Genomic DNA, 57,671 nt, shown 5'->3' on the forward strand with positions numbered 1-57,671 from the left:
TGCTGCTCATCATAATGCTTATATTTCTCCGCGAAACGAGCTTTTGCCATTAAGTTGGCAAAGCCGTTTACGCTTGAAATATAAGAATGAATGAGGCATGTCGCTCATCATAATGCTTATATTTCTTCGCGAAACGAGCTTTTGTCACTAAGTTGACAAAGCCGTTTACGCTTGAAATATAAGAATGAATGAGGCATGTCGCTCATCATAATGCTTATATTTCTTCGCGAAACGAGCTTTTGTCACTAAGTTGACAAAGCCGTTTACGCTTGAAATATAAGAATGAATGAGGCATGTCGCTCATCATAATGCTTATATTTCTTCGCGAAACGAGCTTTTGTCACTAAGTTGACAAAGCCGTTTACGCTTGAAAGGGGCGGTAATATTGCGTATGGCTAGGCCTTATTTGCTGTCGCTGGTTTTTGTGCTTGCTGTAATGGCGGGACTTTCCCTGCTGCCGGATATGCGAAAATCCGAGTCGGGGACGGAAGTGGCTGTATTTCGGCCATCTGCTGCAACAAGGCTGACGAACAGCAATCTTGTTGATCTGCTGATTGGCTTGCAGCTGGCTACGCCTATTTTACGGGTGGAGTGGGAGAATTCACTGCTTACGGTGGAGTTTAAAGTGAACGCAACAAAAGGGCTGCCAGTCGAATGGACTCGCGATGTAGAGCAACTGCTGCGGCTTTCTTTTGTGAAGATGGAAAATGTGAACCGGGTGCTGATCCGCTACGCTGTGCCAGCAGATAAGGCCGCTTTGCCGAGCAATGCCGGCAAAGCAAGGGAAGGGCAATCTGAGCTTGCAGACAGCTCAGTGAAATCACGGCTGCTGCTTGCGGCGGATATTCGGCGCACAGACAGCTGGCTTGCAAGCCTTGGGGAGCTTGGCAGCGCTGATCCGCTGCATGATGAAATATGGCGGGAGAGGCTGCGCATGAGCAGCACATCGGAGTGGAAGAAATGGTATGGGCCGGTGCCTACTTATTCTACTAGACCTGCTGCGGAGTAAAGGTTAATGGCCTGCTCCGCCTTTCTGCTTGAAAAAATGCCAATCCTATGGGCAGCTTCATATGCGTCTTACATAAAGTTGTGCTATAATAGTTTAGATTATTGAGCGGCAATATCTGCTTCTCTGTTCGGAGGCTTACCCCATGAAACCGTATCGTGTACCACAATTAGCGAAGAAGTACGTCGATTATGACATGATTCAAAACCATACGCAGCTTCCTGCTTTTCCCGATTCGCGTCTGCACCTGCTTCAAGCATTCCTTAGCGAAACCAGCTTCTATGCCGAGAAGGCCGAGCTATTTGCGCTCGTGCTGTCTTTATTGCAGCTAGGGCTGGATACGCATGATGAAATTGATGTAGAGGATGGAAGTCGCTCGGAGCGCGAAATGCGTTCAAGGCAGCTCAAGGTGCTGGCCGGCGATTATTTCAGCGGCCGATTCTATCAACTGCTCGCACAAGCAGGCGAAATAGCAATGATAGCCAAGATCAGCCAGGCGGTATGCGAAGTCAACGGGCTGAAAATAACCCTTTATTTACGTATGCAGCAGGCTGTCATGCAGGCTGACGATTATTTGAGCAGCATGGTGCAGCTGAAAAGCGGATTGTTTCTTGCCTTTCAGGATTTGCTGGAAGGTGCAGCGGCCCTTTATTGGACGGAGCTGCTCCACGCTTTAAGCCGCTGCGAGATTGTACTGGAGGAGCTTGCACGCAGCAAGGTGCCTGCACTTTTTCACCAGAGCTGGGCTTACTGGCATGTTCTGCAGGTGGGTACGTTGGAAGAGCAACAAACGCTGGAAGGTCAGCAGATTGAGGCTGGTTTCATTAGCGGTCTTTATAACAAATATGATATTCATGCCAAGCTTGCTGCGCTGCTGCAGCAGGCTGTGGAAGATGTCCAGATGATTGCGGCCAAGCTGGAGTCAGACAAGCTGGTTCAGGAGCTGCAGCATATTACGGATGCAGTGCTTTACAAGATTGCGGGATTTGCTCCCGCTCTCAACGAGACGAGGTGACCTTAGACGAATGGATGCAAACTCCAAGGGGCATGTACACGCTGTATTTGAAAACATTGCTCCCAAATATGATTTAATGAATGACCTGCTAAGCTTTCGGCGTCATAAGGCATGGCGGAAATTCACCATGCGCAAAATGAATGTACAGCGTGGCCAGACTGCGCTTGACTTGTGCTGCGGCACCTGTGACTGGACAATATCACTAGCTCAGGCCAGCGGGAGCGGGGCAATCAGTGGCCTTGATTTCAGCCAAAATATGCTGAATGTCGGCCACGAGAAAGTGAAGCAGCTGTCGCTCGACAAGCAAATTACGCTCGTGCAGGGCAATGCGATGCAATTGCCTTATGAGGATAATTCGTTTGATTATGTAACGATTGGCTTCGGCCTGCGCAACGTACCCGACTATTTGCAGGTGCTTAAGGAAATGCACCGCGTCGTGAAGCCGGGTGGACAGGTCGTATGCTTGGAGCTTTCAAAGCCGGGCTGGCAGCCATTCAAGGCCTTATATTATTTATATTTTGAACGGATTTTGCCAATGATCGGCAAGCTGGTAGCCAAGCGATTCCAAGAATACAAATGGCTGCCGGACTCATTAAAGCTTTTTCCTGACCTAAAGCAGCTGTCCGCCTTGTTTGAAGAAGCAGGGCTCGAGCAGGTAAAAGGCTACCCGCTGACTGGAGGCATTGCTGCGCTGCATATAGGCATAAAGGAGAAGAAGCCAACATGATTCGCAAAATACGCATTATTCTTGAAATGATCAAATTTGAGCATACGATATTTGCGCTTCCCTTCGCCTTTATGGGAGCGATTCTGGGCGCTGTTGTTATGGAGCAGCGTCTTCCTTCTTGGGCGGAAATCGGCTGGGTTACATTAGCCATGGTTGGCGCGCGAAGCGCTGCGATGTGCCTCAATCGACTCATTGATGCGGCGATCGATCTGCGCAACCCCCGCACCAGCAACCGCGCCATTCCGGCAGGCTTGCTGAAGTCAGCGGAGGTGCTTTTGTTTACGATTGTATCCTTCGTCCTATTGTTTATTGCTGCGGCCAATCTGGCTCCGCTTGCGATGAAGCTGCTTCCAATTGCTGTCGTATTACTGGTGCTCTACTCTTATACGAAGCGTTTCACTTGGTTGTGCCATGTTTTTCTCGGTTTGACGATCGGGCTGTCGCCACTTGGCGGCTGGGTAGCTGTTACGGGCGGTTTTAACACGGCAGCATGGGTTTTCTATGTGACGATTGCGCTGTGGATTGCCGGTTTCGATATCGTCTATGCAACGCAGGATTACGAGTTTGACCGCAAGGAAGGCTTAAACTCCATTCCTGCCCGGTTTGGCGTAGCGAAGGCGCTGTGGATTGCCCGCAGTTTCCATATAGTGACAGCAGTCGGTTTTATTACGTTATTTATTTTGACAAATTTGAGCTGGGTTTATTTGCTCGGAACGCTGCTTGCCATCGTTATGCTGTTCTATCAGCACTGGCTGGTGCGTCCAAACGATCTTTCCCGCGTTCAGCTTTCGTTTTTCGGAATGAATGGCACATTAAGCGTCGTTCTGTTTTTGTTTGCCATTGTTGATTTGATGGTATTGCACAAATGGTAGGGGGCGGAACTGCTGGCGCGGCAGGCAGATGGGTTGTCGGCATTACCGGGGCGAGCGGCTCGATCTACGGCATTCGGCTGGCAGAGGAACTGCTTAGAACGGGCTTTGACGTCCATCTCGTGGTGACCGAGGCTGGCTGGCGGGTGCTTAAGGAAGAGCTGGGCTGGATGACGAGCCGCAGACAAGCTGCTGTCGAGCTGCATTTTGCAGAGGCAGTGCAGGCGAAGCGGCTTGTTTTGCATCCGAATTCAGATATTGGAGCAAGCATTGCCAGCGGCTCTTTCCGGGTACAGGGAATGGTCGTTGCGCCATGCTCTATGGGGACGCTTGCTTCCATCGCTCACGGCATATCCGATGATTTGCTATCCAGGGCAGCGGATGTAATGCTGAAGGAAGGACGCAAGCTGCTGCTGCTGCCTCGGGAGACACCGCTGCATGCGATTCATCTGGAAAACATGCTGAAGCTTGCAAAACTGGGCGTAACGATTGTTCCAGCTATGCCGGCCTTTTATTATAAGCCGCAATCGATGGAAGACATGATTGATTTTCTGGTTGGCAAATTATTAGACTGCATGGGAATTGAGCATGCTTTGTTTACAAGATGGGGGGATGGGCCTGATGCTGACTAAAGACAGCTTGCCCCTAATGATTGGAGAAATTGATTACGCGAATGCATGGCCGCTCTTTGTTGGCCTTGATCAGCGACTTGACGCTTCTGAGCTGGGGCTGTGCTCCCGCATTCCGGCAGAGCTAAACCGCAAGCTGCGCGAAGGAGAGCTTCAGGCTTCGGCTGTCTCATCCTATGCTTACGGCTTAAACAGCAAAGACTATTTGCTGCTGCCGGAGCTTTGCGTAGGATCGGAGGGCCGGGTTAATTCGGTTCTGCTGTTCCTTAAGCAGCCGATTGAGCAAGTGCGTCCACAGCGAATTGCGGTAACAACCGCTTCAGCCACTTCCGTTAATTTGCTCAAAATTGTGATGAAGCTTTATTACGATCTTGATGCGGAATATATCGCTGCTGAACCGATGCTTGATCAGATGCTTGAAAGTGCGGATGGGGCGCTTATCATTGGCGACCCAGCTATTCATGCCTCGTGGAGAAGTGAAGAACTGCACATCATCGATCTTGGTGAGCTATGGCATCGCTGGACGGGCCTTGGGATGACCTTTGCGGTTGTGGCGGTTCATAAGGAGGCGGCAGCTGCCTTTCCTCGGGAAATTCATGAGCTGCATCAGGCGATGCTTGCGACTAAGCGCCACAATCTTGCCGACTTGTCACCGCTTGTGGACAAGGCTTGCGAGGAGCTTGGCGGCGAACGCGCGTATTGGTTGGACTATTTTACATGTCTGCAATATGATTTCGGACAGAAGCTGCGCGAGGGACTGGCGCTGTATTTCCGTTATGCGACACAATTAGGTCTGCTGGACCATGAGGTTCAGCTGGCGTTCTACGAAGACAATTCTGCCGAATAGGTGAAAGAATGAAACTATTAGATATGTACGCAAAATTAAAAGGCGATATAACGCAAATAGAGAAGGAGCTTGAACGCAGCGTCACTTTCGAGCATAAGCTGCTGAGCGAGGCATCCCTTCATCTGCTCAAGGCAGGCGGCAAAAGGCTGCGTCCTGTTTTTGTGCTGCTTGCCGGCAAGTTTGGGCGCTACAATCTGGAGGTCATGAAAAAAATCGCCGTGCCTCTTGAACTGATCCATATGGCCTCGCTTGTCCATGACGATGTGATAGATGACGCGGCTACCAGACGGGGCCAGCCAACGGTCAAGGCTAAATGGGATAATCGGGTTGCGATGTATACCGGAGATTATATTTTCGGAAGAGCGCTCGTTATCGCTACTGAACTGGGCAACCCGCAAATTCATCAGGTGCTGTCCAAAGCAATTGTGCAAATGGGCATTGGTGAAATGGAGCAAATCCGATATTTTTTCAATACGGACCAAACCATCCGCCATTATTTGCTGCGCATCAGGCGCAAAACCGCATTGCTCATTGCAGTAAGCTGCCAGCTTGGAGCGATTGCAGCAGATGGGGACAGAGAGACGGCAAACCGGCTTTATGAATATGGCTACAATGTGGGAATGGCGTTTCAAATCCGCGATGATTTGCTTGATTTGTTCGGAACCGAGAAGCAGATCGGCAAGCCGCCAGGCTCTGACATAAGACAGGGAAACATTACATTGCCCGTTATTTTGGCTTTGCAGGATGAGGCGACCCGCGAGCGGCTGCTTGTGGAAATCGCCCGTATTCGCGAGCATAATGGCAATGTAGATACGCGAGAAGCGATCGATTTGATCAAAAATAGCAAAGGCATTCATGTCGCTGAGCAGCTCGCTGCAAAGTATGTAGAGAAAGCGCTCGCTGCCTTGAAGGATTTGCCATCCCTTCCGGCGAAGAAGAACTTATCCGATATCGCACATTTTGTCGGCAAACGCAATTATTAATCAAGATGCGAAAAGGAGCTGCTACTAGTGGAAAGAACTTTTTTGATGATTAAGCCTGACGGTGTTCAACGTGGCCTCATTGGAGAAATTATGTCTCGCTTTGAGCGTAAAGGGCTTCAATTGGTTGCAGCTAAGTTTATGACCGTGAGCAACGAGCTGGCACAAAAGCATTACGAGGAGCATGAAGGCAAGCCTTTTTATGAGCCGCTTCTGGATTTTATTACGTCTGGCCCCGTATTTGCGATGGTGTGGCAAGGCGATAACGTCATTGCGCTAACCCGCGCTTTAATTGGCAAGACGAATGCAGTGGATGCGCTTCCAGGCACCATTCGCTCTGATTTTGCTGTACATACGAATTATAATTTGATTCATGGCTCCGATTCTCCCGAAAATGCCGTGCGGGAAATTTCCATTTTCTTCACTCCTGAACAGCTTGTGGAATACGAACAAACGATGCAGCGCTGGGTTTAGCCAGCTGCAATACAAACGGAGGCTGAAGGCTTAATGACGGACGATCGGGATTTTGCAACGTTTATCCAGAAGATGAGAGATAAGACCAACATTGATTTATCGCAATATAAGGAAGCGCAAATGAAACGCAGGCTCACGACGCTGCGTATGAAGCATGGATTCCAGACATTCGATGAATACTGGAGAAAGCTGGAGAATGACCGTACTTTGATGAATGAATTTCTCGACCGGATGACGATTAACGTCTCGGAGTTTTGGCGTAACCCGAACCGGTGGGAAGTGCTGAAAAATCAGTTTTTTCCGGAAATGCTGAAAAACAACAGCCGGTTGAAAATTTGGAGCGCAGCGTGTTCGACGGGCGAGGAGCCTTATACGCTGGCGATGATTTTGACGGAGATTGGTGCCATTGGCAAATCGTCGATTTTGGCGACGGATCTTGATAATATCGTGCTGCAGAAGGCGCAGGAAGGCATTTATTTAGAGCGTTCGCTTAAGGATGTGCCGCCAGCGTTCCGTCAAAAATATTTTGCTCCAGATCATGGGGCTTTTGCCGTCTCGAACGATTTGAAAAAATCGATCCAATTCAAGCAGCAAAATATGCTGCATGATACGTTTGACAGCGGATTCGACCTCATTGTTTGCCGCAATGTTATGATTTATTTTACCGAGGATGCGAAGCGCATTTTGTACCACAAGTTTGCAAAAGCATTGAAGCCGGGCGGCATTTTGTTCGTCGGCAGCACGGAGCAGATTTTTTCGCCAGCCCAGTATGGCTTTGATACGGCGGATACGTTCTTTTACAGAAAAACGAGCAATTAATGTATATCGTCTTCCTTGTTCTCCTATACTAGTGGTAGTCAACACCATTTGGAGGCGGAACGAAAGATGGATAAACGCAAAGTGATTCAAGCCTATAAGCTTGGCATTATATCGATTCAGGAGTGCGCGCAGATTTTGGGACTGGACAGCGGGCAATTGCCTGGATTATTGAAAGCCCAGCAATTCGCTTCCGACTATGCGGATTCGCAGAGCAAGCGCACGGTGAATAGCTAAGGGAAGGCCCATAGAAGGCCATCGTTTGAAAAAGAGCAGGATCAGGTGCCATACCAGGCATCTGATCCTGCTTTTTTTAAACATATTAGGAAAGGATATGATTTTTCGATCCTTTCTCTATATTCCACCCTCGAAACGGTAGCTTTGCCGCCAGAGGACGGCGACAGCCGTTTACGCTTGAGATAAAAATGGCGTTTGAGCGCGGATTGGCGGTGCGCATTTCTTGTCAAACCCGCAAGGCTGTACTATAATGAGCAAAGATGTTTAGGGTAGCTGATGATAGCATGCGCCTAATAATCGGCCAAATGCGCACGCTTGCAGCGCCCCAGGCCATATTAGGTTGTTTGCGTTGAAGGAGGAGCTTTAGGTTGAGTTTACGTTATTTGACAGCGGGGGAAACACATGGTCCCCAATTGACCGCCATTATTGAGGGTCTTCCTAGCAATTTAACTATTGATTTTGAGGAAATTAATTTTCAGCTTCACCGTCGCCAGAAAGGCCATGGCCGGGGTCGTCGCATGCAAATTGAGAAGGATACGGCGAACATTGTCGGCGGCGTTCGTCATGGTCGGACGACTGGCGCTCCTGTAGCGCTAATCGTTGAGAACAATGACTGGAAGCATTGGACGAGCGTAATGAACATCGCCCCGATTGAAGGCGGAGATGAAGAGAAGCGCCGGGTACACCGTCCGCGTCCTGGGCATGCGGATTTGAACGGCGGTTTGAAATATAATTTGAAGGATCTTCGCAACGTACTGGAGCGCTCCAGTGCCCGCGAGACAGCAGCACGCGTAGCGGTAGGCGCGGTTGCACGCCAGCTTCTTGCTGAATTCGGCATTAAAGTGGGCGGACAGGTTATCCGTATTGGCGAAATCGAAGCGCCGGCGAACCAATTGCCGCTGGATGAGCTTATTCGCATTACGGAAGAATCGCCTGTACGCGTTGTTGATAAAGAAACCGAAGAAAAAATGACCGCGTACATTGACCAAATTAAAGCCGAAGGCGATTCTATCGGCGGCGTAGTCGAGTGCATTATTGAAGGCGTGCCAATTGGGCTTGGAAGCCATGTGCAATGGGACCGCAAGCTGGATGCGCGCATCGCGGGCGCTGTCGTTTCGATTAATGCCTTCAAAGGCTGTGAAATCGGCATTGGTTTTGAAGCAGCGAAGCTGCGCGGCTCGCAGGTGCATGACGAGATTTTGTACACAGCGCAGGAAGGTTATACGAGAGCGACGAACCGTCTGGGCGGATTCGAGGGCGGTATGACCAATGGCGAGCAAATCGTCGTCCGCGGCGTAATGAAGCCGATTCCAACGCTTTACAAGCCGCTTCGCAGCGTGGACATTGACACGAAGGAGCCGTTCACGGCGCAAGTCGAACGTTCCGATAGCTGTGCAGTTCCGGCAGCGAGCGTTGTGATGGAGCATGTTGTGGCTTTTGAAGTAGCGAAAGCATTTCTGGAGAAGTTCGGCGGCGATTCCATTGAGGAAATCCGCTCGAACCTGAATCAATACCTTGAGCAAATAGGCAGGTACTAAAGGATGAGAGAGCTAACGGTTGATTTAGGCGAACGCTCTTATCCGATCTATATTGGGGAGGGTCTCCTGCAGGAGGCTCCCTCTTTTTTCGAAAAGCACGGCATTAGCAAAAAATCGCCGCTGCTGATCATCTCCGATGACAAAGTGGCACCCCATTATTTGGAGCCGCTTGCAAACACGCTAAGCGCAGCGGGCTTCCAGCCGTCGACAGCAATCGTTCCGTCAGGTGAAAGCTCGAAGTCTTTAGCGATGCTGGAAGATTTGGTCACGCATGCGCTTAAGGCAGGGCTTGACCGCAAATCGGCGATCGTAGCCCTTGGCGGCGGCGTAGTTGGCGATTTGGCTGGATTCGTAGCAGCGTCTTATATGCGCGGCGTGAAGTTTATTCAAATTCCGACGACGATTTTGGCGCATGACAGCAGCGTTGGCGGCAAAGTGGCAGTCAATCACCCGCTGGCGAAAAATATTATCGGCGCTTTCCATCAACCGGAAATGGTGCTGTATGATCTTAATACGCTTCAGACGCTGCCGCCGCGCGACGTTCGTGCAGGCTTGTCAGAAGTGGTCAAACACGGCTTCATCTGGGACGACGCTTTCGTGCAGTGGTGCGATGAAAACTCTGAGCGTCTGCTGGCGCTTGAACCAGAAGCACTCGGCTATGCCTTGTACAAAGGATGCAGTGTAAAAGCGGCTGTCGTATCCAAGGATGAGCGCGAAAATGACCTGCGTGCGATTTTGAATTTGGGCCATACGATTGGACATGCGCTGGAGGCTGTAGCTGGCTATGGGGAGCTGCTTCATGGCGAGGCGATTTCGATAGGCATGATTGGCTCGGCCAAGCTTGGACTGCGTTATGGAGCGCCTGAGGACGTCTATACAACAACGAAGCGAGTGCTTGCTAAATGCGGGCTTCCGGTGAAGCTGCCGGAGCACTTTGACGTGGACGCGATTATGGAAGCGATGATGCATGACAAAAAGTTCAGCGAAAGCACGATGATTTTCGTGGTGCCGACGGCGATCGGCGAAGTGGAAATCAAGAAGGATGTACCGGCGTCATGGGTTCGGGAAATCGTGGAGGAATTGAAACAGGAGGCCGAGTAATATGAGCGTTAGGGGAATTCGCGGGGCAATTACCGTTGATACAAACGAGAAAGAGCCTATTTTAAAAGCAACACTTGAAATGCTGCATGCCATTGTCGCAGATAATGACGTTCAGCCTGACGATATTTGCAGCGTATTTATTACGGTGACGAATGATTTGGACGATGCTTTTCCGGCCGTGGCTATTCGCCAAATGAGCGGGTGGGAGCTTGTTCCACTGATGTGCGCGCTGGAAGTGCCCGTCAAGGGAAGCCTTGCTCGCTGCATTAGGCTGATGGTTACTGTAAATACGGACAAAACGCAAGCCGAGATTAAACATGTGTACTTGGGAGGAGCCCAAGTGCTTCGTCCAGATTTATCGCAATCCTAATCTAATTGACGATCAGGCACAAGATGTTGTATATTGGATGAAGTGAATGAGACTAGTTGAGTAGCAAGTGAGCAGGTTTTAGTTGAAATTAGATGAGCAGAGCAGAGACGAGCATAGCCAAGTTACGAATATAAAGACTATAGAGCAGAGTGCGTGATGATGAAATATAGATGATGTATAAGTTTAGCGCTTATAATCATATTCTATTTCGTTGCGGGAAGAGCCTATCCATCTTTTCAGATGGCGACAGCTGTTTTCCATTGCGTATGTTTGTACAAGATGCTGCTATAGGTTTATTTGTTGGCTAGCCTTTACTTTTTTGTCCTCATCTTAAATCAACGCCCCTGCCTTGGCAGGGGCGTTTTATTTTGAATGTGACTACACATATCGAGAAGGGGGACGTAACGATGAATAGTGAATTACAGCAAGTGGTCAAGCTCTCTGAGGAATACAATCTCATTCCAATCGTTCGTTATATGATGGCGGATACGGAGACGCCGATTCGGCTGTTTCAGCATTTTGCCAAGGAAAAGCATGCATTTCTGCTTGAAAGTGTAGAGGGCGGCGTGAAATGGGCGCGGTATTCGTTCATTGGAACCGATCCGTTTATGATGCTGTACGGCAAAAACGGCGAAATGATTTTTGAGAAAAATGGTGAAAAAATCAGCTTCGACGATAAGCCGCTAAGCTTGCTGAAGGATCATCTTCGTTACTATCGCAGTCCGGCGATGTCCCATCTTCCACCATTTACGGGCGGGGCTATCGGATTTTTCGGCTATGATTTGCTGCAATATTACGAGAAGCTCCCACCCCACCGCATTGATGATTTGGAAATGAATGATTTGCAGTTTATGTTCTGCGATCAAGTCATCGTCTTCGACCACTTCAAGCAGCAGCTGCAAATTATCGGCAATGTGCATGTGCCGAAGGAGACGACGCAGACGGGCATTGTTCAGTCTTACGGCGTCGAAGAGGCATACAACGCAGCAGTTGCCAAAATCGAAGCGACGGTCGAGCGCCTGCAGCAGCAGGTGAAAATTCCGGTGCCAATCGGTGCTGGCGTGCCGACGATGCCCGAGGTTGGCGATGTGCAGTCCAATTTGACGAAGGAGCAGTTCATTGCCAATGTCGACAAAGCGAAGGAGTATATTCGCGCCGGCGATATTTTCCAGGTGGTGCTGTCCCAGCGCTTCAGCATTGAGACGGATGTTGATCCGCTGCATGTGTACCGCGTACTGCGCACGATGAACCCTTCACCATACATGTATTATTTGAAAATGGGTGAAGAGGTGATTGTGGGAACGTCGCCGGAGGCGCTCGTTAAAGTAGATGGCAGCAAGGTGGAAACCCGCCCAATCGCCGGAACGCGCCCTCGCGGCAAAACGCCGGAGGAGGATCTAGCGCTGGAGCAGGATTTGCTGGCAGACGAGAAGGAGCGCGCGGAGCATCTGATGCTCGTTGACTTAGGCCGCAACGACATCGGCCGTGTATCCGAGTTCGGCTCGGTGAAATGCGATTCCTTCATGGAAATCGAGCGTTATTCCCACGTTATGCATATCGTCTCGAATGTGACGGGCAAGCTGCGGGAGGACAAAGATTTTTACGATGCGTTCCTCTCCTGTCTGCCTGCTGGAACCGTATCCGGCGCACCGAAGCTGCGGGCGATGGAAATTATTGCGGAGCTTGAAAATGAAGCTCGCGGCGCCTACGCTGGAGCCATTGGTTACTTAGGCTTTGGCGGTACGCTCGACACCTGCATCACGATTCGCACGATCATTTTCAAAAATGGCAAAGCCTACGTGCAGAGCGGGGCAGGCATCGTCTGGGATTCTGTTCCGGAAAGCGAATATACCGAAACGGTGAATAAAGCGAAAGCGCTGCTGACGGCCATTCGGGCCGCTGAGCAGCTGTTCGGCAAGCCTGGAGACGCTCGCGACCAGAGCTTCAATGCCATCAATAGCGATTATTACATTAAAGCAGGGGAGGGTTTCGTACAATGACAAACAGCCTAACACCGATTACGATGCAAAGCGCGTTAACCAAATTAATCGGCAGCGAGCATTTGTCACGGGAAGAAGCCCGCTCCGTCATGGATATTATTATGAGCGGGGAAGCGACGCCAGTTCAAATTGCAGGCGTCGTGACCGCGCTGCGCATGAAAGGCGAGACGAAGGACGAAATTACAGGCTTTGCCCAGGCGATGCGTGCGCATTCGAGCCATGTGCAGACCGAGCAGGAAGGGCTGCTTGATACGTGCGGCACAGGCGGCTCCGGCATTCATAAGTTCAATATTTCAACGTCATCGGCAATTATTGCGGCTGCGGCTGGCATTCGCGTAGCCAAGCATGGCAATCGCGCAATGTCCGGCAAAGCTGGAAGCGCTGATGTGCTGGAGGCGCTGGGCGTCCAAATTACGCTTACGCCTGAGCAAGCGGAGGAATGCTTGCAGCAAGTGGGCATCTGCTTCATGTTCGCGCAGCTGTACCATCCATCGCTTCGCCATGCTTCTGTTCCGCGTAAAGAGCTGGGCATCCGCACGATTTTTAATATGCTGGGCCCGCTGACGAATCCTGCTGGTGCTGATCGCCAGCTAATCGGCTTGTATGATTATAAGAAAACGGACACCGTCGCTTCGGTGCTGGCAGAGCTTGGCGTCAAGCGCGCGATGGTCGTCAGCAGCAATGACGGGCTGGACGAAATCAGCATTTCGGCGCCGACTAGAGTCTCGGAGCTGCGAAGTGGCGAGGTTCGCACGTATGAAATTACGCCGGAGGAGCTAGGCTTGACCCGCTATCCGATTAGCGAGGTGCTGGGCGGCGATCCTGCGGCCAATGCGTCTATTATTCGCGGCATATTCAGCGGCGAGCAGCGCGGTGCTTATCGCGATATCGTGCTTGCGAATGCAGGGGCTTGCATTTATGTGGGCGGAGCTGCTGCGAGCTTGACAGATGGTGTTAAAATTGCGGCGGATATGATTGATTCCGGATTAGCCGAGCAAAAACTGCTGGGCCTGATTCAAACGACAGGAGAGCTGACCCATGTTTTTGGATAAAATCGTAGTAACGAAGCGCGAAGAGGTAGAAGCGTTGTCCGCCACTTTCCAATTAGCGGAATATGAGCGGACGATTGCCGAGCTTGCTCCGTGCCGCGGCTTTGAGCGCGCATTGACTGCGGGCCGCAAGCGCACGGTTGGACTCATTGCCGAGGTGAAAAAAGCTTCGCCGTCTAAAGGTCTGATTCGCCCTGAATTTCATCCGGCGGAACTGGCAGCTGCATATGAGCAGGCCGGCGCGGATTGTATTTCTGTGCTGACGGACCAGCAATATTTTCAAGGGGCCAATGCGTATTTGACGCTCGTGAAGGATACGGTCGACATTCCGCTGCTTCGCAAGGACTTCATTATTGATTACCGCCAAGTGTATGAGGCGAGAGTCATTGGCGCGGATGCGATTTTGCTCATTGCGGCGATATTGACGAAGCAGCAAATGGCGGAGCTGTATGATACGGCAACGGCGCTTGGCATGGATGTGCTGGTCGAGGTGCATAACCGCGAGGAGCTGGAAACGGTGCTTGAGCTGAATAAAGCGACGCTTATCGGGGTGAACAATCGCGATCTGAAAAGCTTTGTCACCGATTTGCGTACGACGGAGCAGCTGATCGGCTTGATGCCGCAAGGTGTGACCGTTATTAGCGAGAGCGGCATTGCTGGCCCGGCAGATATGGATTATTTGCAAGGCGTTGGTGCGCAGGGCGTTCTTATTGGCGAACATTTTATGCGCCAACCCGATGCTGGCCAGGCTATTATCGATTTGATGGGGCCGGTGAGCCGCTAGTGCAGACGCAGACGACACCTCGGATCAAAATTTGCGGCCTGAAGATTGCCGAGACGATTCAGCAAATGGACGGGCTGCCATTCCATGACATTGGATTTGTATTTGCACCTAGCAAGCGTCAAGTGCTGCCTGCGCAAGCAGCGGAGCTGATTGAGGCTGTACACGCCTTGAAGGCGGCAGATGGGCAGCGTCCCCAAACCGTCGGCGTATTCGTAAATCCTGAGCTGGAGGAACTGCGCGAGACGCTCGCTATCGCTCCGCTTGATGTGGTGCAGCTGCATGGCAGCGAAACGCCTGCTTTTTGCCAAACGGTGCGTGAGCAATTTGCGGTGAAGGTGTGGAAAGTATTTTCTATACGCAATGAAACGGTTGTTCAGTCTGAGGAGGACACAGGCACGGGAGCCGACAAGGGTACTGGCGATCATGCTAGTGCGAATGAGGCAGCAGCCCGCCTTGCTCCATATAGCGGCAAAGTTGATGCTGTGCTGATCGACACGGCCGGGGGCGGAACGGGCAAAGCGTTCAACTGGCAAGTTATTGATGACTACCAGACTGCGGCAGCGCAGCTGAATGTGCCGCTTTATGTAGCGGGCGGTCTGAACCCGGACAATGTACATGAATTGTTAGCTGCGCATGCTCCCAGTGGCCTTGATGTGTCCAGCGGAGTAGAGACGGACGGCGTTAAAGATATCGAGAAAATTAGATTATTCGTCAGAAAGGTGATGCAACGATGAACCGAGTACCGGATGAAAATGGTCGTTTCGGCAAGTTTGGCGGCCGTTATGTTCCCGAGACGTTGATGAACGCACTGCTTGAGCTGGAGGAAGCGTACAACCACTATTCCAAGGATGAATCATTCCAAGAGGAAATCCGCAATCTACTGCATAAATATTCGGGAAGACCTACATCGCTCTATTATGCAGAGCGCCTGAGCGAGCAGCTTGGCGGCGCTAAAATTTATTTGAAGCGCGAGGATTTGAACCATACGGGCGCCCACAAAATCAACAACACAATTGGTCAGGGCGTCCTGGCGAAGCGCATGGGCAAAACGAAAATTATTGCTGAAACGGGCGCAGGCCAGCACGGCGTTGCTTCGGCAACGATTGCAGCTTTGCTTGGACTGGAATGCAAAGTATTTATGGGCGAGGAAGATATGAAGCGCCAGCAGCTCAACGTATTCCGCATGCAGCTGCTTGGGGCGGAAGTCGTGCCCGTTCTTTCGGGAACGCGCACGCTTAAGGATGCCTGTAATGAAACGCTCCGCTACTGGGTTAGCCATGTAGACGATACGTATTATATTTTGGGTTCGGCGACAGGGCCGCATCCATATCCGATGATCGTCCGCGATTTTCAGCGGATTATCGGTGACGAATCGCGCAAGCAAATTGTGGCAGAAGAAGGACGTCTGCCGGATTATGTAGTAGCAGCGGTTGGCGGCGGCAGCAATGCGATCGGTATTTTCTACCCGTTCATTGAAGATGCGGATGTGCGTTTAATTGGTGTAGAAGCAGCGGGACGTGGAGTAGAGACAGAGGAGCATGCGGCTACAATGACGAAAGGCCGCCATGGCGTATTCCAAGGCTCGCTGAGCTATGTGCTGCAGGATGATAACGGACAAGTGCTGCCTGCGCATTCGATTTCGGCTGGTCTTGACTATCCGGGCATTGGCCCTGAGCATTCCTATTTGAAGGATTCGGGCCGTGCGGAATATTTCCCGATTACCGATGACGAGGCGATGGATGCCTTGCAATTGCTGTCGCGGACAGAAGGCATCATTCCGGCGCTTGAGTCGGCACATGCGATTGCCCAGACGGTCAAGCTGGCTCCAACGCTTGCTAAAGATAAAATTATCGTTGTCAGCCTGTCGGGACGCGGCGATAAAGATGTAGAGACGATTATGAGCAAGCTGGGAGGCGCAGTCGATGAATCTCATTGATACGGTATTTGCAAAGCTACGGGAGGAGAAGCGTACCGCGCTGATCCCTTTTTTAACAGTGGGCGATCCTGACTTGAACACGTCGCTGGCCATTATTAAGCAGCTAGAGGAGTCTGGCGCCGATCTAATCGAGCTGGGCGTTCCTTATTCTGATCCGCTTGCCGATGGTCCCGTTATTCAACGGGCATCCGAGCGTGCTTTGAGAAGCAGCATTACGCTGCGCGACTGCATTGAAGCTGCGGCGCAAGCGCGCGAAGCGGGCGTGAAGCTGCCATTCATTTTGTTTACTTATTTCAATCCGGTGCTCCAATTCGGTCTGGAAGCTTTTATGGAGCTGGTCAAAAATAAAGAAATCAGCGGTCTAATCATTCCCGACCTGCCGATCGAAGAGGATGCCGAGGTTCGCCAGTTGGCGGAAGCGGCAGGCATTCATCTCATTCCGCTCGTAGCTCCGACCTCCAAGGATCGCGTCGTACGTATTTCGCAAAAAGCTAAAGGCTTCGTGTATTGCGTCTCCTCGCTGGGCGTAACGGGCGTGCGGGCTGAATTCCACAGTGGGATCGACGATTTCCTCGCTACCGTGCGGGAAGCGACCGATCTGCCGATCGCAGTTGGCTTCGGCATTTCGAGCCGCGAGCAAGTAGAGCGTTTCTCCAAGCAATGCGACGGGGTTGTCGTTGGCAGCGCGATCGTACGCAAAATTGAAGAATCCATTCCGCTGCTCGAAGAGGAGAGCACTCGCGCAGCAGGCTTGAAGCAGATCGGCGAGTTTGTAGCCGCGCTGAAAGGCTAGGGCATACTTAACCTCTTATCGGGAGGCATAGTTTAAGAGGTGCAGAATACGAACGTATTCTGCATCTCTTTTTTTAAATATAGGAAAGGATATGAATGTTCTCATCCTTTCTCTATACGTATCGCCAAAACGATGGCGTCTAATAGAAAGGATGCCGCCAGGCGTTTTTCTTAAAATATAAGAAATTATAAGTTTCACTCTTATAATCGGCTTATATTCCACCCTCGAAACGGAAGCTTTGCCGCCAGAGGACGGCGAAAGCCGTTTACGCTTGTGTCATCTCAAAAATAACATTGATCATGCTCAAAAAATGGCATATACTACTTATAGACCGACCGACGGTCTATAGAAGGGAGCGACTAAGCGGAAGATGCGTATACTGAAAGACCCGGAAGAGCGCAAAAATGAAATTTTAGATACAGCAGAAATGCTTTTTTATACGAAAGGCTACAATAAAACGACGATCAATGACATCCTACAGGAGATCGGCATTGCGAAGGGGACGTTTTATTATTACTTTAAATCCAAAGAGGAAGTTATGGATGCGATCATTATGCGGATCGTCGCAGCGGATGTGGCCGCTGCAAGGGGCATAGCCTCTAACCCGGAGTTGCCGACCTTGGTCAAATTATTTCAAATTTTGATGGCTCAGAAGCCTAAGCATGGTGACCGTAAGGAACAACTGCTGGAGCAATTCCATCAGGTCGGCAATGCAGAAATGCATCAGAAAAGCCTCGTGCAGACGATTGTTCACTTGACGCCAGTGTTAACAACTGTCATTGAGCAAGGCATAGAGGAGCATATTTTTCAAACCGAATTTCCACAGGAGACGGTGGAATTTTTAATCGTATCCTCCACTTTTCTGTTCGATGAAGGTTTATTCGAATGGCAGCCTGCGGAAATCATCCAGAAGGCGAAAGCTTTTATTCATGTGATGGAAACGACGCTAGGCGCGAGAAAAGGCAGCTTTGATTTTATTTATGAAATGCTGACGAACGGGGAATGACCTGATTTATTGCCGCATCCGACTCCATCTTACAAGTAGAGCTGTTAGCGTGCCCAGTATTCCGAAACCGTCAAATGGCGGGGGACGTTTGGATGCTGGCTTATTTTTTCGAACTTTATAGACTGACGGTCAGTCTATTGTCCGAATTCATTTATTTTTCCAAAGGGGGAGCTTGCAAATGTTACAAAATAACGTAAAAAGGGTGCCGTTCACGCGAAGCTTTCAGCTGCTTATTTTAGGGCAAATGATTTCCATTCTGGGCAGCGCGCTGCTGCGCTTTGGGCTGTCGCTGTATGCGCTAGACCTAACAGGGCGAGCAGATATTTATGGGACTCTTTATGCGGTGTCCAGCATCCCGCTGCTGCTGTCGCCAATTGGCGGGGCCATCGCTGACCGCTTCAATCGCCGTAATTTAATCGTTCTATTCGATTTTGGAGGCGGCATCGTCGTTCTGGGCTTTATGCTCCTATTGGCAGCAGGGGACGCGCCTGTTGTTGTTATTGGTATTGTGATGGTGCTGCTTTCACTGATCAGCGCGATGTACCAGCCTGCTGTGCAGGCGAGCATCCCGCAGCTGGTGCAGGAGAGCCAGCTGGAGCAGGCCAATGGAATGGTGAATGGCATCGGCGCTTTGGCCCAAATGGCTGCCCCGGTGCTTGGCGGCATTCTGTATGGTGTTCTTGGCCTGCACACATTGATGATCGGAAGCGGTATCGCTTTTTTGCTGTCAGCTCTCATGCAGCTATTTATTAAAATCCCGTTTGTGAAACGCGAGCAGAAGGGAAATATCGTCGCAACGCTTGCAGCCGATATGAAAGCAGGGATGGCCTATGTAGTCCAGCGGCGCCCGATCTTGAAAGCGATGGTATTAGCGGCGCTGCTCAATTTTATTTTAACGCCGTTTTTCGTTGTGGGCGGGCCGATTATTTTGCGGGTTACGATGCAAAGCAGCGATACGCTTTACGGAGTTGGCATGGGCATTGTGGAATGCAGCACGATTTTGGGCGCACTGACGATTGGCTTTTTCGCGAGAAAAATGCAAATGAGCACCTTATACCGGTGGCTGCTCGTCATAGCCGCATGGCTGCTGCCAATGTCATTGTCGCTGACGCCATGGATGCTGGGGCTCGGCTATTATCCCGCTTATATGCTGTTTATGGCAAGCGTTGTTCCCATCGCGATGGCGTTGACGATGATTTCAATTTTTGTGCTGACCCGGGTGCAAAAGCAGACACCTAATGAGCTGCTTGGCAAGGTGATGGCCATTATTATGGCGGTTGCCCAAATAGCAGCTCCTGTTGGGCAAATCGTATACGGAGAGCTGTTTGAAATATTCAGCTTACAGGTGTATATTCCTGCCCTGCTTATGTTCGCAGCCCTGCTTTTAACAGCTTGGCTGACAAAGAGGTTTTATCAAAATCAAATAGGGGAGGAAGAGCAAGATGCTAGGAACGATGTGGAGAAAAGATATCGCTAACAATAAGCTGATTACCGCTATTTTATTTATATTTATTATGATTTCCTCGCTGCTCGTGGCAAGCAGTGCAAGCATGCTGCTGGAGCTGTTCCGTTCGGTGGATGACTGGTTTGAGAAAGCGGCTGTCCCCCATTTTGTCCAAATGCATGCCGGGGAAATCGACCAGCGGGAAATAGAGGCTTTTGCAAACGGCAGTAAGCTAGTGAAGGATCAGCAAACGGTCGAGATGATTTCTATTGAGCCGGCTCATGTTTATTTTGGCGCGAGTGGTGAGTCAGAGGCAGGCAGCGTCATGGAAATGAGCATTGTAAAGCAAAATAAAGCGTTTGATTTTTTACTTGATTTAACCAATAACAGGCTGGATGTGCTTCCAGGCGAAATAGCGGTGCCGATTTATTTTAAGCAGCAGCAGGGACTGGAAATCGGGGATACGATGCGGATTGCCAAAGGTTCCTTTAGCATGACTTTTACGATAGCGGATTTTGTTAGGGATGCCCAGATGAATCCGTCTATTGTCAGCTCGAAGCGTATCGTTGTGAGCGATTCGGATTGGGAGACGCTTAAGGGCTACTTTGCCGAAAAAGAATATTTGATCGAATTTCTGCTGCATGATGGGGAGCGAACTAGCGAATTTGAACAGCTTTATCAATCATCTGGACTTCCCCACCAAGGACCCGCCATTACATCCGCCCAATTTCGGCTATTGAATGCGCTGACCGACGGCGTTGCGGCCGTTGTTATTCTTTTAGCCAGCTTGCTGCTGATTGCGATCGCCTTTCTCTGCCTGCGGTTCACGATGCTTGCTGCGATGGAGGAGGATTTTTATGAGATTGGCGTTATGAAGGCGATTGGGATGGCTGGAGAGCATATCCGCCGGCTATATTTAATGAAATATCGGATGATCGCTTTGCTGGCTAGTTTGGCAGGGTATGTGCTGTCCCTATTTACAGAGCGGGCTTTCATAGCGAATCGGAGCCTATATATGGGCACAGCTGAAAAAAATGCGCTTAGCTACACCGTCCCCTTGCTGGGAGCGGTCTGTATTTTTCTACTAGTGATGATGTTCTGCCGCTTCGTTTTGCGGAGATTTAAGCGAATATCGGCCGTTGAAGCTCTGCGTTCAGGCAGCATTCCGTCCAAAGGAGGGATGTCAGGACTGTTGAAGCTCCATCGCAGCCGGGTTATCCCTGTCCATCTATTTGTCGGCATGCAGGATGTGTTCGTCCGGATTAGAACCTTCGGCTTGCTGGGCCTCGTGTTTACGCTTTGTTTCTTCCTTATCATTGTGCCGGCAAATTTTTTGAATACGATGAAATCGCCTGATTTTATAACATATATGGGAGCCGGGAGGAGTGATATTCAAATCGATATGCGGCAGACAAGCGACGCAGCGCAGCGGTACAACGATATGCTCGCCTATATACAAAACGACAGCGATGTAGAAAAGTATTCGCCGCTCGTAACGAGCTCTTATAAGCTGCGCAGCGAGGATGGCGTCTATGAAAATGTGAGCGTGCAAACGGGCGATTTTTCGCTGTTCCCGCTAGCCTATTTAAGCGGGGCTGCGCCTGCTCAAAATGATGAAATGGCTCTTTCTTATCTCCATGCGAAGGAGCGCGGCAAGCAGCTTGGCGACACGCTAACGCTCCTCGCAGCCGGGAAAGAACGAGAGCTGAAGATTACGGGCATTTATCAGGATGTGACCAATGGCGGCAAGACGGCGAAGGCGCTGCTGCCTTACGAAGCACAGTCCGTTCTCTGGTACATGGTCAGCCTGAATGTAAAGCCGGGCGTGGCCATTGGTGAGAAAACAGCGGAATACGCAGCGGCCTTTCATCCGGCAAAGGTGACGCTTATGGAAGATTATTTGTCCCAGACGTTAAGCTCCACCATAAGCCAGCTGCAAAAAATAACGGTGCTCACCTCGACAGCAGCTCTCGTGATCGCGATACTGATTACCGCCTTATTTTTCAACATGCTAATCGTGAAAGACGCTTCCGACATCGTCATTATGAGAAGCCTTGGATTTTCCTTGAAACAGATCAGACTGCAATACATTATCCGCTCGCTGGTCGTATTACTGGCGGGAATGGTGTTAGGCACCGCAGCAGCAGGAACCCTTGGGCAGGGTGCAGTCAGCGTGCTGATGTCCTTTATGGGCGCAGCCCGCGTCGCGTTTGTCGTAAATCCGCTTGTGGCTTACATATGGATTCCGCTGGCACTTATCGTTGTCGTAATCATAACGACATTATTCAGCAGTTTAGCTGTAACGGGAGCTGGCAAAGGCGCTGGCGCAGCAAAATCATTTTCGAAATGAGGGCATTGTGATGACAAATGTGTTAGAGGCGAAAAAGGTTAACAAAAGCTACTCCTTAGGCAAAAATAACGAACAGCCTGTGCTGAAAAATGTGAATTTGGAATTGCAGGCAGGTGAGTTCGTATCTATAATGGGGCCTTCTGGCTGCGGCAAGTCGACCCTGCTGCAGATCATTAGCGGGATGGATAAAATGACGTCCGGCAGCGTTGCCATACAAGGGCAAGAGATCGGCAGTCTATCCGAAGAGCGGTTGGCCCAGCTTCGCTTGAGCAAAATGGGATTTATTTTTCAGCAGAGCGGTTTTTTGAAAAATCTCAGTCTGCTTGACAATATTATTTTGCCCGCTTATATGGCGAAAGAAGAGAGCCGGGCTGCTATCAACAGGCGTGCCAGCGAGCTGATGAAGCGGACAGGCATTGCGCAGCTGGCCCATGTGGACAAGTCGCAAGTATCAGGTGGACAGCTCCAGCGGGCGGCCATTTGCCGGGCGCTCATCAACAGGCCGCAATTGGTGTTTGGCGATGAGCCGACGGGGGCGCTTAATTCCAAGGCGAGCGATGAGGTCATGGATATTTTAGCGGAAATGAATGCTGCAGGGACGACGATTATGCTGGTAACCCATGATGCGAAGGTAGCTGCCAAAACACAGCGTGTGCTATTTATGTTGGACGGATGCATCGTTGGCGAACGCCGGCTCGGTCAGCTCGGACAGGCCGAATTGAAGGAGCGGGAGGCAAAATTGTCATCCTGGCTTGCTGAGATGGGATTTTAGATTTTTTCTTTGGGGCTGGCTCGATCAATTGCAATAGAACATCTTTTAAAGCGGGACAAGATGTGAGACAATAAGCTTTATGCAATTGATATTTATATATCAATTAATGTGTTGATATATTAAGAAGAGGTGATCGGCAGCATGCAGCCAAAAAACAATATTTTACATCTCCCTGTCTATCAGCCTGGCAAGCCGGTTGAAGATGTGAAGAGAGAGCTTGGGCTAACTGAAGTTACGAAGCTGGCTTCCAATGAAAATCCACATGGTTGTTCCGAGCAGGCTAAAGCGGCAATGTTGGAAGAAATAAACCAAACGAATATTTATCCTGATGGCGCCAGCATTGAGCTTGCAGCAGCACTTGCAAACCATCTTAACGTAAAGCCGGAGCAGCTGATTTTCGGCACAGGCTCCAGTGAAATTATTTTAATGCTGGCCCGCGCATTTCTTGTTGCCGGCGACGAAACGATTATGGCGGACGAGACCTTCCCGCAGTATAAGCATAACGCCGAAATTGAGAACGCTCGCATCATCGAGGTGCCGCTGAAGGAGGGCAAGCATGATCTTCCTGCTATGCTGGCGAAGGTAACAGAGCGTACGAAAATCATCTGGATTTGCAACCCGAACAACCCGACTGGCACGATTGTGACGAAGGATGAGCTGACTTCCTTTTTACAGCAGGTACCGAGCCATGTGCTCGTTGTGCTGGATGAGGCGTATTGCGAGCTAGTAACAGATCCTGCTTTCCCGAACGGCATTGAACTGCTAAGCAGCTACCGGAATCTGATCGTATTGCGCACGTTCTCGAAGGTGTATGGCTTGGCAGCGCTGCGTATCGGCTATGGCGTTGGCGACGCGGACGTGCTTCGCTTCATTAATCAGGTGCGGGAGCCGTTTAATACGTCAAGAATCGCACAGGCAGCGGCGAAGGCGGCCGTGTCCGATCAAGCTTTTATTCAGCATGTTGTGCAGCAAAATGCAGCGGGCATCGCTTATTTTGCTGCGCAGTTTGACCGGCTTGGCCTTGCTTATTATCCGGCGCATGGCAATTTTATTATGGTCGATGTCAAGCGTCCTTCTCCGGAAGTATTTGATGCGCTGCTGCGCAAAGGCTTTATTATTCGTTCCCGTTGGACGTATTACCCGACCTATATTCGGGTCAGCGTAGGCACAAAGCAGCAAAATGAGCAGTTTATAGCTGCTTTGGAGCAGGTTTTGCAGGAAGTGGCGGTGCAGTCATAAGGTTATGGTGAAAATAGCGATTTTTGGCGTAGGATTAATTGGCGGATCGCTTGCCCTTTGTTTTAAGGGGAAGCCGGACGTAACGGTTGTCGGTTATTCAAACCGGGCGTCCTCCGCAGAGAAATATGTCAATCGTGGCGTCGTAGATTCAGCAACGACGTCTGTTCGGGAGGCGGCTGTTGACGCTGATTTTATATTCCTCTGCGTGCCTGTAGGCAAGCTGGAGGAGTATGTAGATGAGCTGAGCCAGCTGCCGCTGAAGCCGGGCTGTATTGTGACGGATGTCGGCAGCACGAAAGCTTCCGTTGCTTTATGCGGACGCAGGCTGGAAAGCCAGCCGGGCGTTTCGTTTATCGGCGGCCATCCGATGGCGGGATCGGAGCGCTCGGGTGTTGAAGCGGCATCGACCCATTTGTTCGAAAATGCGTTTTACGTCCTCACGCCCGACGCGTCGACGCCGCAGGGACAGCTGGACAAGCTCATTGAACTGCTTGCGCTGACGAAAGCGCACATTGTCAGTGTGGACGCGAAGTCGCATGATGAAATCGTGGGCGCGATCAGCCATCTGCCGCATATGATTGCAGTTGCACTGGTCAACCAGATTCGCGGCTACAATGAGCAGGATCAGCTGTATGCTTCGCTTGCAGCAGGGGGGTTCCGCGATATTACCCGTATCGCCTCAGGCGACCCGGTCGTATGGCGCGACATTTTGGTTAATAATAAAGGCGTGCTGCTAAAGCTGCTGAAAGATTGGAATGCAGAAATCGCAACATTCGCGGACCTGCTGGAGCGGGAAGATGGCGAAGGCATAGAGGAAGCGTTCCGTACAGCGGGCGAATTCCGCAGCAAGCTGCCTGAGCGCCGCAAGGGCATGCTGCATTCGATTTATGATTGTTATGTAGACGTACCCGATCATCCCGGCATTATTGGTAAAATCGCCAGCGACCTTGGCAAGGAGCGCATCAATTTGAGCAACATCCATATTATCGAGAGCAGGGAGGATGTTCCGGGCGTTCTGAGGCTGTCCTTCCGCACGCAGGAGGATTTGGATCAGGCTCAGCTTGTGCTTGCGGATGCCGGCTTCGCGGTTCATCAGTAACATATAGCAATGCCCCGAGCAGCTTTTGAGCTGCTGCGGGGCTTTTTGATTTAGGGACATTAGTTCAACTTGTATAGCTAAGGAAATAAATACAGAAACAATGTATATTCAAACTAAGCAAGGGCAAAAAAAAGACCGCCATAGAGGCGGTCCATGTTCATTCTCAGAACATAAGTTTTGGATAGGAGTGGAGAGAAACCATACTGTACTTTTATTATATGTATACGCTTCCAATATGTCAATAAGCGTTTTCATTTTTTCGAAATTAAATTTGAGAGCGCTTAACCGCTTCCCAAGACGTAGCGTTTCTCGACAATCTGGGACCGCCTATATGGCGAAGTTTTTTTTTCTATTTCCAAAGTGCTTCATAAAAAGGCTGTCACCAGCAGCCATTACGAATGACAGCTGGTGACAGCCCCGAAGAGCGAACAAGATTATGCTAGTTTTTCAATGACAATTGATGCGCTCACGGTTGGTGTTCCGCCGCCGATAGCGTTTTGCAATACCAGATTGCCCATGTTATCAATACGATTTAAAGTCAATACGCCGCCAGCGGTTAATTGAGCAACGACTTGACCTTGGTAAGGATTGTTGCCTGCGCCTGTACCGTAGTTGCTGCAATCCACAAGTGTTGCTGGAGCTGGACCTGCACCGTCTGGATCGAAGAATAAACCAAATGCAGAGTTTCCAGGTGTTGGGAACACTTCCCAGCTAATGTTATAAAAGCCGTTTTCGTTAATGATAATATTGCTTGGTGGGGAGAAAGTAAGCGCAGTTGCGCTAATCACCATATCGTTAAAGGTCACTGCGCCGCCTTGCCCTCCTGGTGCCGCTGCTTGCGCAACATTTTGTGCTTCCGTGCTGCATAGGAAGGCGAAGGAAGATATGCCGCCAGCCGGCCCTTGAGGCCCTGTTGGTCCAGTTGGACCTGTTAGTCCAGTTAGTCCTGTGGCTCCAACCGGCCCTTGTGGGCCTGTTAGCCCTGTTAGTCCTGTGGCGCCAGCCGGCCCTTGTGGACCTGTTAGTCCTGTAGCTCCAGCTGGCCCTTGTGGACCTGTTAGCCCAGCAGTTCCTGCTGGCCCTTGTGGACCCGTCAGCCCTGTAGCACCAGCCGGCCCTTGTGGTCCTTGTGGGCCAGGTGTAGGGGTAACATTAACTTTAACTTTAGGGGCAGGACACGTTACTTTAACGATTTTTTTCTTTATAATAACATTCTTTTTTCGTTTAGGTTTACATACAGTAATGATTTTTTTATGACAGTTTTTCTTTTTCTTGTTTTTATTAATAATACAACTCAATGAATACACCTCCTAAGATTTGAGATATCATACGTTGGACTTGGAAATTTGGAAGGGTAAAAACCCAAGTTTTACTAGACTGATATCTATTTTTGTGCAAGAAGGGCGAATAACGATAGATGATAGCCCTTTTTTTAATAGAATGGATTGTCAAGGGGGTAATAATGGAGGCCTTGCTAACTGTATTAGGCGATTTGATAAACGAACGATTCGGATTTTTTATTATACGTACCGCAATTTTTTGCTTCCGGCTCGGTACAAATTAATGATAACAGGTCCGGGAAGATGAATTCGCAGGTGGGGGGGTGCCTGTCATGACTGATTCCCAATTAATAAGGGAAATTAAAGATGGCAACATTGCTTTATTGTAATGGGGTTTCCTTGATACTCGTCATCCCACTTGACAATATTGGGTTGTACCAAAATGTCACCAAAAAAGCTTGTTTGAGGAAAAAACACAGTGTTGTTATAGTACCGCTTTTTCAAAAGTAATATGTACCCTGAATGATGAAAGTAGCGCCTCATAAAAATAAAAAAGCGCCCTTGTCTTTGGTAGAACAGGGTTCGACTGAACACCATCAACCAAAGAAAGGAGCACCTTTAAGGGGAAACCTATAACAAAAAAAAGAATCGACCATCTTACCAGCATTAGTCCATATGGTGCAATCTTGCGTTTTATCAAAAGCTAGATTGACAACACGTTATATTATGCCTGCACATTAGTGATTAATAATAGATTATGTAATTCCCAAATGCTCACGCAATGTGCTTCCCGTATATTCGCTTCGGAACAAGCCTCTTTCAACCAACTCCGGCACCAGCTGTTCAAAAAATATTTCCATAGATTTTTCTGAACCGCCTGGAAGGGCTATAAATCCATCTATAGCTCCAGCCTCAAATCGTTCAATAATATCGTTTAGCACCGTTTCAACCGTTCCAACAGATACCCAATGGGCAGATCCTACAATCTCCGGCCTTGCGAGTACCTCTTCCACTGTAGGCTGATATTTTGTAATGTAACGGCGCAGCAGCTCAGCATGTGTCCGGCTGCGGACGGCCTGATTAGGATCGGGAAGCATCTCGGCAGTTACACGTTGCTCCAAAGGCAAATCGCTTAAATCAAGACCTAGCACCGATTTCAGAGAGGCATGTCTGCGTGCAATACTTAAATTCGCATGCGCAGTCTTATGCAATTCCAGCGCTTCTTCGTGTGTATCGGCTAGGAAAAAATATAAGCCTGGCAATACTCGGATGGCGTTCGGATCGCGACCATGCTCTGCGGCTCTTCTTCTCAGATCATTTCTTAATTCCACTCCTGATTCAACATCCGGCAGAGCCGCAAAAATAGCATTAGCTACAGAAGAGGCGAAATTCCGCCCAATATCGGAAGCGCCAGCTTGAAATAAAGGGATCGTTCCCGATTTATGAGAAGGTAAAGTAAGAGGACCTTTTACACTGAAAAATTCACTGGAATGATTAATGGCAGTCACTTTATCCTTATCAGAAAACATGCCGGACTTGCGGTCAATAACAATGGCTTCTTGCGGAAAGCTGTCCCATAGCTTGCGTACAACATCCGTAAACTCCACTGCCTTTGCATATCTTTCTTGTGGGGAAGGCATTGGGGAATCGCCAAAATTTTCTGCCCCTTCAATAGAAGTTACAATATTCCAGCCTGCGCGCCCATTGCTCAGCCAATGCAAAGACTGAAGCTGCCTGGCAACAACATATGGCGGATTAAAAGTCGTAGAAATGGTTGTAACGAGACCGATTCGCTCGGTTTCACGGGCAATGGCAGCAAACATCATAGTAGGGTCAGGACTGCCAAAACTAGCGGTATCGCCAATCATCTGCGGGCTGACATAAAGATAATCCGCCCTGAAAAGAAAATCGAGTTTTGACTTCTCCGCCATCTTTGCCCAATTAATGTAATAATCAATGGATCCCATTCTTTCTACTTTGCTATCTGGTTGCCGCCAGCCCTCGCCTTTCGTCCATGTTGCATTTAAGCATAATCCAATACATAATGGTCTATTTGCAGTCAATTCAACCAACCTTTCTTATAAAAAAAGAATGACTCCTAAAAAAGCACTCCGGTCTCACTTAGGCTCTTGAGGATGTTATTATAATAATGATTCTCATTATCGAATTTTAGTTTAGCAAGGATTTTAACAGATTCAAATACACAAATGACAAATTCAATATGCATAATTATCTAATTCATGCTTCATGCTTAATGATTTAGCTGCTATTTTTCTATATATTAATTTGATCTGGTTTTATAAAAAACAAAGCAATTAAGCAGCACACGCCAGCAATTGCTACAAAAATATAAAACAACCATTCGATGTGACGTAAAAGCATGGAAGCGACTAATGGTCCACAGGCAACGCCTATAAACCTTGTACTGCTGTAAAAAGAAGTGATAGTCCCACGTTGTTTTTTGTCTATTCCTTCCGTAATTAACGCATCTAAGCTGGGCAGAACAATACCGATGCCTAATCCGCTAATAAACATGAGAGATATTAGGAGAAATAAGCTCTTTGTATTGGCTAATCCACAAATCAGCATGGCTGAGGCGATAAATACAAATCCGACCACGGTAAACCATTTCATTTTCAATTTATTTTCTCCAATCCATTTCCCCGAGGCGAAAGAAGCGATGCAAATAGCGCTGAGCGGGATTGCCAGCAGTGCACCTTTCCAAATACCTTCTATATGATAGCTTTCCTCAAGAACGGATGATAAATAATAAAGAAAACCGAACATCATAAACATGGCACTTCCGCCGAGTGCAAATATGACATACAGCCATTTCCCATTTTCGGAGAAAATGCCTTTAAGGGAAGCAAGAAAATTTTTAAAATTTAGCTTTGTTTTATTTTGCTGTTTTGGTGCTTTAACGAGAAAAATAACGGCTACAATAGATACGGTTGAAATGAAGGGTATGACAGCCAAAGGTAGAAACCAAATAATTAGCGCCAATGCAGAACCTAGAATGGGACTTAAAACCTTGCCTAAAGTATTAGAGGTTTCAATAATGCCAAGTCCATTGCTAACCTCTTCCTCGCTTTTATACATATCGCCAACCAATGGCATAACGATCGGGAATGCGCCAGCGGCTCCAATCCCTTGAATGAGTCTGCCTGTTAAAATGAATGCGTAAACATGATCATGCAATAACCATGCTGCTAAACCTGAGATTAAACCACCGACAGCCGCAATACATAGCCCGATGACGATAATTCGTTTTCTTCCGAAACGATCGGAAAGATAACCGGCCAAAGGGATACATAAGATGGATATCGCAGCGTAAACTGTAATAATGAGGCTGGATTGGAGAGAAGAGATATGCAATTTTTTTTGAATAAGAGGAAGGATAGGAATGAGCATGGAATTCGCAAGCGTCATAATAAGCGGGATAGTCGCGAGAGCCGATAAATCCCATTTTTTTTTCTCATTCATATATATTCCTCACTTCACTAAAATTTAATAGTAATACAAGAGCAAAAACACCACCTTGCATGTAAGCGTGATAAGTGGAATTTTTTATATTAAGGGCTTATAGGCGGTGAAACATAAATATCATAACCTTGAGCTGCCGTCGTTATACGTTAATTTCGCCCTTTGAGCATGACCTGAAGGAGGATGAAGAATAGGCAAACGGGATAGTGGCTGAGCAGGATTAGTTGCCTGCTTAACCACTTTTCTTTTGTTCTATAGGATAAAAGGAGGGGGATTTATCAATAGCAAGCACCTTTTTCTAAAAAATTCCTCATTTATCCTTTTGTCGAATAAAGCAGGATTTTGATTATGCGGCGCGAATTTATGTTGTTAGACTAGCGATTCATAATTTTTATTATACATACCGCAACTTTTTGCTTCCGGCTTGGTACAATTTAATGATAACAGGGCCGGGAAGATGAATTCGCAGGTGGGGAGGTTCGCCTGTCATGACTGATTCCCAATTAATAAGGGAAATTAAAGATGGCAACATTGAGCTTTATTCAGAGCTAATGAGCCGTTATCAGCGCAAAATATTATCTTTTATTTTTCATATGCTCAAAAGCGCGAAGCTTGAGCTGCTGGCAGAGGATTTATGCTCGGAAACGTTTTATAAAGCCTATCGCAGCCTGCACTCGTTTCGTGAGGTGGATGCTTCTTTTTCCACGTGGCTTTATACGATTGCCCGCAATACCGTGCTTAGCGAGCTGCGCAAGCAGAAAGCTGCAAATTTGTCTCTAGATGAATCGGGTATTGTGCCTGTAACGGCCCCTGATGCAGGTCCGGAGCAGCTCGTGCTTCGAAATGAGCGAATGGCGATGGTTCGCGAAGCTATTAATAATTTGCCTGAAAAACAACGGTCCGCACTTATCCTTAGAGAATATGACCAAATGGACTACCAGGAAATTGCCAGCATTTTAGGGCAGACGGTCAGTTCTGTGAAATCCTTGTTATTCAGAGCCAGAGCCAGTGTGAAGGTGCAATTGGAGCCTTATTTTGGCGAAGCTCTCGGAGTGGAAGAATTTGAAGGGATGAAAACGCGATGAAATGCGAAGACGTTCAACACAAACTCCATATTTGCTGGGAGCTGCCGGAGGAAGATCCGCAGCGGCAGGAGATAGAGGCCCATCTGCTTGATTGTGAGCATTGCATGGAGCAGCTCCGTTTGTGGGAAGAGAGCGAGGAGCTGATTCGCTGCATTGCCGAGGATGATTCTGTACAATTGCCGCCAATGGATCATGTGACGCGCGGAGTCATGGATCGCATTTATGCAGAGGATTCCTGGCTTATGCCGGTTACACACAAAAGCTATCAGTTTTCTCCTTCCTTTCGTCGCAATGTGGCCCTTATTGTGGCAGGCTGCATGGCGATGTTCGTTTGTGCGCTCGTATTTTTCGTCGTGGGCAACGAAACGAGTACAAGTCCGGATCAATTGGCCCAGTTGACTGGTTTTATGGACACAGCTAATGCTTCTGGCAGCGGGCTCGTCATTAGCGCTGAATATGAAGTGCCGGTTGCGAGCATCAGCGATCCTTTCGTGCTTAAGGTCGTTCCGGCTTTTCCACAGTATTGGGTAGCGCTGTCGCTGCTTGGCATGGTCATGACGCTGCTTATGCTGAATTGGTTATCAAGAACACGCAGCTAATGCGAAGGGCTCCTTGACAGGAGCCCTTGTTTTGCGTTACGTTGCGGTAATAGATTGCAACTAAGCTGGGGAGGCTGGCGGGATGATAATAGGTCTGGTACGTCACGGCAATACGGATTGGAATAAGCTTGGGAAAATACAAGGGCAGACCGATATTCCCTTGAATGAGCGGGGAGTCGCGCAAGCTGCTGCGCTCGCTAACCGTCTAAGCGAAGATCAGAAGCTGTGGGATGCTGTCATTTCCAGTGATTTGCAGCGTGCCCGTGAGACAGCCCGAATTGTCGCGGATAAGCTGGGTATTCCGCTGCTTGCGCCGGATGAGCGGCTGCGTGAACGTTTTTATGGCGACATAGAAGGAACGACGGAGCAGGAGCGAATAGCACGCTGGGGTGAGCAATGGCGCCAAGCTGAAGTTGGACAGGAGTCTGACGAGACTGTGCGCGGGCGTGGGCGTTCTTTTGTAGAGGAATGGCGGCGAGGCAATCCCCAGGGGCGCTTGCTTGTCGTCACGCATGGGAGCTTTCTTGCCCAGCTGCTGGACGAGCTCTGCTCGGGACTTGATAAGCAGTTTCTCGATAATATGTCCTACTCGATTCTCCAATTCAACGAAAATGAATGGGAATCCTTGTTGTACAATTGCAGCCGGCATTTGCAACAACTTGATCAAGTCGGCGTTTAAAATAAGCGTGAAAGCTGCTTTAACAATTGCAGGGGCAGCTGGATTCAATTGATGGCAGCGCCATTTCTCCTACTGGAGGAATGGCGTTTTTTTATGGTTGCTGTTAGAGGTGCTTTTTCCGAAAAAGAAGCATAAAAACTATTTTTTCTGGAACTGCGGTTATAAAATCTGAGTTTCTTCCCATAATGGTAATAAAAAAAGGCTGCTCTACAATCATGAGTGCAAGCAAACTGTTCATTAAAGCAGCAGTTAAGCGCGAAGGAGGAGAGACTATGAATTTATCGGATATGCTCGGCTGCGCAGATATCGGGCAGCTCAGCCGCATTGCCTCCGTCTATCAATGCGAGTGCAATAGCAACTCCAAAAATGAATTGATTCAGTCGATTCTTGGCGCAGTAAGCAGAAATGATGTTTTCGAGCAACAGATCAGCAGCATGGCAATTGAGGATTTGCGTTTTTTAAACTCGCTGCTGTTCGAGACGAGAGACGCTTTTAGTCTGGAGGAGCTTCTGGCTCGTGCGCAGCAGAGCAAGTTCAGCAGCCCGGAGACGGCGAGCGTTGCCCAGAAGGAAGCGAAGGTGCAGCAGCAGGTTTCTGGAGAGAAAGCTTCTTCTATTCAGAAGCCGGCCAAAGCAACACAACCGAAGCGCCGTTCTAAGAAAACGCCTGTCATGAAGGAGAGCAGCCCCCGGGATACAATCGTCAAATTCAAGCATCAGGGCTGGCTGTTTAACGGCTTCACTGGGCCGAACCGTTATTTGTTTCAGGTGCCAGAGGATTTGAAGCAGCGGTTTCGTGAAACGTTGAAGCGCAAATTTGCAGCACAGCTTGTGTATACAGACGAGCCTCATGTGTATCGTGATGAGCAGGAGCTGCTGCAAGCCGATATTCGTCAATTGCTGCATTACATCCATCACAACGAAGTGACGATGGCGGCTGACGGCTCCTTATACAAGCGCTTCAGCTTGCAACTGCTTGATATGTTTTCGATCAAGGAGGAGCTGCCGGGCAAGGGGGAATGGCGATTCGGCTACGGCAAATATTTTCACCATTATCCGAATCGAATGTCGCTGCTGTATGACTACTGTGTGCAAATGAACTATTTTCTAGAGGAGCCTCTGGGCCTCAGGCTTACGCCAGGTGGGCAGGAAAGGCTGCTTAGCGCTCCGGCAAATGAATTGCAGCAGCTGTACAAATGCTGGCTTAAGCAGTATAAAGGGCCCATTCCGAACATTTTAGCGCTCGTACAATGGATTGGCGGACTGTCGGATCAGTGGGTAACGGCACAATCGCTCAGCCAAGTGCTCGTCCCGCTCATTAAACCTTTCTATTATGATGATGCGGAGCGGATTTTTCAGCACAGATTGCTTGGCATGCTCGTCCATCTTGGTTTAATACGCCTGGGAGAGCATGAGCAACACGGTATGGTCATCAAAACGACGAAAGCGGGCAAAGCGGTAATGCTAGGCATCAGTCTGGAAGAGCAGAACCGATTGTTCATGTATTGACAATGGCTGCGGCAGTTGATAGAATCACCCCACGTTAATGTAAAGGAATGGATGCATAGCAACTGAATGCTGATTTCCAGTGCAAATGAGAGGGGAATTTACGAGATGCTGCTGCCTTATTTGGGAGTAAGACCAACGATTCATTCCAGTGTTTATATCGGGGAAGGAGCGAAGCTGATTGGTGATGTAACAATCGGCCACAGCAGCACGGTATGGTTTAACGCTGTGCTTCGCGGAGATTTGGCTCCGATACACATTGGACATAGCTGCAACATACAAGATGGAGTTGTCGGTCATGTGAATACGAACCAGCCGCTCATTTTGGAAGATGAAGTTTCCATTGGGCACGCGGCTATTATCCATGGCTGTACGATAGGCAAAGGCACATTAATTGGAATGGGGGCAATCGTACTTAACGGCGCGCAGCTTGGTGAATATGCTTTAGTAGGAGCCGGTTCGATTGTTACGGAGAATAAGAAGATACCACCCTATACGCTTTCTCTTGGTTCACCTGCTAAAGTCGTTAGAGAGCTTACAGAGGACGATTTGCTGCGAATGAAACGAACGATGGAAAGCTACGTGAAGAAAGGCGAAGAATATAGGATCTCTTAACGCCGGTGTGGAGGTGTATCCTATGGATAAAATGAAAGTAACGTATGAAGCGATGCTGTCGCTTGCAGCAGAAATGGCCTTGGATGAAGCGGTGCGAAAATTCCGTGCGGAACGTATTTACCGCGAAATTGACCAGTCGCTTGCGGCTGGCGATGAGGATACGTTTTATCGCTTAGCTAAAGAATTGAACGAAATGAAGTGAAGGCATAACGTGGAAAGCAAGGAGAAGGGTTAAATAAGCTTCCATCACAGGCTCTGGCGAGAAAACTCGCGAGCTGAGGTAGAAGCTTATTTTGCTGCGCATCAAGCAAAATAAGCAGGCAGATGGAGAAGACCCATTGGCAAAAGGACAATAAACCGTTAACATAGACAAAGGTTTGATCTATAAAAAGGAAGCTAGCTAGCTTTCGCAAGCTGCGATAAGCCAGCTGAAGCTGCAAGCGGAAGGAGTCCTTAGCAATGAAATTTAGCGATGTGCAAGAAGAGCAGTGGGAAGAGCTGCGTCCTTATTTGGACACTTGCATGCTGCCTGTGACAGGCATGAACGGCGAAGAGCAGCCTTATGAGGCGACCGCTGCCCTGGAGCGTCTGCGTGATGTAATGGATCTGATAGAAATACCTTTTAAAGGGCGAGTCGTCACTTATCCGGCGCTTCATTATGTAGGGGCCCATGCGGCTGTTGATATGATTAATGATGTATGCGCTTCACTTAGAGCATCGGGATTCCGATATATAATTGTAGCGACCGCATCCGGCAAGCTGGATTTGGCCCATATTCAGGCCGATTTGCTGCTGGAACCGGATCAAGCCGGCGAGCTGCCTTCTGGTGCCGACGTGAAGGAGCGCGTTTCGCTTATGTGGAATCCAAAGGAGCCATCCTGATTTTTCAATTTTGCATAATCGGGAAGTTTTTTGGGGAAAACAAATGCCATGCAAGGTTAAATGTGACAAATTAATTACAAATTAAAAATCAACATTTTATTAGGCAGACAATCATCAGCCATATTCTTGACGCTCCTAAGCACCTAGGCTATTATAAGTATGTCCTAGTTCGTCATGTGTTTTGCCATGGGCTAAAACACAAGAAATGGTTGGCAAAGGGGGTAGAACAGAAGATGAGTAACCACGAACATCAAGAATCGGCACATAAGCCGCTTCAACGCAAAGAGATGTCAAGACGGCAGTTTTTGTCGTATACGCTCGGTGGAACAACCGCATTTATGATGGGCGGAGCCGTGCTTCCAATGGTGCGTTTTGCGGTAGACCCATTATTAGAGAAAAAAACCGAGGGCACCTTTGTTAAAGTAGTAGAAGAGAGCAAAATTACGACAGATCCGCAAGAGTTTAAGTTCCAAATTCACCAAGTTGATGGATGGTACGTCAGCGATCCTGAGTTGTCTGCTTGGGTGTCCAAAGACGCAAACAACAAAATTTTTGCGCTTTCACCGATCTGCAAACATCTGGGCTGTACAATTGCTTGGAATGCGAAAGGTAAAGACGAGTATGACTGCCCGTGTCACGACGCACGTTATACGAAAGACGGCAAGAACCTTGCAGTTGCTCCAAATCCATTGGATGAATACGAAGTGAAGCTTGAGAATGGATTTGTTTACTTGGGTCCAGTTAAGCCAAATTCACGGGTAGGCTAAGGAGGCGAATGATCAGATGTTTAAAAGTGTATACAATTGGATTGATGAACGTCTTGACATTACGCCGTTGTGGAGGGATGTTGCGGATCACGAAGTACCGGAGCACGTTAACCCTGCACATCATTTCTCGGCATTTGTCTACTGCTTTGGCGGCTTGACGTTTTTTATTACCGTTATTCAAATTTTGTCTGGTATGTTTCTGACGATGTATTATGTTCCGGACATTTTGAATGCTTATGCAAGCGTTGACTATTTGAACCACAAGGTCGCATTCGGCGGCATCGTTCGCGGTATGCATCACTTTGGTGCGAGTCTCGTTATTGTTATGATGTTTTTACATACGCTGCGCGTGTTCTTCACCGGCTCTTATAAAGCGCCGCGCGAAATGAACTGGGTAGTGGGTATGCTTATTTTCTTCATTATGTTGGGCCTTGGTTTCACAGGCTACCTTCTTCCATGGGATAACAAAGCTTACTTCGCAACAAAGGTCGGCGTTCAAATCGCGGAATCCGTTCCGTACATCGGACCTTACATCGGGCAGTTCCTGTATGGCGGCGACATCGTAGGAGCTCAAACGTTAACTCGCTTCTTCGCGATTCACGTTTTCTTCCTGCCAGGTGCGCTTCTTGCTATGCTGGCAGCTCACTTCCTGATGATTCGGAAACAAGGTATTTCGGGACCACTTTAAGCGAAGGGAGGACTTTATGATGGCACATGGTCACAAATCAGACGAAAAGGTTGTATTCGTCGGAGATTCGCGGGTGAAGAAAAACAACCATCCGAATATTCCGCCGGACTACACGTCTTTTCCAGGAAAGTCAGAAGCGTTTATTCCTAACTTCCTGCTGAAAGAGTGGATGGTTGGCTGCGTCGTACTCGTCGGGTTTCTCGTATGGACGATTGCAGAGCCGGCTCCGCTAGGCTATCCGGCAGATCCGACAAACGCATCGTTTATTCCGATGCCGGACTGGTATTTCTTGTTCCTGTATCAATTTTTGAAATATCCATATGTATCACAGGATTACATTGTACTCGGTACAATGGGTATTCCTGGTGTCATGTTCGGCGGCTTGCTGCTTGCTCCTTTCCTCGATACAGGCAAAGAGCGCAGATTTTACCGTCGTCCGATTGCTTCCTCGCTAATGATTTTATCATTGATCGCCTGTGTGTATTTGACGGTTATATCTTGGGACCACTACCAGCACCAGCTGGAAATTACCAATACGATACCTGAGCATCACATTCGTGAAGAGAAAGCAAGAGAAGCAGCGGCTAAAGGTGAAGAGGCTCCTAGCACAACGAAGAAGCCTGAAACCGCATCTGTTGCAATTGTAGAAGCGGATGATCCAGCACACAAGCTGATGGAGCAATCCAAATGCTTGACCTGCCACGCAGCTGATATGAAAGGTAACCCACCGCAAATTCCTGCACTTCGGGGAATTGGCGATGTATTATCTAAAGAAGAGATTGTAGCGACCGTCACGAACGGCAACGGCAATATGCCTTCTTTCAAAGACAGCCTGAGCGCTGAGCAGATTGATCAAATTGCAACGTGGCTTTCCAAGCAGAAAGCTTCAACTGAATAACGAGTAACAGCAAGAACCTGATTGCTTTATTGCAATCAGGTTCTTTTCAAACTTATTAGGACAATGTACGGACGCTATAACAAGGCTAGGAATATAGGGGTTGAAAATAATGGGATTGTCATGGTTATGGAGCCGCATGCTGTGGATGAACCGTACGATATTGTGGCTGCTGTTTATCGTTAATTTTTTCGGGACCGTTTATGGTTACATATGGTATTGGAATCAATTGGTTTATACCTTTGAACGGTTTCCGTCTTGGCTGCTTGTATTTGTGCCGGACAGTCCGACAGCTAGTTTGTTTTTCACGCTTGCGCTGCTTTATTTGCTTTTCCCGCCGCCTGAATCGGCATCTAGATTCGTTCAGGTCACTAGAATGATTATAGAAGGTCTTGCGGTCGTAACGTCAGTGAAATACGGCTTGTGGGCGGTATCAATGATAGTGGCTACGGGAGCGCAAGGCGGAGAGCTGAATTGGCAGCATGGCATGCTTGTATTTTCCCATCTAGGTATGGCTGTAGAGGTGCTTCTGTATGCTCGCTTTATGAGAGCAGGATTCAAGGCCGTCGTCATAGGCACCGCCTGGCTGCTGCTGAATGACACGATTGATTATACGTTCGGCGTGTTCCCTTGGCTTGCTGATGAGCTGATGGACGATTTGCCGCAAGTCCGTTTGTTTACATATGGCTTAACCATCTTCAGCTTTATGGCCGGCTGGCTGGCGCTCCGAGCAAGAAAACAACTTTAAAAAAGCATAACGATGGACATCCCCTCATAAGCTGGATTATGGGGGGATGTCCATGAGAACGCGTATTGCAATACCCATTGTATTATGTATAGCGATGTTGCTAGGCTCCGTCTCTGCAACTTGGGCTTATGCTGGTGAACAGCCGCTTGGCGCGAGACAAGCGCAGGCTGCCGATGCTGAAGAGCTACTGCGTCGTTTCGAGGAAGCGGCTCATTCATTATATAAGGCTTCTTATGCAGATAACCGCCAGGCCGGCTATAAATATGTCCAGCAGCTGGAGCGCCTTGTGCCGCAGCTGGAAACAGGCATAGAAGGCCGCCCAGCTGGCTGGGCAAAGCTGCAGCAGAGCATCAGGGCTGTCTCCGATGAGCTTTTGAGCAAAAAGCAGTCCGTAGCGTGGATGGAGGCATCTGCCCGGATTCATCTAACAGCGGATGCGATGCTTAGGCCGGCTAGCGGTTTATGGATGCAATATGAACGGGTTATGCTCGAAGATGTAAGCCGTGTGAGGAAAGCGTGGAAGCGCCCTTATGAGGAAAGGGCGAATGCTGCAAGAGCGGCGATGGACAACTTAAGCGCGCATTTGGCGCTCGTTGAGGGTCCCGCCTTTATGCTGCGTCCGGAAGGACGGGCAGCAGAGCTGCAAGAGCGGATACGCTACACAAACGTGCTGTTATCCGCTGGGCCTAAGGATCAAGCGCAAGCGGGTCGAGTAGACGAGGCGCTGACGCAGCTTGGAGCGGCGGTAAGCAGATTGTTTACGGACAAGCCGCAAGCTGTTGTGGAGGAGCCCGCGCTCGCGCCTCCCGCATCGGCTAATCCGGTAAGCTGGACGCTGCTGCTTGGCGCTATTATTATGGCTGTGCTTGCTTATAAGAGCTGGCGTAAATACAAGCAGCAGCCTTACGGCATAAAGCCGCTCCCATGATGGGAGCGGCTTTTATTCCTCGTTAAATCCTTCGCCTAGCACATCGTGGACATCATTAATGATGACGAAAGCACGAGGATCTACGCTGCGTACGATTGCTTTGAGGCGGCGCAGCTCCTGCCGCTGGACGACGCAATAAACGATTTCCTTTTGCTGGCCGGAGAAAGCACCTTTTGCCGGCATCAGCGTCACGCCGCGTTCCATCTCAATCGTAATGCGCTGCGCCATCGGCGTGCCTTTGTCTGTAATAATGGAGAAGGATTTGGCAGCATAGGCACCGTCTTGAATGAAATCAATAAGCTTGGCGGAAACGAATACCGTTACGAGCGTATACAGCACTTTTTCGATAGGAATAAAAAAGAGCGAGCCTCCGATAATGACAATATCGAGTATAAGAATAATTTGCCCCATGCTCAGCGTTTTGCGACGTGATACGATTCGGGCTATAATATCCACGCCGCCAGTTGTCCCGCCGAAGCGAAAGACGATGCCAAGCCCTGCGCCGAGCGTAACGCCTGCATACAGAGCGGCAAGTATGTAATCGGTTGAAGTGTGGAAGGTAATGACCCAGCCTCTGGCAATAAGCTGCTCCATTACAGCAAGGAAGAAGGAGAGCGATACGATGCCAGCGAGCGTATAAAGCATCTCGGTACGGCCAAGCGTCTTCCAGCCAAGCAGAAACAGCGGAATGTTGAGGACAAGCGTCGTAATGGACAGCGGCCATCCGGCTGCATAATTGAGCAGAACCGCTATGCCGGTTACACCGCCCTCCATAAGCATGTTCGGAATAAGGAAATAGTGCAGCCCGAAAGCATATATGGCTGTGCCTAGCAGAATAGGCAAAATAATTTGCAATTGTTTAGTCACTTTTCGAAGCATCATTAGCATTCCCCTTTTTTTAAATATAAGCATATAAGTTTTCCTTTTATATCGGGCTTATATTTCAGCGCAAAACGAAGTTTTGCCGGCCAAGGGCGGCGATTGTCGTTTACGCTTGAATGATAAGCATAAAGAAGCCATTATTTCACTTATTCGCTTCGGTGTCCACTGCTTGCGATTAATCTTATACTTGGGATGGCCGGAAAACGCCGATGTTGATCGGAAGGCGGTTTCCATTCTGTAGTATAGCGCAATTTTCATCGTTCAAAAACATTGTTTTCATCGTCTCTTTGCGTTAACATATGAATTATTGACAACAATAAGTTTTAGGCTTGTTTTCCAACTGCTATAGATGGGGAAAACGCTAGTCTTGAAAGAAGGGAATTTCACGTATGTCTCAAAAAACGTTGGCACATATCCAGCAAGAAGTGGATGATTATATTTCTCAATTTAAAGAAGGCTACTTCAGTCCGCTGGCGCTGATGGCAAGAATGAGCGAGGAAGTCGGCGAGCTTGCGCGTGAAGTGAACCATTCCTACGGCGAGAAGCGCAAGAAGGCGGATGAAGCTGACAACTCCATCGAGATGGAGCTAGGCGATATTTTATTTCTATTATCCTGCTTCGCCAATTCGCTCGATATTGATTTAACGGAAGCACATAATAAAGTAATGGACAAATTCAATACACGGGATAAAAACCGCTGGACTTTAAAAAACGCTGAACAGTAATACCGCATCTCACATATGCTGTACCATCAACCTGTGTACAAGGAGGATGGGCGGTAATGAACGGGGATGCTTGTATCAAAAAGGCGTATGCTTTCATTTTAACCAGCGATTTTGAACAGGCTATTGTCTGGTTTGAGCAAGCGATTGCCGCAGAGCCTGACAATGCCAGTTATTATCATAAGTGCGCTATTTCATGCGCGCGCAGCGGGAAATGGGCGAAAGCTTATGACCATGCCCGCCGTGCGCTTGAGCTGGCGAGGGATGAGCCGGAATATATTTATCATTTGCAGACGATTGAAGCGAGGCTGCAGCTCTCTGGCGCGCAGCAACAGCTGATACAAGAACCTCCGGCATTGGAAGAGGCGCTGTTGATGCTAAAGAAGGCGGTGGAGCTTGATCCGCTGTGCTTTGACGCTTTTTACTGGATCGCCATGACGTACGCTGAACTTGGGCAGCTAGATGAAGCTGCTGTCCATGCGCGAGAAGCGATTCGGCTTGACCCGGAGCATTCAGCTGCCAGAAGGCTGTTTGCTGATGTGAGCCGTCGGCGGCGCTTGATGCGCTACCGAATCAACGGACAACATAGACGAAGGAACAGGTGATGGATAAGTGGATACAATTAAAGTAGCAGTAATCGGAGCAGGCGGTCTTATGGGCCGTGAAGTGGTAAAAATGGTGCTGGAGGATGAGGCGCTGGAGCTTGTATCCGCCGTCGCGCCTTCAGCAGGCGCTGTAGATGCAGGAAGCTTTGCGAACAAGCCGAATACCGGCGTCATCGCTTGCAAGACGATTGAAGAGGCGCTCAGCAGTGCAAAGGCCGATGTTATGGTCGATTTTACGGCTCCGCATGCAGCCTATGAACATACAAAAACAGCGATAGAATTTGGGGTTCGTCCTATTATGGGAACGACAGGTTTTACCCCTGAGCAAATTGAAGAGCTTAACGGGCGTTGTATCGAGAAGCAGCTTGGCGGGCTCATCGCGCCTAATTTTTCGATTGGCGCTATTCTGATGATGAAATTTGCAGCACAGGCATCGAAATATATGCCGCATGTTGAAATTATTGAATATCATGGCGACCACAAGCTTGATGCTCCTTCAGGCACTTCGATCAAAACGGCAGAGCTCATTGCCGAGGCTCGTCAGGAGCTGCGCCAAGGCAATCCTAACGAGAAAGAAACGATTGAAGGAGCAAGAGGCGGTTACTACAATGGCTTCCGTATACATAGTGTGAGACTTCCGGGCGTATTTGCGCAGCAGGAAGTTGTATTTGGCGGTTATGGCCAATCGCTCAAAATTCGCCATGACTCCTATGACCGTGCGGGCTATATGCCAGGTGTTAATGTAGCGATCAAGAAAGTGATGGGGTACAGCGGCTTAATATACGGTTTCGAGCATTTAATGGATTAGTAGAAGGTTTGAACTAGACAGCGGAAGAGGGGCCTCACCTATGAAAATTGCATTCATCGCGCATGACCGAAAAAAAGAAGAAATCGTCAACTTTGTTATTGCCTATGAGCAGGTGTTTGTTGGCCACGAGCTCTATTCAACGGGTACAACTGGTACGAGAATTATGGAGCAAACGAATTTGAGCATTCACCGTTTCATGTCGGGACCGCTCGGCGGCGACCAGCAAATCGGCGCCCTTGTAGCCCAAAATGAAATGGATTTGATTATCTTTTTGCGTGATCCCCTAATGGCTCAGCCGCATGAGCCGGACATTATTGCGCTGCTTCGCCTTTGCGATGTGCAGGGCATTCCAGTTGCGACCAACGTGGCGACAGCCGAATTGCTCGTCAAGGCGCTGGAACGCGGCGATTTTGCCTGGAGAGAGCTTGTTCATAAGTACAAGCCTGAATTGCCGTTATGAGTGAGCGCTTAGATATTCTCGTATTTGGCGCTCATGCAGATGATGCTGAAATCGGAATGGGCGGCACCATTGCCAAGCATACGATGGCAGGCATGCTGGTTGGCATTTGTGATTTGACCGAAGCGGAAATGTCTTCGAATGGCACCGTAGAGCAGCGAAGGCGCGAAGCCGATGAAGCTGCTGCGGTGCTTGGTCTTTATTCACGGACCAATCTGCAGCTGCCGGATCGCGGCCTTGAGCTAACACGCAGCAATATCGACAGCATCGTGGCAGAAATCCGCCGCACCAGCCCGCGCATCGTATTTGCGCCGTATTGGGTTGATCGGCATCCCGATCATATTGCATGCAGCCAGCTGGTTGAGGAAGCTGTATTCAATGCCAAGCTGCGAAAATATATGCCGGAGCTGCCGCCTGTTCAGGTGCAGCAGCTCATTTATTACTACATAAATGACATGGAGCAGGTTTCGCTCGTCGTAGACGTTAGTGAGCAATACGAAACGAAGCGCCAATCGCTACTAGCTTACCGCTCGCAGTTTCAAGCGGTTTCCCAATCGGAAGACCGCGTTTCGACGCCGCTCACCGACCGCTATGTGGAACGAGTAGAAGCAAGGGATATGCTGCTCGGTCAGGCACGCTCCTGGCAGTATGCGGAAGGATTTGCTTTAAAGCGTCCGCATGAGGTGAAATTATTCTAGAAGGCCGGGCAACCGGTTTGGCAAGATATACAAACCATTAGGAATAGTATTGATTATAAAAGCTAGAGACGGCAGGAGTGAGCATGACATGGCACGTAAGTTGAAAATCGGGATAACCTGTTATCCTACGCTTGGCGGCTCTGGTGTCGTTGCGACTGAGCTCGGCAAGCTGCTTGCTGAGCGGGGACATGAAATTCATTTTATAACGCACAGCATTCCGTTCCGGCTAGGCCATTTTAATAAAAATATTTTTTTCCATGAAGTTGAAGTCAATGATTATTATGTATTTCGGTATCCGCCTTATGATTTATCACTGGCAAGCAAGATGGCACAGGTTGCCAAGATGGAGAAGCTGGATTTGCTTCATGTGCATTATGCGGTTCCTCACGCCGTCTGTGCCCATCTCGCCAAGCAGATGATCGGCGATGAGCTCAAGACGGTTACTACGCTGCATGGAACGGATATCACGGTGCTCGCGCAGGATGAGTCGCTTAAGGACTTGATTAGGCTTGCCATTAACAAAAGTGATGCTGTAACGGCGGTTTCCCAGGATTTGATCCAGGAGACGAGAAGGCTGCTTGATATTACGAAGCCGATTGATCTGACCTATAATTTCGTTGACAAGCGCATTTATTATCCTCGGGACGTTGCTTCGCTTCGCCTGGATTATGCCAGTCCGAACGAAAAAATATTAATGCATATTTCCAATTTCCGTCCTGTTAAGCGGGTTTCTGACGTTATTGAAATTTTTCAGCAGGTTGCTAAAAAAGTGCCTTCGAAGCTGCTGCTCGTTGGGGAAGGCCCTGAGCTGTCGAAAATCCAGTGTAAAATCCGTGAAATGGGACTGGAGGATCGCGTCGTATTTCTGGGCAAGCAGGAGGATGTAGCGCAGGTGATATCGCTTGCTGATGTGCTGCTGCTCCCTTCGGAGAAAGAGAGCTTCGGTCTAGTAGCGCTGGAGGCCATGGCTTGCGGCGTACCGACGATTGGCTCGACTGCTGGCGGTATCCCTGAGCTGGTGACGCATGGAGAGACGGGCTTCCTTAGCCCGATAGGCGATGTAGACAGCATGGCCGCCAATGCGATTCGTTTGCTGACAGACGAAGAGCTGCATGCGAAGTTTAAGGAAGCTTGCATATACCGCGCCTGCCATGCTTTCTGTAATGATCGCATTACGGCTGAATATGAAGAAATATATTATCGCGTGCTGGGCATGGAAGCTGAGCTTCCTGCGTCTGCGGTCGTTTGCGAATAAGAGGATAGAGGGTGAGAAGATGGAGCGCTGCACCTCGATTCCGCAAGCAATGCGAGAGGCGCTGCCCATTCTCGCAACCTTGAACGGGCACGGCCATGAAGCCGTGTTCGTTGGAGGCTGCGTGAGGGATACCGTTATGGGCCTCGCGCTTAAAGATGTAGATATTGCGACGTCGGCGACACCGGAGCGGGTTGTTGCCTTATTTGCGTATTGTATTCCAACTGGCCTGCAGCATGGGACGGTGACGGTGATGCAGGATGGAACAGGGTATGAGGTAACGACGTATCGCAAGGAATCCGTATATGAGAAGCATCGCAGGCCAGAAAGTGTGGCTTTTATTTCGGATCTTAAAGAAGATTTGCTGCGGCGGGATTTGACGATTAATGCGATGGCGATGCGTTTAAGCGGAGATTATTACGATCCGTATGGCGGCATGAGCGACATACAGTCGAAGCAGGTGCGCTGTGTAGGGGACGCGGAAGCCAGGTTTCAGGAGGATGCGCTTCGCATGCTGCGTGCTCTCCGCTTCGCTTCGCAGTTCAGCTTTCGCATCGTGTACCGCACTTGGCGGGCGCTGCTCAAGCACCGCGAGCTGCTGCGCTACGTAGCGATGGAGCGTGTGCAGGCCGAGCTTGATAAAATGATTGGCGGACCGGCTCCGCATTATGCAGCAGCGCTGCTCGCTGGCAGCGGCCTTCTTGCTAACACCCTTGAGCCGTTGCCGGCCGCTCGTGCCTTGCTTGCTGAGGCAGCGAACACGGAGCGTATTCAGCTTGACTATTTGCCTGCGCTACATGGGGTGGACATTCGTTATGCAGCATTGATGACGCAGCCAAGCGTTACCCCTCAGGAGGCAAAAGCAACGCTGCAGGCGCTGCGGATGTCAGGAAGCCGCAGCGGCGTCATTATGGCGATTGTGTCGCTTCATCATGATATGGTCGTTAACCGGAGCCCGAACGAAGAGAAGCTTCGTGCAAGCTGGATTGAGGCCGTTCTGCGCTACGGACAGGTAGCAGCAGCAAGCTGGCTGCATATTGCAGAAGCATCTGGGCGGGAGCACGCTTTTTGGGCGGATGTGCCGCGGATGAAGCTTTGGCTGTCGCAAATGGAAATTTCCTCGCTCAAGGAGCTGGCGCTAGACGGCAATCAGCTTGCGGCCTATTGGGATCGCAAACCGGGCGCCTGGATGGGCAAGACGCTGAAACGGCTGCTGCTGCTAGTCGCCCTTGGCGAGCTTTCTAATTCGCAGGAACAGCTGCTGAAACAAGTTGACAGATGGAAGGAAGAGACGGATGAGTCATGAAAACTTGCTGCGTTTGTTTGCAGATCGCGACGGCGAATATGTATCTGGCGAGCATATTAGCCGCGAGCTGAAAGTGAGCCGCACGGCAGTATGGAAGCAAATACGCAAGCTGGAGTCACAAGGATTTGAATTTGAAGCTTCACGCCGGCTCGGTTATCGTCTGCTTTCCATGCCGGACAAGCTGGACATGGCTGCTTTGCTAACCAGTCTTAAAACCAAAAAATTTGGTCAAAAGCTGCAGGTGCTGGAATCGGTCGAATCGACGCAAAATATTGCGCAAGCGCTAGCGGAAGGCGGGGCGGAGGAAGGTATGCTCGTTGTTGCTGAGCAGCAGCTGAGCGGTCGGGGCCGCATGGGCCGAGGCTGGATATCGCCTCTGGGCAAAGGCATTTGGATGAGCATGGTCATGCGTCCAACGGTGCCGATTTATTTTGCTCCGCAGCTAACGCTGCTTACGGCAGTAGCGCTTTGCCGCAGCCTTAAGCGGCTGACGAAGCTCGACATCGGCATCAAATGGCCCAACGATCTGCTCATTAATGGCAAAAAAATCAGCGGCATATTGCTCGAATCCGCCGCAGAGGATGAGCGGCTGCGCTATGTCATTGCCGGAATCGGCATCAGCGTTAATTTGCAGCAGGCCGATTATCCCGAGGAGCTTTTGGAAAAAGCGACCTCCCTGCGTATGGCAAGCGGCGAGAAACAAATACGCGAAGCGATAATTGCCGATTTTTTGCTGGAGTGGGAGCAGCTGTATGAGTTGTATCAAAGCGAGGGCTTTGCCCCGATTGTTACGCTATGGGAGTCGCTTTCGGTTTCGCTTCACAAGCCAGCTACGCTTTTAACGCCGCAAGGTGTCGTTGAAGGCACGCCGAGAGGGCTTGATGCTAGCGGAGCGCTTATCGTAGAAAAGCCGGATGGCAGCCAGGCGCTTATTTTTTCTGCAGAAATGGGCGAGCCGCGGGGCGAGTAATATTTACGGATCGACATATTTTTGCTAGTATGGGGTTAACGGGCGGTATCTGAAAAGAGCTGCACTGTGCTAAACCTCATGCCAGCATCGGCATGGAATTGCAAGAAAGTTTTGTTGGAAGTACAAGTAGTCTGCTCTGAGCCGAAAGGACCGAGACAGAAGGAAGCAATAAAGTGATATACGTTTCCTTTTTCGTTTGGGGACCTTTTTAGCGACGGCTAAAAGGTTTTTTTGTGTTTATCCTAAAACAGAATTGAAGAAGGGATGAGGCCAAGATGAGGAAACGTTTAACGATAACGAATTTGCAGCAAATGAAAGAGGAGAGCAATAAGCTTACCGTCATGACTGCTTACGATTATCCGTCAGCTATGCTTTCGGAGGAGGCTGGCGTCGATATTATTCTTGTAGGGGATTCGCTTGGCAATGTGGTGCTCGGCTACGATACGACGCTTCCGGTCACTTTAGACGATATGATTTATCATACGAAAGCGGTAGCACGCGGGGCACGCAATACGTTTATTGTGACGGATATGCCCTTCATGACATACGGAATTGGGCGTGAAGCTACGCTGCGCAATGCAGCCAGAATGATGCAGGAGGGCGGCGGCCAGTCGCTTAAGCTTGAGGGCGGCGTCGAAATTGCGGGCGAAGTGGCGGCTCTGGTCAAAGCGGGCATTCCGGTGATGGGACATATCGGGCTCAAGCCGCAATCGATTCACACGCATGGCGGCTTCAAGGTACAAGGAAAGCAGGAGGCGGAAGCGAAGCAAATCCTGCAGGATGCCAAGGCACTTGAACAGGCAGGCGCTTACGCCATCGTACTGGAGCTTGTAACGGAGACGATTGCGGACCGTATTAGCCGCGAACTGTCGATTCCAACGATTGGGATTGGGGCTGGCCGCGGATGCGATGGACAGGTGCTTGTGTATCACGATATTTTGCAATATTCATCACCGGTCATTAAGAAAAAAATGGTTAAAGTGTACGCAGACATAGGCTCGACGATTCGCGATGCCATCGGAGCTTTTGTAAGTGAAGTCAAATCCGGTGAGTTTCCAGCGGAGGAGCATGTGTTCGGCAAAAGGTCTGAGGACGCTGTAGACAGCCTCTATGGCGGTTCAGCGACCCGCGAGCAGACTAATGGTGTCAAAGGTGCGGGTGAAAGCCAGCAGGCTGGAGAGGGGAATGAGCAGCGTGATTTTGTGCCGAACCATAGATGAGCTAAAAGAGCAGCAAAAGAAGATGTGGAGCGGCGGCAGCAAGCCAAGCATCGGTTTTGTGCCAACGATGGGTTATTTGCATGAAGGACATGCCAGTTTAATGCGGCAGGCAGCAGCAGAAAATGATATTAGCGTGCTGTCGATTTTCGTCAACCCGCTGCAATTTGGGCCGAACGAGGATTTTGAAACGTATCCGCGCAATGAGCAGCGCGATTTATCCATCGCTGCTGAAAACGGCATTGATATCGTATTTATGCCATCGGTCAGCGAAATGTATCCGCGCAAGGTGCTGACGAAGGTGCTCGTCAGCGATGTAACAGACCGCTTATGCGGCGCATCGCGCCCTGGTCATTTTGACGGCGTTGGAACGGTCGTCAGCAAGCTGTTTCATCTGGTGCAGCCAGACCGGGCCTACTTTGGCATGAAGGATGCCCAGCAAGTCGCAGTCATTCAGCAAATGACCGATGACTTGAATTTCCCTGTTACGATCGTGCCATGCCCGATTGTGCGGGAGCCGGATGGCCTTGCGCTTAGCTCGCGCAACGTATATTTGAATGCGGAGCAGCGGTCGCAAGCTGCTGCCCTTTCTTCATCGCTTGCAAAGGCGCGGGAATGGATGAAGGACGCCTCGCTAACGCCAGCAGAGCTTGTGAACAAAGTGCGTGCTGCGATTAGCGAAGCACCGCTTGCCAATATCGATTATGTCGAAGTACTGGAATACCCTGCACTTGCCACACCTGTTGCTGACGTTCCTTTTCAAAGTACCCGCAAGCGTTACATTTTGGCTTTAGCCGTAAAATTCGGGGCGACCCGTTTAATTGATAATGAGCTGTTTGAACCTTTGGAGGTGAATGGCAATGTTTAGAACGATGATGAAATCAAAGCTGCACCGCGCGACGGTAACAGAGGCAAACCTCAATTACGTCGGCAGCATTACCATTGATGAGGATTTAATGGATGCGGCGGATCTTTGGGCCAATGAAAAGGTGCAAATCGTAAACAATAATAATGGTGCCCGCCTTGAAACATACGTTATAAAAGGGGAGCGAGGCTCTGGCGTTATTTGCCTCAATGGCGCAGCTGCCCGACTCGTACAGCCAGGAGATACGGTCATTATTATTTCTTATGCATCGATGACGGAGGAAGAGGCTAGAAATTACAAGCCGCGCGTCGTTATTTTGGATGAGGCGAACCGTCCGGTGTCGCAAATGACGGAAGAAATTCATGCGACGATTTTGTAAGCAGGCGCAAGTCAGTTCCTCCGTTATGTAAAGGCTGGTTCCAAGTATGAAAAGCACCCGCTTAACAAAGAATGAGGTTATCACTCCTCAATTCTTTGGTGAAGGCGGGATGCATGATGTTCCAGCATATGTTTGCGACGATGAACGAAATGCTCGACAACATTATTGATTCCTACCCTCTGGCGGCGGAGGAACAGAAGCAATATTATGACGAGCAGCTTTACGCTTTGAAGCAAATCAGCGATTCTTTAATTGAGCAATGGATTGATTTTGAAGAAAAATTTGCCGTTTTCACAGAGGAAGAGGCCGAGCCTTCAAATGCTTCACTGCTTACAGCAGCAGCGGAGTATGTAGGACAAGCGCCAGCGGCTGTGCAGCCACTGCCGCAGCAGCAAGCAGAAAAGCCAAACGTCTCACAGCAGCCTATTTCTGGCATGACTGTGGAGCAAGCGGAGCTCATATCCAAAGGACAAGGCTATTATCAATTATTTATGTTTTCCCATGCTGCAAAGCAGTTCCAGCTTGCTGTAAACCACCTGCCGGAATGCAATTTAGCAAGGCTGTTTTTGGCTATGACGAATATGCACCTGCAAAATTGGAGTGAGGCGCAGCGTCATTTTCAACTGCTAATTGAACTTACGGACTATCCGAAATGGCTCGCTTTAAGCTATAATGCCCTTGGGTGCATTCAAGCGGTTCATTTAAACTTGGAGCAGGCAGAGCAATTTTTCCTTAAAGCCTATGAGCTGGACCCAAGCTTTAAGGATCCGCTGAATAATTTGCAGAGCTGCCGGGAACGTCCGCAGCAGTTGTCATTATTGTTCGGCAGCACGGAGCTATGCTGCTTGTGAGAGGATCGGATTTATTTTATGAAATATGCAGTGCTTGATTTGGAAACGACCGGACACAGCGCCTCCGATGATATTTTGCAGGTGGGGCTGGTCCTCCTTGATGATGATCTTGAAGTTATTCATACGTATAATTCGTTTGTAAAGCCAACGATTGCGATACCACCGTTTATTACGCAGCTAACGGGCATTGACGAGGCAATGGTGGCGGATGCTCCTGAGCTGTCTGATGTGCTGATGGATATGATTCCGCTGCTTGATGATGCGGTGCTTGTCGCGCATAATGTCAATTTTGACGCTGGTTTTCTGAACCAAGCGCTTGATCGCAGCGGCTATCATACGTTTGCAGGGCGCAGGCTCGATACGATTGAGCTGCTGCGCATTCTTTTTCCATCGATTACGTCTTACCAGCTTGGTGCTGTGTCTGAGCAGTTCGGCATTACGCATGATCATCATCATCGCGCTGATAGCGATGCGATGGCGACCGCCGTTATATTCGCCAAATCAGTTCAAAAGCTACGGAGCTTGCCGCTGCTGACTTTGCAGCGGTTATCTTCGCTTGTAGACAATGGCAGCGATTTAAGCTGGTTTATTACGCTGACGCTTAAGCAGGTGGAACAGAACATCGTTATGGGTGTTCCGGATTATGATTTTTTCAACCAGTTTGCGTTGAAAGCCAGAGAATGGACAGAGGAAAAGCCCGCGCGAAGCGAAGAGGGAGCCTCGCCTTTGCAGGATATGTCATTCGAGCAATATTTGGATGAAATCAAGCAGCGTTTTATTGAGCAATTCCCGAATTATGAAGAACGCGAAGCGCAGACGACGATGTTCCATGAAGTGTTTGATTCGCTGGACAGCAAACGCCATTTGCTCATTGAAGCGGGTACAGGTACAGGAAAGTCTCTCGGTTATCTGATTCCAGCGCTCTATTATGGTATCCGTCAAGATGAGAAGATAGTCGTCAGCACGCATACCATTAATTTGCAAGAGCAGCTAAGGCATCGCGATGTGCCGCTGCTTAAACAGATTTTGCCGATAGAGTTCCGAGCTTCTATTTTCAAGGGCAGAGGGAATTATTTGTGCCTGCGCAAATTTGAAAGTAAAATAAATACGAGGGATATGATGTCCCCCGTTGATGATGCGATTACAGCCTCGCAAATGGTCGTTTGGCTGGGCGAGACGGAAACAGGCGATCAGGAAGAGCTGAATTTCAGCAACAAGGGGACTGATTTCTGGTCGACCGTTGCCAGTGATGCAGATTCCTGTCTGAACCGGGCTTGTCCTTGGTTCAAACGCTGCTATTACCATCGTGCTAAGCATGAAGCTAATATTGCCGATGTGTGCATTACGAATCACTCCATGCTGTTTACAGACATTCAAGCGGATCATCGGCTGCTGCCGACTTACAGCCATTTGATTGTCGATGAAGCACATCATGTGGAGGAAGTAGCCAGCAAGCATTTAGGCATGCAGCTCGGCTATTATTCGATAACGAATGCGATTACGCGGATGTTCAAGGATAGTCGTTCCGGCTTGCTGCCATCGTTGCGCATTCATCTTCAGCAGGAAAGCGATGAGCGGGTTCAAGGCTGGCTTGAAACGATTGATACCATTATCCCGACCTTCACGGAAGTGAAGGAGCATTGGGAGAGGCTGTTTGAGATGCTGTACAGCTTCGTGCAAGCTTCTCCTGACGCGATGGGTGAAAACAATCAATCCGTTTATCGTCTGCGAGGCGATAGCCTGCCGGAAGGCTGGTCCGAAGTGCTCGCCGAAGAGACCAATATTCATACGGAGCTCATTCGCGTGCTGAAGACAGCTGAGAAAATGTCTGAGGAAATTAAAGACCGCATCGATGAGCTGGCCGTACAGGCGCTTGTAACGGATCTGAATGGCGTTTTGCGCGATTTGACGAGAGTTAAGGATGATCTGCGCAGCTTTATGAAAGTCGATCAGACGACGGACGTGTTCTGGCTGGAAGCCAATATGACCTACAAGCATCGTTCGCTGCATCTTTATGCGGTGCCGATTGATGTGAGCAGCCAGCTTCAGCAGTATTTATTCGATGTGAAGGACAGCATTATTTTAACGTCAGCCACCCTTTCGGTGCAAAAGTCATTCCAGTTCGCCGAAGAGCAGCTTGGACTTAGCGGCTTTGAAGAGGCGGGCAGACTGCGCACCGTACAGCTGGCATCACCGTTTAATTACCGGGAGCAGGCGCTCGTCATTATTCCGCGCAATTTCCCTGTTCTTAAAGGCTCGGCGGGCGAGCCCGCATTTATTTCAATGCTCGTCTCTTCTTTGGCAGATGCAGTGCAGCAGACCAATGGCAGAATGCTGGTGCTGTTCACCTCTTACCGAATGCTCAAGCAGGTATATGACCCGCTTAAAGCGGCGCTCGCGGCCACCAGCATTCAAGTGCTGGGCCAAGGCATCGACAGCGGCAATCGTACGAAGCTGACGCGGCGTTTTTTGCAGCAGCCAGAGTCCGTACTGCTTGGTACAAGCAGCTTTTGGGAAGGCGTAGATATTCCAGGCGAAGCCTTGACTTGCCTTGCCATCGTCCGATTGCCGTTCCAACCGCCCAATCATCCGCTGTTGGAAGCGAAGTCGGAATTGCTGCAGCGCCAAAAGCAAAATCCATTTATGAAGCTGTCAATTCCGCAAGCGGTTATTCGCTTCAAGCAGGGATTCGGCAGGCTCGTGCGAACGGCGAAGGATAAAGGCATTGTCATTATTTATGATACGCGAGTGATTGAAACGTATTATGGCAAGCATTTTCTGTATTCCTTGCCTGGCCCGAAAATTGAGCATATGCATATAGAGCAAATTGTACCGAGAATGAAAGAATGGCTTGGTGCCGAGAGGGAGGAGGAGAACGGGTGAAGCAGACGAAAATATCGGAGGCCGTCGTAAGACGCCTCCCCATTTACCTGCAAGTGCTAAACGAGCTGAACAACCGGGAGGTGCAGACCGTTTCGTCCCAGGAGCTTGGCGTCAAGCTGGATTTGAATCCGGCGCAAATCCGTAAGGACTTGGCGTATTTCGGCGATTTTGGCCGTAAAGGCATCGGCTATGATGTGACGTATTTAATTGAAAAAATTCGCCAAATTCTCAAGCTTGATCAGACGATAAATGTCGCGCTTGTCGGTGCGGGTAATTTAGGCCATGCGCTTTGCAATTATAATAAATACTCCAAAGACAATATGAAAATCATCGCGGTGTTTGATGTGCATCCATCTAAAATCGGCTCGCAAATTAATAATTTGACCGTTATGCCGATGGATATGCTGAAACAAACGGTGGAGGAAAACAATATCCGGATCGGCATTATAACCGTTCCCGGATTTGAAGCGCAAAACGTCGCTAATCAATTTATTGACGCCGGCATTGAAGGCTTGCTTAATTTTGCCCCAGCGATATTGAAGGTACCTGAGGAAATTCGCATACATCATGCTGACTTTACGAAAGAGCTGCTAAGTCTGGCCTATTACTTGGAGAGGGAAAGGGATGACGAAAATGAGCCAAATTTGGATTGAAAATGGACGTTTTGTAACGATGGAGGATGGCGAGCATGTGCTGCAAGGGCATATGGTTGTAACCGATGATCGCATTACATATATCGGAGCAGAAGCTCCAACTGGGCTGCAAGCCGATGTGCAAAAGCTGGATGGCAGCAAGCTTGCTTTTATGCCGGGTCTAGTAAACACGCATGGACATGCGGCTATGACTTTGCTGCGCGGCTATTCCGATGATCAAAACCTGCAAGTATGGCTGGAGCAAAAAATGTGGCCGATGGAAGGCAAATACATCGACCTTGATACCCGTGCGGGCAGCGCGCTTGCCGTGGTGGAAATGCTTAAATCCGGTACGACAGCTTTCGTGGATATGTATGACCGCATGGACCAGCTGGCCGAAGTTGTTGAACAGTCCGGCATTCGCGGCTGTCTGACGCGCGGCGTCATCGGCCTTTGCCCGGAGGATGTACAGCAAGCTAAGCTGGCGGAAGCGATTGCTTTCGCACGCGATTGGAACGGCAAGGCCGATGGCCGGATTACGACGATGATTTCGCCGCATGCGCCTTATACATGCCCGCCAGATTATATTGAGAAATTTGTTCAGGCCGCTCATGATTATGATTTGCCACTGCATACGCATATGTCAGAATCGATTGCCGAAGTAGAGCAGAACGTTCGCGATTATGGCGTTCGTCCCGTTCAGCATCTCGACAATTTAGGCTTCTTCTCGCGTCCGGCGCTCGTTGCTCATGCGGTGCATTTGAATGACGAGGAAATTGCGCTGCTGGCTGAACGCAAAGTAGCCGTATCGCATAACCCGGTCAGCAACCTCAAGCTGGCAAGCGGCATTGCCCGCGTGCCTGCTTTGCTTCGCGCAGGTGTAACTGTATCATTAGGCACGGACAGCGCGGCGAGCAACAACAATCTTGATCTATTCAAGGAAATCAATCTTGCGGCTTTGCTGCATAAAGGTGTTTCTGGCGATCCTACGGTTGTGCCAGCCATTGAAGCTTTGCGTATGGGAACGGTATACGGCGCTCGCTCCATTTGGCAGGAGGATTCCATTGGCCGCCTGCGCGTTGGCATGAAGGCTGACTTCATCGCGATCGATATTGAACAGCCGCATTTTTATCCACAGACGGATATTGTGTCCCATTTGGTATATGCCGGCTCTGGCCGCGACGTTAAGCATGTATGGGTGGACGGCCGCCAAGTTGTACGGGATGGCGAATGCACGCTGCTTGATGAGGAGAAAATTCGTCACGATGCTCAGGCGAGCTTCGAGAGGCTGTTGAAGGCATAATGCGGGCGAGAACGAGAAAGCCGTTTTGGACGGTAAAACGGGCTGTCTTTATTTCAGTTATTTTTGTTATCGCATTGCTGACCGTTACGATTGTTTATTACCGAACTGTGCATAAGGATTTATGGGCAGAGGAAGCCCCTATTAAAGCGCATGCTATTGAAGCCGCGCAGTTGACGGAAGTCACCGGGATGACGAAGCAGGTGTGGGATGGCATTTCCTGGGTTGTAAAAGGGAATACGGCTGATGAACAAGACGTTTATGTATTTCTAACGACAGCGGAAGGTCCTGTGCTCACGGTGAAAGCGACCGAGCATATTACTCAAGAGCAGGCGGATACTGCTTTACTGGGCAGCGAGCCGGATGCGGATATTAAAAGAACACAGCCGGGTTTGCTGAACGGCGAGCCGGTATGGGAAATTTTTTATAGCCGTGATGAAGCGATAACGAAATATTATTATGCGTATTATTCGTTCCGCGATGGCGCATTTTTGAAGAAATATAGTTTAGTAGGTGACAAGGCGTCCTAGCTGTAATGGATGCCTTAGCTGTAACAGTTGGAATTGCTGGCTATTATTACACCCCCTTATTCAACAGGCGATGTGATATACTTTCGTGTATCGGAGTGGATATGCGTTTGGTATATCACCGTCATTTTGAGAGGGGGATTTTTACGATGTTCAAACTCAAGATTATGCCGATTTTGCTAACAGCTGCTGCGTCCGCCCTCGTTTTATTTGGAGGCTGGCTTATTTATCATCAGGTTGCATTCGCAGCTCCGCTTGCCAAGGCGGTTGATTCAATAGAAGGCATTGCTTCATCCGAGACACCTATTATGGATACGGACCGTATTACTTTCCCGCTGACGCTTTCAGCTGGAGCGGATTTAAAGCATGTATATGAAACGATAGCGGGGCAAAGCAAATCTGTCATTGGAGGCCGCGACATTCAGCTCGATATTGCGAATACAAGCTCGAACGCCAAGCTGGATCAGCTTTGGTCATCGTCTCTATTCAAAGTGGCTGAAGCGATGGAGCACAAAAACTATTCGACTATTCCTGAGACGTTGAAAGCTTTGGCGGATGAACATTCAGGTGTTCACGCCGTTACCGATATGGATGACACCAATATATACATTACGCTGAAAGATGGTACGGCTACGAAGTATATCGTGCTTCCGCGTGTAGCCGCACAGCTGGAGGTGTCCAGTTATGCGTAAATACGGCATCGAAATGGCAATTGGTTTTATTCCGGTATTGATTGCCTTTCTTTTATTTGTGAATGTGAATTTAATGCCTTTTGTGCTGCTTGTCATTATCGCAGCTGCTGTCGTTTATTTAGCGACCGGCAGAGGAAAGCTTGCACATGCTTCAGGTACGAAGCGGCGGAAGGTATCGGACAGCGTGCCATTCTCCTTTGAGCAAATTGGCGGACAGGAGCGTGCCAAGCAGGAGTTGATCGAGGCGCTCGATTTTCTAGTCCGGCATGAGGAACTGAGCAAGCTCGGCATTCGGCCGTTGAAGGGAATTTTGCTGACGGGACCGCCGGGAACCGGGAAGACGCTAATGGCGAAGGCAGCCGCGCAATATACCGATTCGATTTATTTGGCTGCCTCCGGCAGTGAATTTGTGGAGATGTACGTCGGCGTCGGGGCAGGCCGGATTCGTGACTTATTCAAAGAAGCGCGGACGAAAGCGAAGAAAGCGGGCAAGGAAAGCGCCGTTATTTTTATCGATGAGATCGAGGTTATCGGCGGCAAGCGCGATGGCGGACAGCATCGGGAATATGATCAAACGCTTAATCAGCTGCTTACGGAAATGGACGGCATTCATGCGGATACGGCGCCGCGGCTGCTCATTATTGCGGCAACGAACCGTAAAGAAATGCTCGACAGCGCACTGCTTCGGCCCGGACGGTTCGACCGCCATATTGGTGTAGAGCTGCCGGACAAAAAAGCACGCTATCAAATATTGAATATCCATGCGGCCAACAAGCCGCTTGCCGATACGGTTGAGCTGGAGAAAGTAGCTGCTGAGTCGTTCGGCTTCTCCGGCGCACAGCTTGAGAGCGTCATGAACGAAGGCGCCATTTATGCGATGCGGGAGCAAAGCAAGGTCATTGAAGAGCAGCATCTGGCTATGGCGATTGACAAGGTCATGATGGGCGAGAAGACGGATCGCGAGGCGACGAAGGAGGAGCGCGAGCGTGTGGCGCTGCATGAGCTCGGCCATGCGATATCAGCAGAGCTGCTCCGCCCGGGCAGCGTATCTCAGGTTGCCTTGTCCCCACGTGGTCAGGCGCTAGGCTATGTGCGTCATAATCCAGAGCAGGACCGTTATTTATATACGAGGGATTTTCTGAATGGGCAAATTATGATTGCGCTTGGTGGGGCGGCGGCTGAGGAAATCTTCTACGGCAATCGCAGCACAGGGTCGCGTGGCGACTTTGATCAGGCGATGAACATTGTTCGTACGCTCGTCGAATCAGGCTTAACGGAGCTCGGCATTATTCATCCCGAAATGATGACGCCTGACGCCTGGGCGAAGATCAATCGCTCCATCCTTGACGATTTAATGGCCAAGACGACTGCGATGCTGGCGACGAAGCGT

General features: G+C 49.4%; 59 protein-coding genes (1 of these 59 running past the window's edge). 55 read left to right on the forward strand and 4 right to left on the reverse strand.

What is annotated here, in order from left to right:
* The first annotated feature begins 385 nt into the window (after positions 1–385).
* From AC50Y5_RS26980 to AC50Y5_RS27100, 25 genes are all read left to right on the forward strand, one after another.
* Positions 386–1,009: a hypothetical protein gene (locus tag AC50Y5_RS26980; RefSeq protein ID WP_494864315.1), complete on the forward strand. Its 624-nt coding sequence runs from the start codon at positions 386–388 to the stop codon at positions 1,007–1,009.
* Positions 1,010–1,151: 142 nt separating this feature from the next.
* The gene (locus AC50Y5_RS26985) at positions 1,152–2,021 is read left to right on the forward strand and encodes a heptaprenyl diphosphate synthase component 1 (RefSeq protein WP_056028808.1); all 870 of its coding nucleotides are present in this window, start codon (positions 1,152–1,154) and stop codon (positions 2,019–2,021) included.
* A 10-nt stretch (positions 2,022–2,031) separates the two neighbouring features.
* Positions 2,032–2,748 (forward strand): demethylmenaquinone methyltransferase, encoded by a 717-nt coding sequence (locus AC50Y5_RS26990; RefSeq protein ID WP_056028806.1) that lies wholly within the window; start codon positions 2,032–2,034, stop codon positions 2,746–2,748.
* Positions 2,745–3,620 (forward strand): UbiA-like polyprenyltransferase, encoded by an 876-nt coding sequence (locus tag AC50Y5_RS26995; RefSeq protein WP_056028804.1) that lies wholly within the window; start codon positions 2,745–2,747, stop codon positions 3,618–3,620. Before AC50Y5_RS26990 ends, AC50Y5_RS26995 begins: the two co-directional genes overlap by 4 nt.
* The gene (locus AC50Y5_RS27000) at positions 3,614–4,249 is read left to right on the forward strand and encodes a UbiX family flavin prenyltransferase (RefSeq protein WP_494864318.1); all 636 of its coding nucleotides are present in this window, start codon (positions 3,614–3,616) and stop codon (positions 4,247–4,249) included. Before AC50Y5_RS26995 ends, AC50Y5_RS27000 begins: the two co-directional genes overlap by 7 nt.
* Positions 4,239–5,093: a menaquinone biosynthesis protein gene (locus AC50Y5_RS27005; RefSeq protein ID WP_056028800.1), complete on the forward strand. Its 855-nt coding sequence runs from the start codon at positions 4,239–4,241 to the stop codon at positions 5,091–5,093. Before AC50Y5_RS27000 ends, AC50Y5_RS27005 begins: the two co-directional genes overlap by 11 nt.
* Positions 5,094–5,101: 8 nt before the next feature.
* On the forward strand, positions 5,102–6,076 hold the full coding sequence (locus tag AC50Y5_RS27010) for a polyprenyl synthetase family protein (protein ID WP_056028798.1): 975 nt from the start codon (positions 5,102–5,104) through the stop codon (positions 6,074–6,076).
* A gap of 27 nt (positions 6,077–6,103) precedes the next feature.
* The gene (gene ndk / locus AC50Y5_RS27015; RefSeq protein WP_056028796.1) at positions 6,104–6,547 is read left to right on the forward strand and encodes a nucleoside-diphosphate kinase; all 444 of its coding nucleotides are present in this window, start codon (positions 6,104–6,106) and stop codon (positions 6,545–6,547) included.
* Positions 6,548–6,580: 33 nt separating this feature from the next.
* On the forward strand, positions 6,581–7,366 hold the full coding sequence (locus tag AC50Y5_RS27020; RefSeq protein WP_056028794.1) for a CheR family methyltransferase: 786 nt from the start codon (positions 6,581–6,583) through the stop codon (positions 7,364–7,366).
* A 66-nt stretch (positions 7,367–7,432) separates the two neighbouring features.
* On the forward strand, positions 7,433–7,600 hold the full coding sequence (locus tag AC50Y5_RS27025; RefSeq protein WP_150131589.1) for a hypothetical protein: 168 nt from the start codon (positions 7,433–7,435) through the stop codon (positions 7,598–7,600).
* 368 nt (positions 7,601–7,968) lie between these two features.
* Positions 7,969–9,138 (forward strand): chorismate synthase, encoded by a 1,170-nt coding sequence (gene aroC / locus AC50Y5_RS27030; protein WP_056028792.1) that lies wholly within the window; start codon positions 7,969–7,971, stop codon positions 9,136–9,138.
* A 3-nt stretch (positions 9,139–9,141) separates the two neighbouring features.
* The gene (aroB, locus tag AC50Y5_RS27035) at positions 9,142–10,239 is read left to right on the forward strand and encodes a 3-dehydroquinate synthase (RefSeq protein ID WP_494864330.1); all 1,098 of its coding nucleotides are present in this window, start codon (positions 9,142–9,144) and stop codon (positions 10,237–10,239) included.
* A 1-nt stretch (position 10,240) separates the two neighbouring features.
* Entirely contained in the window at positions 10,241–10,609 is a 369-nt protein-coding gene (aroH, locus tag AC50Y5_RS27040) for a chorismate mutase (RefSeq protein WP_056028788.1), read from the forward strand.
* Between the two features lie 407 nt (positions 10,610–11,016).
* Complete coding sequence (trpE, locus tag AC50Y5_RS27045; protein WP_056028786.1) at positions 11,017–12,609, forward strand: anthranilate synthase component I; 1,593 nt, start codon at positions 11,017–11,019, stop codon at positions 12,607–12,609.
* The gene (gene trpD / locus AC50Y5_RS27050) at positions 12,606–13,661 is read left to right on the forward strand and encodes an anthranilate phosphoribosyltransferase (protein WP_494864333.1); all 1,056 of its coding nucleotides are present in this window, start codon (positions 12,606–12,608) and stop codon (positions 13,659–13,661) included. Before trpE ends, trpD begins: the two co-directional genes overlap by 4 nt.
* Entirely contained in the window at positions 13,648–14,442 is a 795-nt protein-coding gene (gene trpC, locus AC50Y5_RS27055) for an indole-3-glycerol phosphate synthase TrpC (protein WP_494864335.1), read from the forward strand. The genes trpD and trpC overlap by 14 nt, the downstream gene beginning before the upstream one ends.
* Complete coding sequence (locus AC50Y5_RS27060) at positions 14,442–15,176, forward strand: phosphoribosylanthranilate isomerase (protein ID WP_494864337.1); 735 nt, start codon at positions 14,442–14,444, stop codon at positions 15,174–15,176. Before trpC ends, AC50Y5_RS27060 begins: the two co-directional genes overlap by 1 nt.
* On the forward strand, positions 15,173–16,378 hold the full coding sequence (gene trpB, locus AC50Y5_RS27065; RefSeq protein WP_056028780.1) for a tryptophan synthase subunit beta: 1,206 nt from the start codon (positions 15,173–15,175) through the stop codon (positions 16,376–16,378). Before AC50Y5_RS27060 ends, trpB begins: the two co-directional genes overlap by 4 nt.
* Positions 16,365–17,171, forward strand: a complete 807-nt coding sequence (gene trpA, locus AC50Y5_RS27070; RefSeq protein ID WP_056028778.1) for a tryptophan synthase subunit alpha — start codon at positions 16,365–16,367, stop codon at positions 17,169–17,171. The genes trpB and trpA overlap by 14 nt, the downstream gene beginning before the upstream one ends.
* A gap of 370 nt (positions 17,172–17,541) precedes the next feature.
* A complete protein-coding gene (locus AC50Y5_RS27075) occupies positions 17,542–18,177 on the forward strand; it encodes a TetR/AcrR family transcriptional regulator (RefSeq protein ID WP_494864340.1) in 636 nt (211 codons plus the stop codon).
* 178 nt (positions 18,178–18,355) lie between these two features.
* Positions 18,356–19,654 carry an MFS transporter gene (locus AC50Y5_RS27080; protein WP_494864346.1) on the forward strand — a complete coding sequence of 433 codons (1,299 nt, stop codon included), beginning with the start codon at positions 18,356–18,358 and terminating at the stop codon, positions 19,652–19,654.
* Complete coding sequence (locus AC50Y5_RS27085) at positions 19,620–21,971, forward strand: FtsX-like permease family protein (RefSeq protein WP_494864349.1); 2,352 nt, start codon at positions 19,620–19,622, stop codon at positions 21,969–21,971. Before AC50Y5_RS27080 ends, AC50Y5_RS27085 begins: the two co-directional genes overlap by 35 nt.
* Before the next feature lie 10 nt (positions 21,972–21,981).
* Positions 21,982–22,743 carry an ABC transporter ATP-binding protein gene (locus AC50Y5_RS27090; RefSeq protein WP_056028770.1) on the forward strand — a complete coding sequence of 254 codons (762 nt, stop codon included), beginning with the start codon at positions 21,982–21,984 and terminating at the stop codon, positions 22,741–22,743.
* Between the two features lie 141 nt (positions 22,744–22,884).
* Entirely contained in the window at positions 22,885–23,982 is a 1,098-nt protein-coding gene (gene hisC / locus AC50Y5_RS27095; RefSeq protein ID WP_056028768.1) for a histidinol-phosphate transaminase, read from the forward strand.
* Positions 23,983–23,986: 4 nt separating this feature from the next.
* A complete protein-coding gene (locus AC50Y5_RS27100) occupies positions 23,987–25,081 on the forward strand; it encodes a prephenate dehydrogenase (protein ID WP_056028766.1) in 1,095 nt (364 codons plus the stop codon).
* A 434-nt stretch (positions 25,082–25,515) separates the two neighbouring features.
* On the opposite strand, the gene AC50Y5_RS27105 is transcribed toward AC50Y5_RS27100, so the two are convergent.
* The 3 genes from AC50Y5_RS27105 to AC50Y5_RS27115 all read right to left on the reverse strand — a co-directional run bounded on the left by AC50Y5_RS27105 (position 25,516) and on the right by AC50Y5_RS27115 (position 29,844).
* On the reverse strand, positions 25,516–26,379 hold the full coding sequence (locus AC50Y5_RS27105; protein ID WP_200931576.1) for a collagen-like domain-containing protein: 864 nt from the start codon (positions 26,377–26,379) through the stop codon (positions 25,516–25,518).
* 737 nt (positions 26,380–27,116) lie between these two features.
* Positions 27,117–28,424 (reverse strand): NtaA/DmoA family FMN-dependent monooxygenase, encoded by a 1,308-nt coding sequence (locus AC50Y5_RS27110; RefSeq protein WP_494864353.1) that lies wholly within the window; start codon positions 28,422–28,424, stop codon positions 27,117–27,119.
* Between the two features lie 211 nt (positions 28,425–28,635).
* The gene (locus tag AC50Y5_RS27115) at positions 28,636–29,844 is read right to left on the reverse strand and encodes an MFS transporter (RefSeq protein ID WP_494864355.1); all 1,209 of its coding nucleotides are present in this window, start codon (positions 29,842–29,844) and stop codon (positions 28,636–28,638) included.
* Between the two features lie 488 nt (positions 29,845–30,332).
* Between AC50Y5_RS27115 and AC50Y5_RS27120 the strand changes: the two genes are divergently transcribed.
* The 12 genes from AC50Y5_RS27120 (at position 30,333) to AC50Y5_RS27175 (ending at position 39,235) form a co-directional block, all read left to right on the forward strand.
* Positions 30,333–30,929: an RNA polymerase sigma factor gene (locus tag AC50Y5_RS27120; protein ID WP_056028760.1), complete on the forward strand. Its 597-nt coding sequence runs from the start codon at positions 30,333–30,335 to the stop codon at positions 30,927–30,929.
* Positions 30,926–31,528: an anti-sigma factor gene (locus tag AC50Y5_RS27125; RefSeq protein WP_056028758.1), complete on the forward strand. Its 603-nt coding sequence runs from the start codon at positions 30,926–30,928 to the stop codon at positions 31,526–31,528. Before AC50Y5_RS27120 ends, AC50Y5_RS27125 begins: the two co-directional genes overlap by 4 nt.
* Positions 31,529–31,610: 82 nt before the next feature.
* On the forward strand, positions 31,611–32,207 hold the full coding sequence (locus AC50Y5_RS27130; RefSeq protein WP_056028757.1) for a histidine phosphatase family protein: 597 nt from the start codon (positions 31,611–31,613) through the stop codon (positions 32,205–32,207).
* Positions 32,208–32,479: 272 nt separating this feature from the next.
* Positions 32,480–33,715 (forward strand): hypothetical protein, encoded by a 1,236-nt coding sequence (locus AC50Y5_RS27135; protein ID WP_056028755.1) that lies wholly within the window; start codon positions 32,480–32,482, stop codon positions 33,713–33,715.
* A gap of 105 nt (positions 33,716–33,820) precedes the next feature.
* The gene (locus AC50Y5_RS27140; RefSeq protein ID WP_056028753.1) at positions 33,821–34,327 is read left to right on the forward strand and encodes a gamma carbonic anhydrase family protein; all 507 of its coding nucleotides are present in this window, start codon (positions 33,821–33,823) and stop codon (positions 34,325–34,327) included.
* A 22-nt stretch (positions 34,328–34,349) separates the two neighbouring features.
* Positions 34,350–34,529: an IDEAL domain-containing protein gene (locus tag AC50Y5_RS27145; protein ID WP_056028751.1), complete on the forward strand. Its 180-nt coding sequence runs from the start codon at positions 34,350–34,352 to the stop codon at positions 34,527–34,529.
* Between the two features lie 257 nt (positions 34,530–34,786).
* A complete protein-coding gene (locus tag AC50Y5_RS27150) occupies positions 34,787–35,209 on the forward strand; it encodes a DUF2487 family protein (RefSeq protein WP_056028750.1) in 423 nt (140 codons plus the stop codon).
* A 233-nt stretch (positions 35,210–35,442) separates the two neighbouring features.
* On the forward strand, positions 35,443–35,976 hold the full coding sequence (locus AC50Y5_RS27155; protein ID WP_056028748.1) for a Rieske (2Fe-2S) protein: 534 nt from the start codon (positions 35,443–35,445) through the stop codon (positions 35,974–35,976).
* A gap of 16 nt (positions 35,977–35,992) precedes the next feature.
* Positions 35,993–36,664, forward strand: a complete 672-nt coding sequence (qcrB, locus tag AC50Y5_RS27160; protein ID WP_046232067.1) for a menaquinol-cytochrome c reductase cytochrome b subunit — start codon at positions 35,993–35,995, stop codon at positions 36,662–36,664.
* 19 nt (positions 36,665–36,683) lie between these two features.
* Positions 36,684–37,562, forward strand: coding sequence for a menaquinol-cytochrome c reductase cytochrome b/c subunit (locus tag AC50Y5_RS27165; protein ID WP_056028744.1), 879 nt, complete (start codon positions 36,684–36,686; stop codon positions 37,560–37,562).
* Positions 37,563–37,671: 109 nt separating this feature from the next.
* Positions 37,672–38,307, forward strand: a complete 636-nt coding sequence (locus AC50Y5_RS27170; RefSeq protein WP_494864359.1) for a DUF1405 domain-containing protein — start codon at positions 37,672–37,674, stop codon at positions 38,305–38,307.
* A gap of 52 nt (positions 38,308–38,359) precedes the next feature.
* Positions 38,360–39,235, forward strand: coding sequence for a sporulation protein YpjB (locus tag AC50Y5_RS27175; protein ID WP_056028738.1), 876 nt, complete (start codon positions 38,360–38,362; stop codon positions 39,233–39,235).
* 12 nt (positions 39,236–39,247) lie between these two features.
* On the opposite strand, the gene AC50Y5_RS27180 is transcribed toward AC50Y5_RS27175, so the two are convergent.
* Complete coding sequence (locus tag AC50Y5_RS27180) at positions 39,248–40,117, reverse strand: YitT family protein (protein ID WP_056032646.1); 870 nt, start codon at positions 40,115–40,117, stop codon at positions 39,248–39,250.
* Positions 40,118–40,506: 389 nt separating this feature from the next.
* Between AC50Y5_RS27180 and AC50Y5_RS27185 the strand changes: the two genes are divergently transcribed.
* The 18 genes from AC50Y5_RS27185 to AC50Y5_RS27270 all read left to right on the forward strand — a co-directional run.
* Complete coding sequence (locus AC50Y5_RS27185; RefSeq protein WP_056028735.1) at positions 40,507–40,842, forward strand: nucleotide pyrophosphohydrolase; 336 nt, start codon at positions 40,507–40,509, stop codon at positions 40,840–40,842.
* Between the two features lie 56 nt (positions 40,843–40,898).
* Positions 40,899–41,444, forward strand: coding sequence for a tetratricopeptide repeat protein (locus AC50Y5_RS27190; RefSeq protein ID WP_056028733.1), 546 nt, complete (start codon positions 40,899–40,901; stop codon positions 41,442–41,444).
* Between the two features lie 49 nt (positions 41,445–41,493).
* Complete coding sequence (gene dapB, locus AC50Y5_RS27195; RefSeq protein WP_056032644.1) at positions 41,494–42,252, forward strand: 4-hydroxy-tetrahydrodipicolinate reductase; 759 nt, start codon at positions 41,494–41,496, stop codon at positions 42,250–42,252.
* 40 nt (positions 42,253–42,292) lie between these two features.
* Positions 42,293–42,712: a methylglyoxal synthase gene (locus AC50Y5_RS27200; protein ID WP_056028730.1), complete on the forward strand. Its 420-nt coding sequence runs from the start codon at positions 42,293–42,295 to the stop codon at positions 42,710–42,712.
* Positions 42,709–43,407 carry a bacillithiol biosynthesis deacetylase BshB1 gene (gene bshB1, locus AC50Y5_RS27205; RefSeq protein ID WP_056028727.1) on the forward strand — a complete coding sequence of 233 codons (699 nt, stop codon included), beginning with the start codon at positions 42,709–42,711 and terminating at the stop codon, positions 43,405–43,407. The genes AC50Y5_RS27200 and bshB1 overlap by 4 nt, the downstream gene beginning before the upstream one ends.
* Positions 43,408–43,495: 88 nt before the next feature.
* Positions 43,496–44,662 carry an N-acetyl-alpha-D-glucosaminyl L-malate synthase BshA gene (gene bshA, locus AC50Y5_RS27210; RefSeq protein WP_494864367.1) on the forward strand — a complete coding sequence of 389 codons (1,167 nt, stop codon included), beginning with the start codon at positions 43,496–43,498 and terminating at the stop codon, positions 44,660–44,662.
* Positions 44,663–44,681: 19 nt separating this feature from the next.
* Complete coding sequence (locus AC50Y5_RS27215) at positions 44,682–45,965, forward strand: CCA tRNA nucleotidyltransferase (RefSeq protein ID WP_494864370.1); 1,284 nt, start codon at positions 44,682–44,684, stop codon at positions 45,963–45,965.
* A complete protein-coding gene (locus AC50Y5_RS27220; protein ID WP_494864372.1) occupies positions 45,955–46,935 on the forward strand; it encodes a biotin--[acetyl-CoA-carboxylase] ligase in 981 nt (326 codons plus the stop codon). The genes AC50Y5_RS27215 and AC50Y5_RS27220 overlap by 11 nt, the downstream gene beginning before the upstream one ends.
* 275 nt (positions 46,936–47,210) lie before the next feature.
* Entirely contained in the window at positions 47,211–48,155 is a 945-nt protein-coding gene (panB, locus tag AC50Y5_RS27225; RefSeq protein ID WP_494864374.1) for a 3-methyl-2-oxobutanoate hydroxymethyltransferase, read from the forward strand.
* Positions 48,130–49,020 carry a pantoate--beta-alanine ligase gene (gene panC / locus AC50Y5_RS27230; RefSeq protein ID WP_494864592.1) on the forward strand — a complete coding sequence of 297 codons (891 nt, stop codon included), beginning with the start codon at positions 48,130–48,132 and terminating at the stop codon, positions 49,018–49,020. Before panB ends, panC begins: the two co-directional genes overlap by 26 nt.
* Positions 49,013–49,396: an aspartate 1-decarboxylase gene (gene panD, locus AC50Y5_RS27235; RefSeq protein ID WP_056028712.1), complete on the forward strand. Its 384-nt coding sequence runs from the start codon at positions 49,013–49,015 to the stop codon at positions 49,394–49,396. The genes panC and panD overlap by 8 nt, the downstream gene beginning before the upstream one ends.
* A gap of 113 nt (positions 49,397–49,509) precedes the next feature.
* Positions 49,510–50,247 carry a tetratricopeptide repeat protein gene (locus AC50Y5_RS27240; RefSeq protein ID WP_494864376.1) on the forward strand — a complete coding sequence of 246 codons (738 nt, stop codon included), beginning with the start codon at positions 49,510–49,512 and terminating at the stop codon, positions 50,245–50,247.
* 18 nt (positions 50,248–50,265) lie between these two features.
* Entirely contained in the window at positions 50,266–53,130 is a 2,865-nt protein-coding gene (dinG, locus tag AC50Y5_RS27245) for an ATP-dependent DNA helicase DinG (RefSeq protein ID WP_494864378.1), read from the forward strand.
* On the forward strand, positions 53,127–53,783 hold the full coding sequence (locus AC50Y5_RS27250) for a redox-sensing transcriptional repressor Rex (RefSeq protein WP_046232083.1): 657 nt from the start codon (positions 53,127–53,129) through the stop codon (positions 53,781–53,783). Before dinG ends, AC50Y5_RS27250 begins: the two co-directional genes overlap by 4 nt.
* Entirely contained in the window at positions 53,764–55,065 is a 1,302-nt protein-coding gene (locus tag AC50Y5_RS27255; RefSeq protein WP_494864594.1) for an amidohydrolase, read from the forward strand. Before AC50Y5_RS27250 ends, AC50Y5_RS27255 begins: the two co-directional genes overlap by 20 nt.
* Positions 55,065–55,592, forward strand: a complete 528-nt coding sequence (locus AC50Y5_RS27260; protein ID WP_056028699.1) for a hypothetical protein — start codon at positions 55,065–55,067, stop codon at positions 55,590–55,592. The genes AC50Y5_RS27255 and AC50Y5_RS27260 overlap by 1 nt, the downstream gene beginning before the upstream one ends.
* Before the next feature lie 146 nt (positions 55,593–55,738).
* A complete protein-coding gene (locus AC50Y5_RS27265) occupies positions 55,739–56,281 on the forward strand; it encodes a hypothetical protein (protein ID WP_056028696.1) in 543 nt (180 codons plus the stop codon).
* Positions 56,274–57,671 carry the 5' portion of an AAA family ATPase gene (locus AC50Y5_RS27270; protein WP_494864381.1) on the forward strand. It continues 99 nt past the right edge of the window, so only the first 1,398 of its 1,497 coding nucleotides appear in the window; it begins with the start codon at positions 56,274–56,276; the stop codon falls past the right edge of the window. The genes AC50Y5_RS27265 and AC50Y5_RS27270 overlap by 8 nt, the downstream gene beginning before the upstream one ends.

Source organism: Paenibacillus sp. JT22N7 (genome assembly GCF_059383875.1).

Bases quoted from the DNA above. Each gene is read 5' to 3' on its own strand.
- AC50Y5_RS27090 (WP_056028770.1), top strand. From the start codon at position 21,982: ATGACAAATGTGTTAGAGGCGAAAAAGGTTAACAAAAGCTACTCCTTA.
- bshB1 (WP_056028727.1), top strand. From the start codon at position 42,709: ATGAGTGAGCGCTTAGATATTCTCGTATTTGGCGCTCATGCAGATGAT.
- AC50Y5_RS26985 (WP_056028808.1), top strand. From the start codon at position 1,152: ATGAAACCGTATCGTGTACCACAATTAGCGAAGAAGTACGTCGATTAT.
- AC50Y5_RS27135 (WP_056028755.1), top strand. From the start codon at position 32,480: ATGAATTTATCGGATATGCTCGGCTGCGCAGATATCGGGCAGCTCAGC.
- aroH (WP_056028788.1), top strand. From the start codon at position 10,241: ATGAGCGTTAGGGGAATTCGCGGGGCAATTACCGTTGATACAAACGAG.
- AC50Y5_RS27005 (WP_056028800.1), top strand. From the start codon at position 4,239: ATGCTGACTAAAGACAGCTTGCCCCTAATGATTGGAGAAATTGATTAC.
- AC50Y5_RS27190 (WP_056028733.1), top strand. From the start codon at position 40,899: ATGAACGGGGATGCTTGTATCAAAAAGGCGTATGCTTTCATTTTAACC.
- AC50Y5_RS27180 (WP_056032646.1), bottom strand. From the start codon at position 40,117: ATGATGCTTCGAAAAGTGACTAAACAATTGCAAATTATTTTGCCTATT.
- AC50Y5_RS26990 (WP_056028806.1), top strand. From the start codon at position 2,032: ATGGATGCAAACTCCAAGGGGCATGTACACGCTGTATTTGAAAACATT.
- hisC (WP_056028768.1), top strand. From the start codon at position 22,885: ATGCAGCCAAAAAACAATATTTTACATCTCCCTGTCTATCAGCCTGGC.
- AC50Y5_RS27265 (WP_056028696.1), top strand. From the start codon at position 55,739: ATGTTCAAACTCAAGATTATGCCGATTTTGCTAACAGCTGCTGCGTCC.
- AC50Y5_RS27240 (WP_494864376.1), top strand. From the start codon at position 49,510: ATGATGTTCCAGCATATGTTTGCGACGATGAACGAAATGCTCGACAAC.
- AC50Y5_RS27155 (WP_056028748.1), top strand. From the start codon at position 35,443: ATGAGTAACCACGAACATCAAGAATCGGCACATAAGCCGCTTCAACGC.
- AC50Y5_RS27085 (WP_494864349.1), top strand. From the start codon at position 19,620: ATGCTAGGAACGATGTGGAGAAAAGATATCGCTAACAATAAGCTGATT.
- AC50Y5_RS27145 (WP_056028751.1), top strand. From the start codon at position 34,350: ATGGATAAAATGAAAGTAACGTATGAAGCGATGCTGTCGCTTGCAGCA.
- trpA (WP_056028778.1), top strand. From the start codon at position 16,365: ATGAATCTCATTGATACGGTATTTGCAAAGCTACGGGAGGAGAAGCGT.
- trpE (WP_056028786.1), top strand. From the start codon at position 11,017: ATGAATAGTGAATTACAGCAAGTGGTCAAGCTCTCTGAGGAATACAAT.
- AC50Y5_RS27165 (WP_056028744.1), top strand. From the start codon at position 36,684: ATGGCACATGGTCACAAATCAGACGAAAAGGTTGTATTCGTCGGAGAT.
- AC50Y5_RS27215 (WP_494864370.1), top strand. From the start codon at position 44,682: ATGGAGCGCTGCACCTCGATTCCGCAAGCAATGCGAGAGGCGCTGCCC.
- AC50Y5_RS27125 (WP_056028758.1), top strand. From the start codon at position 30,926: ATGAAATGCGAAGACGTTCAACACAAACTCCATATTTGCTGGGAGCTG.
- AC50Y5_RS27200 (WP_056028730.1), top strand. From the start codon at position 42,293: ATGAAAATTGCATTCATCGCGCATGACCGAAAAAAAGAAGAAATCGTC.
- AC50Y5_RS27025 (WP_150131589.1), top strand. From the start codon at position 7,433: ATGGATAAACGCAAAGTGATTCAAGCCTATAAGCTTGGCATTATATCG.
- trpB (WP_056028780.1), top strand. From the start codon at position 15,173: ATGAACCGAGTACCGGATGAAAATGGTCGTTTCGGCAAGTTTGGCGGC.
- AC50Y5_RS27255 (WP_494864594.1), top strand. From the start codon at position 53,764: ATGAGCCAAATTTGGATTGAAAATGGACGTTTTGTAACGATGGAGGAT.
- AC50Y5_RS27140 (WP_056028753.1), top strand. From the start codon at position 33,821: ATGCTGCTGCCTTATTTGGGAGTAAGACCAACGATTCATTCCAGTGTT.
- aroB (WP_494864330.1), top strand. From the start codon at position 9,142: ATGAGAGAGCTAACGGTTGATTTAGGCGAACGCTCTTATCCGATCTAT.
- panB (WP_494864374.1), top strand. From the start codon at position 47,211: ATGAGGAAACGTTTAACGATAACGAATTTGCAGCAAATGAAAGAGGAG.
- dinG (WP_494864378.1), top strand. From the start codon at position 50,266: ATGAAATATGCAGTGCTTGATTTGGAAACGACCGGACACAGCGCCTCC.
- AC50Y5_RS27000 (WP_494864318.1), top strand. From the start codon at position 3,614: ATGGTAGGGGGCGGAACTGCTGGCGCGGCAGGCAGATGGGTTGTCGGC.
- dapB (WP_056032644.1), top strand. From the start codon at position 41,494: ATGGGCCGTGAAGTGGTAAAAATGGTGCTGGAGGATGAGGCGCTGGAG.
- AC50Y5_RS27175 (WP_056028738.1), top strand. From the start codon at position 38,360: ATGAGAACGCGTATTGCAATACCCATTGTATTATGTATAGCGATGTTG.
- qcrB (WP_046232067.1), top strand. From the start codon at position 35,993: ATGTTTAAAAGTGTATACAATTGGATTGATGAACGTCTTGACATTACG.
- AC50Y5_RS27020 (WP_056028794.1), top strand. From the start codon at position 6,581: ATGACGGACGATCGGGATTTTGCAACGTTTATCCAGAAGATGAGAGAT.
- AC50Y5_RS26995 (WP_056028804.1), top strand. From the start codon at position 2,745: ATGATTCGCAAAATACGCATTATTCTTGAAATGATCAAATTTGAGCAT.
- bshA (WP_494864367.1), top strand. From the start codon at position 43,496: ATGGCACGTAAGTTGAAAATCGGGATAACCTGTTATCCTACGCTTGGC.
- AC50Y5_RS27185 (WP_056028735.1), top strand. From the start codon at position 40,507: ATGTCTCAAAAAACGTTGGCACATATCCAGCAAGAAGTGGATGATTAT.
- AC50Y5_RS27100 (WP_056028766.1), top strand. From the start codon at position 23,987: ATGGTGAAAATAGCGATTTTTGGCGTAGGATTAATTGGCGGATCGCTT.
- AC50Y5_RS27115 (WP_494864355.1), bottom strand. From the start codon at position 29,844: ATGAATGAGAAAAAAAAATGGGATTTATCGGCTCTCGCGACTATCCCG.
- AC50Y5_RS27220 (WP_494864372.1), top strand. From the start codon at position 45,955: ATGAGTCATGAAAACTTGCTGCGTTTGTTTGCAGATCGCGACGGCGAA.
- AC50Y5_RS27150 (WP_056028750.1), top strand. From the start codon at position 34,787: ATGAAATTTAGCGATGTGCAAGAAGAGCAGTGGGAAGAGCTGCGTCCT.
- AC50Y5_RS27010 (WP_056028798.1), top strand. From the start codon at position 5,102: ATGAAACTATTAGATATGTACGCAAAATTAAAAGGCGATATAACGCAA.
- trpC (WP_494864335.1), top strand. From the start codon at position 13,648: ATGTTTTTGGATAAAATCGTAGTAACGAAGCGCGAAGAGGTAGAAGCG.
- AC50Y5_RS27170 (WP_494864359.1), top strand. From the start codon at position 37,672: ATGGGATTGTCATGGTTATGGAGCCGCATGCTGTGGATGAACCGTACG.
- AC50Y5_RS27075 (WP_494864340.1), top strand. From the start codon at position 17,542: ATGCGTATACTGAAAGACCCGGAAGAGCGCAAAAATGAAATTTTAGAT.
- AC50Y5_RS27130 (WP_056028757.1), top strand. From the start codon at position 31,611: ATGATAATAGGTCTGGTACGTCACGGCAATACGGATTGGAATAAGCTT.
- trpD (WP_494864333.1), top strand. From the start codon at position 12,606: ATGACAAACAGCCTAACACCGATTACGATGCAAAGCGCGTTAACCAAA.
- AC50Y5_RS27260 (WP_056028699.1), top strand. From the start codon at position 55,065: ATGCGGGCGAGAACGAGAAAGCCGTTTTGGACGGTAAAACGGGCTGTC.
- AC50Y5_RS27080 (WP_494864346.1), top strand. From the start codon at position 18,356: ATGTTACAAAATAACGTAAAAAGGGTGCCGTTCACGCGAAGCTTTCAG.
- panD (WP_056028712.1), top strand. From the start codon at position 49,013: ATGTTTAGAACGATGATGAAATCAAAGCTGCACCGCGCGACGGTAACA.
- AC50Y5_RS27120 (WP_056028760.1), top strand. From the start codon at position 30,333: ATGACTGATTCCCAATTAATAAGGGAAATTAAAGATGGCAACATTGAG.